The organism is Gilliamella sp. ESL0232, assembly GCF_013346885.1.
Classification (GTDB): domain Bacteria; phylum Pseudomonadota; class Gammaproteobacteria; order Enterobacterales; family Orbaceae; genus Gilliamella; species Gilliamella bombi.
This window is the reverse complement of sequence record NZ_JAAEDW010000011.1, coordinates 1-57,671: the sequence shown is the minus strand read 5'-3', so window position 1 is coordinate 57,671 and position 57,671 is coordinate 1. Positions and strand designations below refer to the sequence as shown.

Genomic DNA, 57,671 nt, shown 5'->3' with positions numbered 1-57,671 from the left:
CATTCGCCAATTACTGCGTCTGATTATGAACCAAAACAATTTATTATTGAGAAATAAATATTGAGATAATTATGAGCATGACCGAATTTCAACAAAGTTGTTATAATATTGTGACAGACCCCAATTTGTCACCCAAACAAAAATCAAATTTGCTCACCTTAGCAGCAGAAAATAATTTACCTTATGTAGATCTGGATGAAGAAACACAACAAGCTTTAAATGACCGCGTTATTTGTGATATGTACGAAGGTCACGCACCTTATAAACCTCGTTATGTTTTACCTGATTATGTAAAATTTTTAAAACAAGGATCACAGTGGCTAGAACTTAATCCAGCTGAAACATTTAATGATGCATTAAATTTGCTTATCATCATCTATCATCATGTTCCTTCAGTAACTGGTATGCCTGTTTATTTAGGATGCTTAGATCAAATTTTACTTCCTTACGTTGGTAATCTTACTGAAGATGAGATTTATCAGCGATTAAAGCATTTTTGGATCATGCTTGATCGTAATTTACCTGATGCATTTATGCATGCAAACATTGGACCAACCGATAATATTATCTGTCGGGTAATCTTGCGTATAGATAGAGAACTCAAACAAGTTGCTCCAAATTTAACCTTTATCTATGATGAAGACATTACACCAGAATCATTATTATTAGTGGCAATTGAAAATATTTGTGAAACAAGCAAACCTCATATTGCAAACAACAATATGATTCAAAAAGATTTTGATAACCAAGGTTACGGTGTTGTAAGTTGCTATAATTCACTACCAGTAGCTGGAGGGGGAAGCACGCTTTCACGAATCAATTTAAAAGAAGTTGCGATACGCAGTAAAAATATAGAAGACTTTCTGTCAAATATCTTACCCCACTATTGTCAATTGCAGCTCAATCTTATTCAAGCAAGGTCAAACTTTCTTTACAATAAATCAAACTTTTTTAATAGCAGTTTTTTAGTTGAAGAAGGTTTAATTGATCCAAAACGATTTGCTCCAATGTTTGGTATATTTGGAATGGCTGAAGCCGTCAATATCTTGCAAGAAAAAGCAAATTTAGCTGGACGTTATGGTTTTAATGAACAAGCTAATGAACTTGCATTAACTATTACACAATTAATTGCTAAGTTTATTAATAACCATACAATAGATTATGCTTGGAAAGGGAAAGCAATGCTACATTCACAATCAGGCATTAGTATAGATAGAGCAACAACACCTGGATTAAGAATACCATATGGGCAAGAACCCGATCCTGTCACTCATATTATGGCACTGTATAAACATCACCAGTATTTCACTTCGGGTATTAGTGATATTTTAACAATTGATGAGACCATAAAAAATAATCCCCTAGCCTTGCTACAAATTTGTAAAGCTGCTTTCAAATTTGGTTTCCGTGAATTTACTGCCAATATCAGTGGTAATGATCTTGTTCGAGTTACAGGTTATATGGTGAGATTATCTGATATTAAAAGATATAAAAAAGAAGGCTCACGAATTAATACTACTTTCTTAGGAGCTGAGGCTGCCGACGATACCGAAAATAATAGTTATTTATGTCGAAAACCACGAGTAATTAGTCATGAGCAAGTCATGGGCAATCGTTAATAAGCTTTTACCCTTTTCTTGTGTAGATGGACCTGGTAATCGACTAGTTATATTTTTACAAGGATGTAATTTTCGTTGTTTAAACTGCCATAATCCTTATACGATATCATTGTGCAAGGATTGTGGTCAATGTGTTGATACTTGTCCACACAAAGCATTAAGTTTTAGTAACAATAAAGTTATATGGCAAACTTCAAATTGTCAGCAATGCGATACTTGTATTAATACTTGTAAGCATTCTTCATCACCAATGACTTATAGATATAGTGTAGATGATATTTTAATCACTATCCGGAAATATCTACCGTTTTTAAATGGTATTACCATAAGTGGTGGAGAAGCAACAATGCAGTTACCCTTTATTAAAGAGCTATTCAATGTTATCAAACAATCTAACGATTTAAAGCACCTTACCTGTTTTATTGATAGCAATGGTTATTTAACTAAAACAGGATGGCAAAAAGTAGAAAATGTGATGGATGGCGCAATGATTGATCTCAAAGCTTGGGATAATGATGTGCATAAAAAGTTAACGGGAAGAGACAATCAACGAGTAAAAGAAACGATTAACTATCTGGCAAAAATAAAAAAACTATATGAGGTAAGACTTTTAATTATTCCTAATCAAACAGATCTACAAGTTAATGCTAAAAATATTGCCAAATTTTTAATTGATTTAGATCCCAATATTCAAATAAGAATTAATGCTTTTCATAATCATGGTGTACGTGGTATCGCTAAAAACTGGCCATCCGCCAGTAGGCCTGAAGTAGAACAGTTTGCAGAACAGTTAAAACAGCATAGCCTACAACATATTATATTACCTAATGTTTATTTGTAATGGTAATAACTTGTTACTTTTAAGTATCAATAAATAACAGATAATTTATACCAATGTGTAAATACTTCAAACTTAGTCAAGATTCAAGTAGAAATTATGCTGCTTGTTTAAGGATATTTACAATAGAATTATATAATATTAATAATACTTTATATCATAACTGATAATATTATTACATTAAGTAAAAAAGATAAACCTGAGTTGGCTTTAATTATATGGTTCAGTTCTATATTGAATAGATCACTATTAGATAGCTTTAACTAAATGGTTTTAAATGCAGAAAAGGGACAATTGTCCCTTAAACTAGAAAAATATTATTTATTCTTTTTAAATGCAGTTGCAAATGCATTTCCCATGACATTATTAGTCATTGAAGATGAATGTTGTTTTTTAGTATTGTTAACCGAACGTTCATTAATGAATTTTCGATTATCAGTTTTTGGCGCAGCAGGATCATCTAATCGCATTGATAAAGCGATACGTTTTCGTGGAATGTCAACTTCTATCACTTTAACTTTGACTATATCACCAGCTTTTACCACTGTTCTTGGATCATCAACAAACTTATCTGATAAAGCTGAAATATGCACTAAACCATCTTGATGCACACCAATATCAACAAACGCACCAAAATTAGTTACATTAGTAACAGATCCTTCCATAATCAGACCTATTTTTAGGTCTTCCATCGTTTCTATATCATCAGCAAACTGCGCAGTTTTAAATTCAGGTCTTGGATCACGACCAGGTTTATCAAGCTCTTTGATAATATCTGTAACTGTTGGCACACCAAAATGATCATCTACGTAATCGATTGCTTTAAGTGATTTTAAATAGTTTGTATCACCTAAAATTTCTTTTAAAGATTTGTGATTTTTTTCTAAAATTCGTTCTACAACTGGATAAGCTTCTGGATGAACGGCCGATGCGTCAAGAGGATTTTTACCATCCATTATACGTAAAAATCCAGCGCACTGTTCAAATGCTTTAGGACCTAAGCGAGCCACTTTCAATAATTGTTTACGATCCGTAAATTGTCCATTTTCATTACGCCAATTAATTATATTTTGGGCTATTACTTTATTAAGTCCAGCAATACGAGCAAGTAACATCATCGAAGCAGTATTTAAATTCACACCAACCGCATTAACACCATCTTCAACAACAGCATCAAGTTTTTTTGCTAACTGAGTTTGGCTAACATCATGTTGATATTGCCCCACCCCAATCGATTTAGGATCTATTTTAACAAGCTCTGCTAATGGATCTTGTAAACGACGTGCAATTGATACTGCACCACGAATAGATACATCTAAATCAGGAAATTCTTGCGCTGCTAGTTCTGATGCAGAATAAACCGAGGCACCTGCTTCGCTTACAATTACTTTTTGTGCTTTCACTTCTGGATATTTCTTTTGAACATCAAGATAAAAACGTTCAGTTTCGCGCGAAGCAGTACCATTACCAATGGCCACTAATTCAACTTGATATTTAATACAAAGTGCGGCAATAACCATAGCTGCTTTATCTGCCTGCCCTGTATGAGGATAAATCGTTTCAGTCGCAACTAATTTACCTGTTGCATCAACAACAGCTATTTTTACACCCGTCCTTAAACCGGGATCCATGCCCATAGTAACTTTCATACCTGCTGGAGCAGCCATTAACATATCATGCAAGTTGGCAGCAAATACATTAATCGCTTCTTCCTCTGCTCGCTCACGTAATGTTGTCATTAATTCGGTTTCCATGTGCATCAGAATTTTAATGCGCCATGTCCAATTAATCACAGCTTTGCGCCATTTATCTGCTGGCTGTTCATTAAAATGGACGCCTAGATATTCAGTGATAATTTGTTCACAATAACTCTCTTTAGGCGCTTGTTCAAATTGCGGATCAGCATTTAAGGAGAGTTGTAAAAAGCCTTCATTTCGCCCTCTAAACATTGCTAATGCACGATGAGATGGTATTTTAGAAATCAGCTCGCTTTGTGAAAAATAGTCTCGGAACTTAGCTCCTTCTTCCTCTTTACCACTCACCACTTGCGAAACTAAATGAGCATTATTCCAAAGATAATGACGCACTTTTGCTAATAATGCTGCATCTTCGGCAAAGCGCTCCATCAAAATGTAACGAGCTCCATCCATTGCTGATTTTGTATCAGTAATACCTTTGTCGGAATTGATATATTTTTCGGCTTCAATTACTGGGTCAAGTATGGGATTTTGCCATAAGTCGTCAGCTAATGGTTCAAGCCCTGCTTCAATGGCAATTTGACCCCGAGTTCGGCGTTTAGGTTTATATGGTAAATAGAGATCTTCAAGTTCAGTTTTACTAAGCGTTTGTGTAATACTGTTACTTAATTCTAATGTCAATTTACCTTGTTCTTCAATTGACTTTAAAATCGTTTGCTTGCGATCTTCAAGTTCACGCAAATAGCTCAATCGACTATCAAGAGTACGTAATTGGGTATCATCAAGCCCACCTGTCACCTCTTTTCGATAACGAGCAATAAAAGGAACGGTACTGCCCTCATCTAATAATTGAATCGCCGCTAGAACTTGTTCTGATTTTACGGTCAGCTCACCAGCTATAATATGGCTAATTTGTTTATTCATCATGGTATTTTTAACAATTTTAAGCAAAGTAGTGATTATATACCTATCCTTGTTTCTGTTGCAATTCTGAGCCTTTTATCTCCTCCCTAAAAATTATAACTGCTAGTTATTGGGATATTTTTCGATTGGCTAACATTAAATAAAGCTAACCATAAATTTAACTTCTTTATTTAGAACTACATAATGCATAATACTGATGCTCAGGACCTCTATCACCATTAAATGCAGCATCATTCATATTAATATAAATAGGATCACCTGTAGAAATTGAATAATCGCTAGTCCAACCATAAGTTGGGTTATAAAAATTATCACCTTGAAAATACGCTAATCCCCCCCATTCAGTAATTAATCCCCCATGTACGGCTCTTTTGTAGTAGTTATCAGGATTATTACCATATTTATCTTGATGAAGCAGAAAGTTAGCATTACTCAACTCTCTGAGCGATGCTAATTTATATTCACCTAAACTTCTACACCAATCTTTTTGCTCTTGATATGTATCAATATATTCTCCTCTATTGATAAACCATTTAGTTATCCGGAAACTGTAACTAAGCATTACGCCTTGTTTGGTTTCGCCTATTATCTCAATATCAACAGGTAAATTCGCTTTGGGCGCTGTAGCTCGATTAGCACCTTTAGATGAGGAATCAGGACCTTTTAACGTAACCAGAACCATATTTTTCGCATCATAAGCCTTAAAACCACCTACAACTACTGCTCTTGGAGCCTCTGACTTTGTAACTGTCGCTGTAATTGCGCCAGGTGCTCCTTTATCAGGATCCGATGTTCTTACGATCCATTTTGTTGTGCTTAATGAATTATCAATATTCTCGGTAATTAAATAGAAAAAGAGACCATTTGCACCAACTGAAGGGAAATTATTTAAATAATCATTTTGTGCTACAAAACCATTCCAGTCTACCCAATCAAAAACAGATCTATCCCCCCAAGAATAAGCTGGAGCACTATAAAGCATATGTGGACTAGCATATTTGATAGCTTCACCACCTACTTGTACATTAAAATTTCGATAAGGTGTTTTTGTTATAGCAATCTTACTATCTGGGTAATTTTGAAAATTTGGAACTCCGTATTTTGTAGTTAATGCTACCCCACCACTAACTTTAATATAAGGATAAATACCACTTTTTACTAATTTTTCAAATGTCGTTTTTGTTTGATCGTCTGTTAATTTAACTTCTTTATTATTTTCGTCTTCGTAATACCATTCCAACGAAACTGGGTTATCCTTGTCCTCTGATAATTTAATATCTCCATCACCATCAACATCTATAACCTCAGAGCTTTCTGGTTGTTTAATTGCTGCTAATAAACCTAAACTTTCAGGAGTTTTAGTTGAAACATCTGAGCCTAATGCTGTGTTCAAATCACCTGTATAAAAATAGGTGTTTCCATTATAGATGACACCAAAATAATTAAATGCTTTATTGGATTGAATATTATTTTCAATTGAACTAATAAAACGAGGACTATTTCCATTAATAGGATTTGCAGTAACAGCCGATAATGCTAAAGATTTAGTTGAAAAAAAACTAATAAGACAAACTAGACCCCAAATTGGCTCTTTCCGTGTAGTCATATTCATTCCTAATGGTGATAATAATAACAACTTATTTATTTTATTATTGTATAATTGCGAAATTAAACTTATTTATGCGATATAATTAACTTAATTACTTATTGAGCAAGAGATATTCCAAGAATAAAATAAAAAAACACAACACAAGCAATGAAAAAAATAATATCATTTTAATGTTGATTTTTAAATATTATTTAACTTTATTTTGATAAATATTAAAAAATAGAATAAATTTTATTAAATAAATGTCGAGCTTTTACTCGAACAATATATTTTAATAAAGAAATATCGAGTTTTTACTCGAAAAATAAAGATTACTATAGGGAATGAAAATATGCGAAAGAATAATTATATAACAAGAGAAGGTTATTTGAACCTTAATCGTGAATTGAAATATTTATGGAAAGAGGAAAGACCTCGCGTTACACAAGCTGTATCAGATGCAGCAGCCCTCGGAGATCGTAGTGAGAATGCAGAATATATTTATGGAAAAAGAAGATTACGCGAAATTGATCGGCGTATACGTTTTCTTACCAAGCGACTAGAAACATTAACAATTGTTGAACCACATCCAAAACAAAAAGGTACAGTATTTTTTGGCGCATGGGTAAAATTGGAAGATGAATCTGGTAATTTACATATTTACCGTATTGTTGGTAGCGATGAATTTGATCCTAAAAAAAATTGGATATCGATTAATAGCCCTGTAGCAAAAGCATTAATAGGTCATAAAGTTGATGATGAAATAGCCGTTATCACCCCTAATGGCAAAGTATTGTATTACATTACTGAAATAAGCTATACCGAGTTATGCTGATATGCCTTAACTTATTCATTCCATTTGTTAAATCTAAAAACTATAAGATATGGGTAATTAAGTATATAATTATCAGAACATTTATAATCTATTTAAGATATTATGATTTTCGTCAATCAACTATACATCTACCCAATCAAATCGATGCAAGGGATACAATTAACAAAGGCTAATACTGTCGATGGAGGCTTTGAGCATGACCGTATATTGATGCTTAGTGAACCCGATGGCACTTTTATCACGGCAAGACAACACCCTGAGCTCCTGAAATTCAAAACATTCATAGTAAAAAACGAAGTACATATTTCGCTATCTCCAACAGAAATGATAATATTTAATCTTGATGAGTTTTCGTTGAATTATGAGCCTACTGAAATTTGGGGTAATCATTTTACTTCATTAATTGCCCCTATAAGAGTCAATCAATTTTTCAGTCAAATTTTGCATAAAGATGTACAATTAAGATGGGTTGGTCAACAATTAACTCGTCGAACCAAACGCTATCCTGAAATTCCTGTTAGTTTTGCTGATGGTTATCCTTATTTGTTATTAAATAAAGCTTCATTTGATTATTTACAACAACAATGCCTTGAAAAACTCGATATTAGACAATTTCGTGGAAATATTGTTATTCAAGGAGCACTACCTTTTGCGGAAGATGGCTGGAAAACAATAAAAATTGGCAATGTGATTTTTGATATTGTTAAACCTTGTAGTCGCTGTGTTATAACGACAATGAATATAAAATCTGCAACATCCTTAGCTGATAATGAACCAATTAAAACCTTACGTTACTTTAGAGCCGATAAGCAAGGTGAAATTGATTTTGGTATGAATATGATAGCCCGAAATCATGGAACAATTTCAGTTCACGATAAAATTGAAGTATTGGAACGGCAACCAGCTAAAAATTATATTAAAACCTTTCCAACAGAAATAAAAACTGAAGCAAAAGTTTGTACAATAAATTTTGAAAATCAAATAATTAAAGGTAATAATAAGCAAACTATTTTAGAGCAGTTAGAACAACATAAAATAGCATTACCTTATTCTTGCCGTGCAGGTATATGTGGACGTTGTCTAGTTGAATTAAAACAAGGTGAAGTAGAGGCATTAACACAAGCTGCTATTAGGCGAAATAATAAAATTTTAGCCTGTAGTTGTGTGCCTAAAGGAGATATTACCATTAAATTACTTAAGAAATAGCCTTAAATTCAAAATTATCTGAAGTCAGCTTTTGTTCAGTAAATTTTTTCTCTACAGATATTAATCTATCATTCATTACTTTAATTGCTTCAGAAAACACAAACGTTTTATTCATTGCAATAAATGAAGCTTGTGCAATAATACAAAGAGATGCATTTTCCCCTGCTTCAACGACCATTAAACAAACCTTTTGTCCATCTTCTTGTAAAATTACCTCAACAATATCAGCTATTTTGGGCTTGTATAACATTGGTTGTTGTGAAAAATACCAACTTTTAGGCATTTGAGGCTTTAAAAAATTAGCTGCAACAATAGCGTTAATAGCTAGTTCAATCTTTTGTGAATCTGTCAAATTAAGTAACTGACAACTATTATAAAATTGATAATAAGACGTTGCGTCACTAACAGAAAATGGAAACTCACCAAAAACATCAGGAACTAACATTTTACTTGGATAACAAGAACGAAATAACATTTCAGATGAAACTTCAAGCATTAAACTATCGTATTCGCTATCAAAATACCATCGCCAACAATCAGTTGGTCGAAAAGTCATTTTCATTAATATGTTACCCTTATCATTTGATTTAAAATTGGTCAAAAAGATAACATAAATTACATAAAAAATAAATAAAAAGTTAAAATAAAAATAATTTAATTATATAATTTTTAAAAAATTTAATTATAAAGTGAAAGGATCAAAAAAATATAAATTGGATCTAAATTAGATCCTTTTAGATCTAATCATTTTATACTGAAACATATACTTACCTGAAAGTTTTTTACAATAAATTCAATTTTTAGATACAAAAAAAGGTACTTTTCAGCACCTTTTTTATAATTATAAATAGCTATTTAGCTTGCAACATTGATGCGTTTCATATCAGTCATGTAACTACGTAATTTACGACCGATTGTTTCAATTGGATGATTACGGATTTCTTCATTCACATCGCGTAATTGTGCATTATCAACACTACCTTCAGGGATCGCTTTACCTAAATCGCCAGCTTGTAACATTGGCATAAATTTTTCTTTTAATAGTGGTACAGCGGCATTAGCAAATAGATAGTTGCCATACTCAGCTGTGTCAGAAATAACAACATTCATTTCATACAAACGTTTACGTGCAATAGTATTAGCAATAAGTGGTAACTCATGTAATGATTCGTAATAAGCTGATTCAGCTAAAATACCAGATTCAAGCATAGTTTCGAAGGCAAGTTCAACACCGGCTTTAACCATTGCAACCATAACAACGCCTTGATCAAAGTAAGCTTGTTCATCAATTTTACCTTGATAGTCAGCAGCTTTTTCAAAGGCGGTTTCACCTGTTTCTTTACGCCATTTAAGAAGGTTCGCATCATCATTTGCCCAGTCTTTCATCATAGTTGACGAAAACTCACCTGATATAATGTCGTCCATATGTTTACGATAAAGATCCGTCATGATCACTTTTAATTCTTTTGCTAAAGCATTTGCTCTCAATTTAGCTGGATTTGATAAACGATCCATCATTAAAGTAATTCCACCTTGTTTTAGCGCCTCAGTGATCGTTTCCCAACCAAATTGGAGTAATTTACATGCATAAGCAGGATCAACACCATCTGCCACTAGCTTATCAAAACAAAGTAATGATCCTGTTTGTAACATTCCACAAAGGATTGTTTGTTCACCCATTAAATCTGACTTAACTTCGGCAACAAATGACGACTGTAAAACACCTGCACGATGTCCGCCTGTTGCCGCTGCCCATGCTTTAGCAATTGCTAGCCCTTCACCTTTTGGATCGTTTTCTGGATGAACTGCAATTAGTGTCGGCACACCAAAACCTCGTTTATATTCTTCACGAACTTCAGTACCAGGGCATTTAGGGGCTACCATCACTACTGTAATATCAGAGCGAATCTTTTCTCCTACTTCAACAATATTAAATCCGTGAGAATAGCCAAGCGCAGAGCCTTTTTTCATCAACGGTTGAATAGCTTGAACAACGGCAGAATGTTGTTTGTCAGGAGTCAAATTGATAACAAGATCTGCTGCTGGAATTAATTCTTCATAACTTCCTACTTTAAAACCATTTTCAGTTGCTTTCTTCCATGATGCGCGTTTTTCAGCAATAGCTTCTTTACGTAATGCATAAGATATATCTAAACCTGAATCTCGCATATTTAGACCTTGGTTAAGACCTTGTGCTCCACAACCAACAATTACAATTTTTTTACCTTTCAAAAAATTAGCTTCTGATGCAAATTCATCACGAGCCATAAAACGACATTGACCTAATTGTTCTAATTTTTCACGCAAATTCAATGTATTAAAATAGTTTGACATTTTTCTCTCCAAGAGTTTAGGTATTCATAATCAACAATAAAACACTATATAATACTTTTAATATTGCTAAAATTGATATATTTAAAATATAATATTGCATAAATCGCAATATACTTGCTAAGTTCAATGCTTTCTTTTACTCTAAACCACCCTTAATTTTGAATAAATCAATATGGATGCTCGATATAAACAAGCAAATAAAGAGGCTAAACTTTCTTTATTACTAACTTTTATTTATCTTCTTGGATGGATCGTTTGTGCATACTGTATTAACGACAAAATAGGATTTTTAGGTCTTCCATTGTGGTTTGAACTATCTTGCATTATGGTGCCTATCGGTTTTATATTACTTTGCTGGTTAGTTGTAAAATTTCAATTTAAAAATTTCTCATTAGAACAAACTAAGTGATCTAACATGCATTTAGATATTATTGTACCGCTTGTCATCTATCTTGTTTTTGTATTCGCATTATCAATTTATGCTTATGTAAAACGCAAAAAAGTAAATCAATTTACTGATTATTTTATCGGTAATCGCACCATGGGAGGATTTTTACTCGCCATGACACTAGCCGCAACTTATATTAGTGCCAGCTCGTTTATTGGTGGTCCTGGTGCTGCTTATAAATTTGGCCTTGGTTGGGTGCTATTATCGATGATCCAAGTTCCAACTGTATTACTCTCGCTTGGTATTCTAGGCAAAAAATTTGCCATTTTAGCTCGTAAATATGATGCTATAACGTTAAGTGATATGCTTTATGCTCACTATAAAAGTAAAACTATTGTTTGGCTAGCAAGTATTACCCTTGTCGTTGCCTTTATCGGCGCAATGACAGTACAGTTTGTTGGTGGGGCTCGCTTACTACAATCATCAGTAGGTATACCTTATCATACGGGCTTATTAATATTTGGTATTGGTACGGTTATTTATACCGCATTTGGCGGTTTTCGAGCCAGTATATTAAATGATGCTTTTCAAGGGTTAGTGATGATCATAGGTGCTATATTATTACTTGGTGCTATTATCTATGCAGGTGGTGGAATCACTGCAATAATTGATCAGCTAATAAAAATTGACCCTGCTCTTTTAACACCACAAGGACCTAATGACTTTATGGACTTTCCGTTCATGGCTTCATTTTGGATATTAGTTTGTTTTGGTGTGGTTGGCTTACCTCATACTGCTGTTCGTTGTATGGCCTATAAAGATAGCAAAGCAGTACATCAAGGAATTATTCTTGGCACCATTGTCGTTACTGTTATTATGCTAACTATGCATTTATCTGGTGCTTTAGGGCGTGCTATTATTAGCGATTTAACCATTCCTGATCAAATAGTACCGACATTAATTATAAATGTATTACCACCTTTTGCTGCTGGAATCTTTTTAGCTGCTCCACTTGCCGCTATTATGTCCACCATTAATGCTCAATTATTACAAGTATCATCTGTTATCATCAAAGATCTGTTTTTAAGCATCAAAACTAATATTAATTTCAGTGATAAGTTTCTTACTCGGATTTCGGTCACTATCACTTTTATTTTTGGTGGGTTACTTATTTGGGCAGCATGGACCCCGCCTGATATGATTATTTGGCTAAATTTACTCGCTTTTGGTGGACTTGAAGCTGTCTTTTTATGGCCGTTAGTACTTGGATTATATTGGAAAAAAGCTAATGCTACTGGTGCTCTTTGCTCAATGCTTACAGGAGCTATAAGTTATACATTATTGGCAAGTTATAATATTAAATTATTATCACTACACCCAATAGTCCCCTCTTTAACTATTGGATTTATTATTTTTATTATAGCCAATATGTTTGACAATAAAAGGAAGAATTATGCCTTGGATTCAACTCAAAATTAATACAACCAACGATCTTGCTGAACAAATTAGCGAACAATTAGAGGAGTCTGGTGCTGTATCAGTCACTTTTCAAGATACCTTTGACACGCCTGTCTTTGAACCATTACCCGGCGAAACTAAACTTTGGGGTAATACCGATGTGATTGGGCTTTATGATGCTCAAACAGATATCGATGAATTAAGAGCAATATTAAATCTTGAACAATATTCTTATAAAATTGAACAATTAGAAGATAAAGACTGGGAACGTGAATGGATGGACAACTTTCATCCTATGAAATTTGGTGAGCGACTTTGGATTTGTCCTAGTTGGCGTGACGTGCCCGACACTAATGCTGTTAATGTTATGTTAGACCCTGGATTAGCATTTGGCACAGGTACTCACCCAACCACGGCATTATGCTTAACTTGGCTTGATAATTTAGACCTTAAAGATAAATTAGTTATCGATTATGGTTGTGGATCTGGTATTTTGGCAATTGCTGCACTAAAATTAGGTGCAAAACAAGTAATCGGTATTGATATCGATCCTCAAGCCATTCAAGCTAGCCGTGACAATGCACAGCGTAATGATGTCAGTGAAAGACTAGAGCTTTATTTATCAAAAGAGATCCCAGACAATTTGCAAGCAGATATAGTTGTTGCCAATATTTTAGCTGGACCATTAAAAGAGCTTGAACCACATATAAGTAAATTAGTAAAACCTGAAGGTAAACTAGGTTTATCTGGTATTTTAACTACCCAATCATCAAGTGTTTGCATGGCTTACCAACCCAATTTTAAATTAGATCCAGTGGTTGAACTTGACGAGTGGTGTTGTATCACTGGTAAAAAAAATAAAAAAAATTAACGCTACCCCCTTTTAAGTTTGAAAAAAAATGCGTAATATAGCCGACTTTAATTTACTTAGCATTGGTGAACTAAAATTAAAGAATAATTTAATTGCTGCACCAATGGCTGGAATAAGTGATAAACCATTTCGTAATCTATGTCATCGATTTGGTGCTGGTATGACTGTTTCAGAAATGTTTTTAGCAAATTCTGATGTTTGGCATACCGATAAATCAGCTATGCGAATGATAGCGAGTGATGATGTTGGTATTCGTGCAGTACAAATTGTCGGTTCTGATCCCGACGAAATGGCTAAAGCTGCTGAATTTAATGTCAAACACGGTGCTCAGTTGATTGACATTAATATGGGATGTCCGGCTAAAAAGGTCAATAGAAAATTGGCTGGATCTGCTTTAATGCAGTATCCGGAACTTATTAAAAAAATTTTGCAGAAAGTTGTCGGTGCAGTTGATGTTCCGGTAACATTAAAAACGCGGACTGGATGGAATAAAGAAAATAGAAATTGCATAGAAATCGCACAAATTGCACAGGATTGTGGTATAAAGGCAATTACTATTCACGGAAGAACACGTGCTTGCTTATTCAACGGTGTCGCTGAATATGACTCTATTAGAGCAGTTAAAGAAAATGTTACAATTCCTGTAATTGCTAATGGAGATATTTGTACACCTGAACAGGCAAAAGATGTTTTTCAATATACGCAGGCTGATGCTATAATGATCGGGCGAGCGGCACAAGGGCGACCTTGGATATTTGAAGAAATTGCATTCTATTTAACACATGGACAGTTACAGAAAAACAAAAGTATTGATGAAGTAGAACAAGTTGTACTATCACATCTTGATGATCTTTATCAATTCTATGGAGAATACAAAGGATTAAGGATTGCCAGAAAGCATGTAAATTGGTACACCAAGAATTATGCTGACAGCGATCAATTCAGGCGCTTATTTAGTGTACTTAGCAATACAAGTGAGCAAGTAAACACTCTAAAAGCATTTTTTAGTAAAATTAGAAACAACCCAAAGAGTTAAGAATACTATGTCAGAACAACGCGTTACAGCTGCAGCACTTAAATTTACAACTGTAAATTCTCAAGACCAAATAACACAAAAGCCATTGCGTGATTCAGTGAAGCAAGCTTTAAAAAACTATTTATCACAATTAAATGGTGAAGATCCGACAGATCTTTATGAATTAGTGTTAGCTGAAGTTGAACATCCATTCCTTGATATGGTTATGCAATATACACGCGGCAATCAAACTCGAGCAGCAAATATGCTTGGTATCAACCGCGGTACACTTCGCAAAAAATTAAAACAATATGGAATGAGTTAATCTTCTATTATTTAACATTTTATAATATAAAAAGTACCTTAATATAAGGTGCTTTTTTTCTATTTTAGAACACAATGAGAAAATTTATTGAATTATCCTCTTTCATAAAATATATAAATAAACTGGATTTCTATACCTCATAAGAATAGTTTTAATCTGACATTTGCGTTATTTTATAACGTAACTAGGAGTGTCATAATTGAATCAAACAGAAAAATCATTAAACCTAAATTATGGCTTTTAGAATTAACCAGCAACTTAGTACGCACAATAAGCCTGTAAAGTCATAGGATATAATCGAGATAATTATTATTGCTTTAAAAAATGAGCAATGAGAAGGGACTTGCTCTTCAAGAAATCAGTTGTAGTAGCTCAGATTTAATTTAAGCTAGTACATTTAAAAATGCATCTTTTAAGATTAGTGATCATGAAAATTCAATAATATATCTTCCACATTTTTTTCGACTTATACAAATAATATTTAATAGCTATATTGAAACACATCCCAAAGCTAAGGATTCAATCGAATTTTACATCAATAAATTAAGAGAACGTTATTCAAGTAAATAGTGAAATCCCCCATATACCCTATGAGAATATTGTTTTATTTAAAGCAAAATAATTGGCGTTTTGAGAAAAACGTAACCGCAAAATCAAGCGAGGCGCAGATGATAAAATAAACAACTATAACAAATAGAAAGATTTCTGTTGGATAAATCATACTACGATTATTAATTTGGGTTGCAATAAAAGTAAATTCCGCTACTCCAACAATATAAGCCAGTGAAGTATCTTTAATCAGTGATACCCATTGGTTTACAAAAGACGGCAACATCATTTTAAGGGCTTGTGGTAATATGATAAATATAATAACTTGCTTTTTAGTTAAGCCTAATGAAAACGCCGCTTGCCATTGTTCTTTAGCCACAGCAATCATACCTGCATGAACTGAATGTCCAATGTATGCAGATCCTATCAAGGATAATGCAAATATTACCGTTGCAATTGCTGGCACATCTACACTAAGTAACACAGGTAGAAGAAAGTAAGTCCAGAAAATAAGCATAATGACAGGAATAGCTCTTAAAAAACCAAGTATACCAACTAAAAAATAACGCATAACTCCTTTTAAAACAGTCAACCCGACTCCAGCAAGAATACCCAAAAAACTTGAAAATATAATTGCGGCAAAACTCATTAACAGCGTTAAAAAAATTCCTCCAGGAAAATTTCCCCACATCATATAACTGAAATTGTGGTAAATAACCTCTAAACCTTTAAGCTCCATAAAAGATTACACCTTACCTATTTGCAATCGTTTTGCTTGATAAATATTACCCAAAGTTCCAACAATCACTATCGCCAAAATATATAATAAAGTTGCAATAGCAAAATCTTGAAAGGTTTTTAATGATTCGGTTTCAACTTGACGCGATACATAAGAAAGTTCTAACACACCAATGGCCATTGTTAACGACGAATTTTTTATAATATTCATGTACTGACCAATTAAAGGCGGAAATGCAATACGAAAACTTTGTGGCAAAATAATAAATCGCATACTTTGCCACCAAGTTAAACCTAATGCCAATGAAGCCTGTTCTTGCCCCCGACTTACACCAGCTATACCCGCTCTAAATTCTTCGGCAATAAAAGCACTGGAATAACAAGTTAAACCAACTAAACCGATTATAAATTCAAATGATGGCATTTTCAGTGAAAAAAACAGCAACTGGATTTGCGGTTCTTCAAATAACCATAATTTAAATTCTATTGGTAATAAATTACCCACACCAAAATACCAAAAAAAGAGTTGAGGCAATAACGGAGAATAACGAAAAATTGCGTTATACCCCATTACTATAACTTGAATGAATTTAATTCGACTTTGTTGAGCAATAACCAGCAAAAAACCTAGTGATGTTGAAAATATAATGGTCAGCAATGAGATAGCTAACGTAACTAAAAAACCATCCCATAACCACCATAAATAACGAGGCTCAAGTAATTGCTCATACATAACTACTGACCTTTACCAATTTTAAAATCACCACGAGGCATCGCTGATGCAGTTTCAGGTCCAAACCAACGATTATAAATCGTTAATGCTTCACCATCTTTTTCTAGTGTTAATAAAATTTGATTCACTTTTTCTTTCAAGCGATCTTCCCCTTTTGGTATACCAACAGCTTGATATTCTTGAGTAATACTAAATGGTGAAATTTCAAATACAGCTCGTTGTTCTTCTGGTAAATTCGCTAATAGGCCGATTAATTTTGCATCATCTTGAGTAATTGCCTGCACAACACCATTACGTAATGCTGCAAACGCAAATGGTGTATCATCATAAGAAATTACTTTAGCTGTTGGGTATTTTTCTCGCAATGTAATTTCCATAACTGTACCTTTATCGGCACCAATACGAAGATTTTTCAAATTATCTGCTGATTTCAATACTCCTTTTTTTGCTACAAATTTCTGACCAGTCGCAAAATAAGGAAGGCTAAAATCAACGGTTTTTGCTCTTTCATCAGTAACGGTAAAATTAGCTACAATTAAATCGGCTTTTTGGGATGTTAATAACGGAATTCGATTGGCCGGATTAGTCGGAACTAGCTCAACATTAACCTTTAATGCTTTTGCTATCTCGTTGGCATAATCAACGTCAAGACCAACAATTTTATTAGTCTTTTCATCAATATAACCAAATGGCGGATTACTATCAAATACCGCTATTTTTATTTCTCCTCGTTTCTCAATATCATCAAGGCGATCTGCATAAGCAGAATTTGCACCTAACAAACTACTTACTAATGCAACAACAGCTAGTGATTTAGTCAACAATTTCATTCTGATTCTCCCTCAATCAAGGTTATGTTATGTACCGTTAAAGTCTAGCAACAAAGAATCGAATAAATAAATAACAAATACTCACATGGTTATAACTTAAAGTTATATGTAGTAGCTTTCGATTAATGACATTAAAAAAACTAATACAAGCTAAAACAGCTTATATCACTATTTTGATTTATTTAATAATATTGATTTACCCTACTATCTCGCTATCAACAAAAAAATAAGCAATTTCTTTTTCAGCCGTGGCTAGAGAATCTGAGCCATGTACGGCATTTTCAGTCATACTGTCAGCAAAATCAGCTCGTAAAGTGCCTGTGGCTGCTTTAGATAAATCAGTTGGTCCCATCAATTCTCGATAACGCTTAATAGCATTATCGCCTTCGAGAATCTGAACAACTATCGGCCCAGATATCATAAATTTAACCAACTTATCAAAAAATGATTTACCTTGGTGCTCAGCATAAAATCCTTCTGCCTGTTCTTTTGTTAATCTAAGCATTTTTAAGGCAATAATGTTAAGTTTTGCTTGGCTAATACGGGTTTCAATTTCACCAATCAATTGTTTTTTAACGGCATTAGGTTTGATGATAGATAAGGTTCTTTCAATAGCCATAGGTTTGCTCCTTATTGGTTTAATCAAGGGTAAATGTCATTCGTGAAATTTGTCCACTTTGATCTAATAAAAATAGATGATGTAAACCTTTATGAGTAACTGTCAAAGCTACCTTTTGATCGCCATACGTTTTCTCAATAAGTTGACCATCTAAAAACCACCATTTGTCACCAACACCACCTTGTGGAGTTAGATCGATAGTGACATCTTGCTGCCCAGGTAATCGTTTTACCAATTGCTTATCTTGCAGCCCAATAATATTGAGTGGCAAAAAGATATCTTTAACAAACACTGGGCAATGATTATCAACTTCAGGAATTAGCGATTGTCGACGTTCTTTGGGTAGTAGCCAATTTTCTAAAGCTATTGGCCAAAGTGCAACCTGTTTTTTATGTGCATTGCTACAGTCTGCTGACACACGTTTGCCGGCATCATTTACCCAAATAGTCACCCACCCTGAACGATAAATATTGTTATTAAGTGCCGTTAGAGTATCAAGTGTTGGAGGTATCATATTATTTAATACCCATGCATTTTTTTGACGGTGGCAGTTTTCATCAGTTGCAGGTAACTTTTGTCCTGATGGCCAACAAATTTTTTCTAAGGTTACTGTTGTCGGTTTAGTTACTAAGGGAAGTGGGCGATTTATTCGTCGCTCTTTATTTAATAATAACGTGTTAACTTGTTGTAGTATCGGCACCGCTGTAATACTGCCATATTGACCAACAACGGGCGTTCCATCAGGACGACCGACCCAAATGCCAATCAAATAGCGAGGATTGATCCCAATCGCCCATGCATCACGATATCCATAGCTAGTGCCTGTTTTATAGGCAAGCTGATAATTATTAACTAGCATCTGTCTTGTGATCCATGCACTTCCATCGCTAATAAATGGCTTGCTTAGTAAGGGATCTGCTTGCGTAAATCGTAAAGGACTTACTTGCCCATGACGAGCAAAGGCACTATATGCGCTAACTAAATTATCCATTCTTAACGACGCACCACCCAAAATATACGATATATTAGGATCATTACCTTTAGATTGAAGCGGTAAGCCAATACTAAACAGCTTGCCAGCAAATCGTTTTGGTCCATAAAGCTCAATTAACTCAACAGCAGGTAAGTTTAATGAGTTTTTTAATGCCTCTGAGGCACTGATTGGTCCATAAAAATCTTCATCAAAATTCGTAGGTCGATAATCAGAACTGATTCTAGGTGTATCTTGCAATAACGATTCAGAATGAATCATGCCGTCATCAATCGCTAAAGCATACATAAAAGGCTTTAATGTCGATCCAGGAGATCGAAGCGAACTTATCATATCAACCTGACCGAATCGCTCTTTATCGTTAAAATCAACCGACCCAACATAGCCTTTTACGGACATATCCGTATGATCGACAACTAAAATAGCTAGTGAGTTTTTGGGAGGTAACTGATTTTTACGATTAGCAGCAATATCTTCAAGGCTGTATTGAAGGGAGAGATCGATATTTGATCGAATAATATCAACATCAGGATATTGTTGACTTAACCTTCGAGCTAATAAAGGAGCTAATTGTGGCTTTTTACGTGAGTAAACCCATACTTCTTCTTTTCTAACTTGCTCTATAATATCAGATGACCATACCTGATATTGGGCCAATCTTGCTAGAACTTTGTCGCGTGCTTGTTTGGCTCGTTCGGGGTACCTATCAGGACGCAAACGACTGGGTGCTTGTGGCAATACGGCCAATAAAACCGCCTCACTACGTGTTAACGCTTTGGGCTCTTTACCAAAATATGACCAACTAGCAGCCCCTAAGCCTTCGATTGTCCCGCCAAATGGGGCTCGATTAATATATAAAGTTAAAATTTCATCTTTTGTAAAATGTAATTCAAGTTGTAGTGTTCGAAATATTTGTTGTAACTTTCCTGCCATGGAGCGATCGTGTGGATAAAGCAATCTTGCAACCTGCATCGAAATAGTACTACCACCTGAAATAATTCTTTTATTGGTGATATTTTGCCAAGCTGCTCTCAATAAAGAGGCAGGATTAATACCAAAATGATCATAAAAATGGCGGTCTTCATAATTTAATAACACATCAAGGTAATCATTGGGGACTTCATCTAATTTGATAGGATATCGCCAAATACCATTTTCATCAGCAAATCGCCACAGAGGCGTACCATCTTGCGCAAGAATTGTTTGTGTTGTTTTATTTTTTGTTATTGATAAAGGATAAAAGTAATCGGCAACAAAAAAGCTACCTAATAACAAAAGGATAGAAAAAAATAAGAAAGCCAGAATTTTAAGTAGGCGCTTTTTCATTTTGTCAAAAAGTTTCAGGTAACACTATGTTTCGGTATAATATGTTTCAGTATAAATAGATGCCGCTAACAATTGTTAGCGGATAATCAATTTGTTTACATTTTTAAAATCAAATTTAATTGATACATACTCGTTATTGTTGTTTAGATTCATTGGGCTCGACATTGCGCTCAACAATAGACATTAAGTCAATTGATTGACCAATTGCAAACCGATCGGGGCGATACATAGATTCAACATAAGGGTATGGAATCATATAATTACCAGCCGTCACAGCTCTAGCCAAATAAGCAACCTGCGATCGATAAGTACCATCGCTCAAATAGTGATTAATATCAACTGCTGCAACATATCTATCATCACGGAATTCTTGATATTTAATATCATTGCTATCTTCATCTTTCAACAAATTGGCAATTTCCGGTATTGCCTGTAGACTCACACTACTATTTGTGAGATTTTGATTTTCTAACTCAAGTCCAGCAGGTAAAAAATCAACAATTAACGCATCGTGAACGACTTCTTTATGTGCTCTAACATCCAATAATACCACCACTAAATCACCCACTTTCAAGTGATCAGGTTGAATTTTGTTACCTTTCAAATCGTAATAGGAACGATTGATAGTTAAAACATTTTCATCACTCGTTGGTGCAGGCGCTTTCTTGCCATAACCTGAAACGGTGAATTTAATATAAAGTGGTTGTGCATTTTCTGGATTAGAAATCGTTAATCTATTGGCTAAATTAGCAAAATCAAAAGAGCGTGATAAAGTCGAATCAACCTCATTTGACTGCTCGTTGATCACCACATTAAATTTATGTGAAGATTTATGTTGTTCTAATGACCAGCCAGCCACAAATAATGCGTTAAGTTCCTGAGTTGAAAAATAACGAGTATCATTAAGCAAATCAGATAACTGAATTAAATAATCAGCTTGCTTATCAACACTTAAATTATTTTCTACCAATAAAGATAAAACTAATGCATTATCACGAATAGCACTACCATATTCGCCTAACCAAGAATAGCGATTATCATAACTTGTTGTAAATACTCGAGGCATCAAATTATTATAGATATTATCAAAACCAGCCAGCTTGGCGGAAAGCGCTAACTGAGCAACTGGTAATGGTGACAATACTTTAAAATCACTTTCAGTGATCTGTTGATACATCCGATTAATTTCATTACGCATAGGCACAGTGATTTTATTTTGCCTTGCCAACACAGCTAAAGCATAAGCTTTAGTTGCAAATTGCGTATAATTGCTTGCTTGAGAATTATCATAGTAGCTTTGTAAACCATTAAACGCATTGGCATCATAAATATATTGGCTGATACGGGTAATTGCTGCATCAAGCGCTTTATTGTTGACATTATAACCACGCTCACTTGCTTGGATTAAAAAATCAGTCGCATACACCGTTAACCAATATTCCTCGGCACTGTCTTTGCTCCATAAACCAAAACTACCATTATTACGTTGCATTGATAAAATTCGTGAAATACCTAATTGTACTTTCTCACGTCGCTCTTTATCCGATTCGGTTTTAATTCCCAAAGCTGCAAGCTGGTCTTGGTTTGCATACAATGATGGCATTAAACCACTAATGGTCTGTTCTAAACAACCATATGGATAAGCAAATAGCGATTTAATATATTGAGCAATATTTAACGGCGGTTGATTAGATACAATTAATTTACCATCAACCGTGTTTTCAATCATCTCAGCTATACTATCTTCAGGTAAAACCCAACTTTCACCACCATTGATTGCTGCTGCATAATATTTATTGGTAACGGCATAAGCCGGTCTAACACCGACCATCCACGATCGCTTGATCTGATAATTTGAGCCATCCTCCAATAAAATTCCTGTGACATTAATTGTCACCGTACCTTGTCCATAACCATAATCAGCAACAACTGGCACTTGAATAATCTGTCTTTGCTTGCTATCAAGTGTAACTTTCGTAGACTCAACTGCATTTTGATGAATCAAACCATCCGTCAAAACATTGACCTGCATTGTTTGTGTTTTTTCGGTTAGATTATTTAGATCTAGTGCCAAGGTAGCCTGATCACCACCCGATAAAAAGCGAGGTGTAGATAGCTCAGCAACGACTGGCGATGCAACTATCATGGCTTGTTCCGCTTTACCATAACGGCTATCATCCCATGCTTGAGCCATTATGCGTAATTCGCCATTAAAATTAGGCAAAGCAAGGTCAACAAAACCTTCACCGTCATCATTAAGATCAATAGTTTGCAATTGTTGAGCCACAATTTTAACTTCGTTTAATGGTTTTTTACCGCCTGGGCCAGATTCACCAAGCATAGCATCACCACCAAAGCTCACATTCAAATTGCGTCCTTTACCTTCAATTAATTTGCCATACACATCATAAAGATCAACTTCATAACGTTTACGACCCAAAAATGCGCTATAAGGATCAGGTGTTGCAAAATTAGTAATGTTCAAAACACCTGAATCAACAGCCGAAACCAATACTGAAACCTTATGATCCTTTTGGATTGCACTTTTATCTATTTTGACCTTTATTGGAATAGTTTTTTCAGGCTCTGTCTTCGTAGGTGCTTCAATGCTCAAGTTTAATTGACGATTTGAAGTGTCAATTGGTAAATAAAGTAACCCAATTGCTCGTTTAATTGTCTGAACTGCAGCGTCAGTTGATGGGCGAATAATCATCGCACTAATATAAATATCATGGCGTCCCCAATCTTGGATTGGAATTTCAACATCAAGACCGTTTTCACCAACAGTGATATCTTTTTTCCATAATATACCATCATTGGTTTCAAGTGAAATATAACCCGAGCCTGCTACTGGAGCTTGTACATGTATTTTAGCAGTATCACCAACCGAATAGGCGGTTTTATCCAGGCTTAATTTAACCTGATCTGGACGAACAGCATTGGTGCCATTGGTATTATCTTCCCAATTATAACCACTTCTAAAACGTAAACTACTGATAATATTATTTTTAGTATCAACAATTTCAATACGATAAAAGCCATAATCATCCGTTTGGTAACTCACTTTAGCTGTACCATTAGCAGCGATAGACAGCGGTTGCTCTTGCACAACGAACTCACTTGAATTGTATGCTTGATACCACCCAGTATGTTCAGACCAAGTCCAATAATAATTATGACGTTCACGAATAATTCTTGCCTTTAAATGACTAGCAGCCAGCTTTTGCCCATCAGTGTTAACATAAGCCACTTCAAATTCAGCATTAGCACCTTTATCAACTGTCGGACTAGTTTCATATTTATCTAATGACCAATCATAATAAGGTGATTGAGAAAATAGTGCACGCACAGCAGGAATTTGCTGATTTGGCCAAATAATTTGGCTGGCATAACGAGTAACAGGGCGTCCTCCTGAATCAAGTAAACTGGCTTGCAAAATAAGTTTAATAGGAGAACTCAACTTACCCCAATCGCTAGTATCAATTCCAACTTGTGCATTACCATTTTTATCTAATGTCGTCTCAATATTATCAAGTTGTCTACCTATACTATTGTCAGTCACATTACCAATTTTATAATCAGCAAGTTCAGGTATTGAATCAATTTTTTTAAGATAAATATTACCTTCTAAATTATTTCCTGCTGCTGGAGCACCATAAAGATACCAACCTTTAACATCAAAATTGACACGTTTATCAAGCGTAATAGGCTTATTGGATGCGGTCGTAATTTCCATTGCCATACGCTCTGGTAAAAATTCTTCCACACGGAACCACACATAACGGTAATTATCGTCGCCTAAATTAAAACGAAATGCCCATTTACCCGTTGCTGCATTAGCTGGAATAACATATTGCCATTGATATAAACCGTTAGATTTTGCTTTAGCATCGACAGTAAAATTCTCAACAACTTGATTATCGGGTGACATAACATCAACCACAATTGGTTGCAAAGGCAATGGCTTACCATCAGCATTACGCAAAAGTGCATTAAAATAGACCGTCTCTTGTGGGCGATACAAATCACGAGGCCCAAAAGCAAATAGTTGTTTTTGATAAAAAGTAGACCCCGTTAAATTATATTCACTTAAATTTAATGCGCTACGATCCAAATTCACCAAAGAAATTTGATTACCATCACTTGCCGTAAGTAGTGCATAATCCATATCTTTTGGCAAAGTGACTTCAGCATAACCTGTAGCATCAGTTTTAGCCGAAATAGTGGTACAGTTTTTATTACTATCTCGAATACTTTTGTTACATAAAATCGATATATTTACATCAGCAAATGGTTTTCCATTGTCAAGTCCATGGGTAATAACAGATAATTTACCATTGTTATAAGCATGAACCGCAACACCTATATTACTGATCGAAAATAGCGATGCAGGATTTGTATAATCGTAACTTCCTGCTTGATTCATAACAGCTAAATAAATCCCTTCTTGCTGAAGTTGCGGAATGGATGATAAGTTAAGTAATACGGTTTCTTGCGAATTACGCTTAGGATTAAGATCAAACCGAGACGTATAAACTAAATCAGCAAATTTATTAATATTCTTTGAATTCCAAGCTGACACTTGGTTAATAAAACCATAATCAGCGATAAAATCAGATAACTGTTCAGGTTTAATTTTAAAGAAATTAACATCAATTTTATTAACATTAAGCGTAGTAACAGGTAAACCTGTCATTGATTTGCTTGGCAACAAAAAACCATTACTAGCAAATCCCACCATCGGCAGGCGATCTTGAGTTTTAATTTCTGCTTGGTAGACTTCTTTTAAGCTGTTGCCATTAATTGCAGCTAACATCTTATCAATGGTGAGATCTAATTGACGGTTTGGTTCAAGATAGCGATGTCTTAATTCTAATCCGTTATCCGACAACTCCCAAGCCCCGTCAACATTACCCGTTTGGCGATCAACTAAACGAAGTAAATTAGAAAAATTGAGTTTAGGATTTAAAGGAACCGAAAAGGTAATAACTAAAGTACTTGAACCATCAATAATGACCTCTGAACTATCAATAACAGTTAATTCTTTACCGTGATATTTTTCAACTAATTCTGGTGTGGGGTTAAAGGCTAGTTTTGACGATTCATCTTGTACGATATCGTTGTCATCACTAGGATTGCTAATATCAGCGGTTGTATTATTATCAATAACTTTTGTTTCTGATTGCGTTTCTGCCTGTTCAGCGCGTGTGTTTTGTTCAGCGTCTTTATTATCACAACCAGCTAATGCTAACAGCAGGCTAAATACAACTAAATGCTTTACTAACCCCATTTTCCACCCCATAAACAATAATTCTTATTACTAATTATTTTTATCTAAATTTTAACCACATATTATGTACTACCTTTGACCTTTTAGCAAAGGATGTTTAGTAAGAATAGTTATAGTGGATTGGCTGAAAAATGTAGCCGACTTAAAGTTACTCGTCTTAGCCATAATATTCGCCTTTTTAAACTATCTTCGCCTTGTAAAATATTTAAATTTGTACCAATTTCTATCTACCTAATAAAACCAAATTCATCAATCCCTAATTAGCCTACTAACAACCTACTTTAGTTGAGGGGACATTTTAGTACTAGGATAAAGCAGTCATATGGACTTTACGATATTATGGCAATATTGCGAGCGTTTATTTTTCTCAAAATTGTTCAAGTGGAATATTTGTTTTATTAAAGTTATTATTTCAATGTTTTTATTTAAATTAATTACTTATAAGCTAGGTTCTATTTTATTGGGAGATTGTATTTTATCTAGAAAAGCGCTCTTGCTTTTAGCTGCAAAAGCGCATAGATTGCCAACTTTGTTGGCTCTCAACCACTTATATTGGAGTGGCTTTTATTTTTTTCTTAACCTTAATTATCTCATAATCTAGATCGAGTTGAAAAGATTAACGATACCTAAGGGGTAATACACAAACCATAGATAAGATGAGGAAGCTCATAGCTACCTATGTGCCCAATATCAGGAGCAACAGCAAACTGACCAACTCCTACGGCAACATCACTTGTCCAATAATAGTCATTATACGGAAATCCCGTTCCAGGATAATCGCCCATATAACCCCACTCACTAAAAAAACCAGCACCAATTCGACGCTGATAATGATCACCAACTGAAGGAGGTGTGGCGGCTACTGAACCTTGACACCAACGAATTGAACTGACACCCGCACCTGAACAAATTGCATTGGTGACATCATTTACCTTTATAAGCCGATAACCTAAGCTATTACACCAATTTGCTGTATTAAAAGAGGTATCACGAGTTTCTCCACGATTAACAAGCCACTTCTGTAATTCAAACCCATATTTTACTACTGCGCTACCATTATTATCGTAGCCAACTAACTCAAATGATTGTGGTAAGGTCGGTTTTCTAAGTTGACTTGGATTTGTAGCTTGCTGTTGAGTTTCGGTTGCTGTTGGACCTGTTAGCGTAACACGGACATTAAATCGACTTACATTAGTCATAGTAGCTGTAATCCCCCCTTTTGTCACTGTCGGCCAAGTTAATTGATTTGCCCCACCTATCTCCAAATCAAAGAATAAACCATTAGATGCTGTGGTTGGAAAGTTACGATTATAAGATGTAGGATAGATAGACTGGGGGATAAAACCTCTATCTGAATCCCACATCTCAGCAGGACCGCGAAAATCTGTCCACGAATTTGTACCATATTTCAGATTAGGCTTGGCATAGCAAATTTTAGGTGGTAGATTTGGACTAATGTAATACACTGCGCTACCTTCTGTAAAAGTGCTAGTATCTGGTACTCCGTATTGCGTTCTTAAACTACCACCTGTACTACTTAACTCCACTTTATAAGGCGCATTACAAATATCTAAAGTATCATTACGATTAACCGTTTGGTTATTTTTATCCGTGATACTCAGCGTGATATCCCCTTTTACAGTGACATTACCATCACCATCATCATCTTGCCAAAAGTTACGAGTTATCACCAAGTCATTTAAACTCACTGTGTTAATAAATGGGGGGACTATCATATCAACATTAGCGAAAGTATCACTGTCATTTGGTAATACGATTGGGTTTGAAAATGATGATGTATTAGTCGTAGGTGTAATATTGGTACCATCCGATAACTTAATATCTAATAAATCTTTAAATGAAATTGCTTTGGTTCTGCCACTATCAAACGTTAAATAAGGCTCAGTACCGTGAATGCGCTCAGAAGTCGTGGCCGATAATGCCTGTGATTCTAATGAGTACGGCAATAACAACAACGGTGCTAATGCCAATGGGATTTTTGAAAATAATTTTGTGAATAATTTCGATGATATAATGGAGTTTTGTGTAAAAACACATCGAATAGGATTATTTGATAAATTTAAGACATAGGTTTGCCAGTGCTTGTGCCTTGTGCCTTGTGCCTAAAATAGTACTGCATTTTGTTCCACCTGTCAAGTAATATTTTGTTTTATTTCGATTTTTATAATTATTCGCTTATTTAATAAGCTTATCTTTCTAAAGCGATTAAAGTATAGCCGTTTAAGAAATAGTTGGCTAGTTTTTTGGCGGACTTTTTTGTAAAGAAATGTAAAGATGAAAACGATTCGGTTTTATAGATAGGTGAATTTTCTAATTAAAATATATGTTAGTTTTAGGATTTTTTAACTTTTGTGGAATGATTAATATTGGTGATAACATCTAAAACACAAACACGCCCAACAGCTCAGTTGGGCGTGCTAGCTTTACTTTGTTATCGGTATATTTTGGCGCTTTGATAAGTCAAGCTTATTAATATTGTGGTGCTATAAGCGTGTTTTTTGCTCTAAAATATCTCAGGTAGACTATTGATTTTATTTAATTTTTTATTTTTAAATAAAATCAACCGTTTATAGGCTAGTTTTTTATTACGTTGAATTTGGCTTTTTAAGAAAAGCGCTTTTGTTATTTGATAATAGCTATTTAATAACAACTTGTTAATAACAGCTAGTTAATAACAAATACACAAGCTTTAAAATTGTATTGGTCGGGCGTTGTTTTGGCTTTTAGTCATTAAAGTGCTAGCTTTGCCTGCTCAGCGCCCAACTTGCGCCGTGGCTTTATTCTTTTGTTAGATTATCCTCTCACACCATAAGCACCTTCTGCGTCCTAATGATTAAGAAATAAACGCTAAAAACTAAGGCGCGGTGCAAACAGTATAGTAACGGTAGGAGGCACCGCTGCTGATGACGCTGCCACCGCCCGAGCTAACAAGGAACTGATCACCTCTGTATGCTCCCACATCACTCGTCCAAAAGTAGGTGTTGGCGAATCCCGCATCAGCATAATAGGTTATGGGGCCCCACTCAGTAAAAAATCCATTACCTATTCTTCGTTGGTGAATGTTATCAGATGATGATGACGTGACATTATCTATGCCATTTATACAGGGGAAACTCGTGTACATACCACACTTTGCATTGGTTAAATCTCTTACCTGCGGAAGGCGATAACTCAAACTATTACACCATTTTGTTTGATTAGAAAATATATCCCCCCACAGATCTTGCCACCGACTGACGAACCATTGCCTTAATACAAATCCATATTTTACTACTTCAACGCCATCTCTATCCCTACCCACTAACTCAAACGTCTGCGGTAACCTTGGTACAGTAATTCGTCTAGGATTCGGATTATCCCATTGATTTCTTGCCTCTGGACCTGTTAGCTTAACGCGAGCTACAACTTGTCCCAAGTCCTCATAAGGAATCCACCATTCACGAGCTACAACATTTGTCACTGTTGCAGTAATTCCCTCATGCGTGACTGGTTCCCATGTCAATTCTTCTGGTTCTATTCCTGTTATGAGTAAATCAAAATATAAATTATATGCACCCGTGGTCGGGAAATTTTGATTATATGATTCAGGATTGACTGATTGAACTAAAAAGCCTTTATTCTGATTCCATATGTCAGCTGGACCTGCGTATTTACCATTACCCCAAAATAGATTTGGCCTTACATAATTGATAACTGCCGACGGTATTATTATTGCATCACTACGATTACTCGCTCGAGCTTTTTTACCATTCGCCTGTACATCCCATGACGATGACAATAATAACAATGCTAATACTAGCAAAGCTGTTTTAGGTGATTTGAGCGATAATTTCGATAATGCTTTGAGAGATAATTTCAAAGATATAAATAAGTTTCGTGTAAAAACTCGTCGAATAAGATTATTTAATAAATTTAAGACATAGGTTTGCCAGTGCTGGTGTCTAAAATGATAATGCATTATGGTTAACCTGTCAAGTAATTATTTGTTTTATTTATATTTTTATAATTATTTGCTTGTTTAATAAGCTTGTTTTCCTATAGCGATAAAAGTATAACCATTTGAAAAATTGTTGGCTAGTTTTTTGGCGGAATTTTTTGTAAAGAAATGTAAATTTTAGAAAAACACTGAGGTGTTTATACTTTGTGGTTAAAAACCCTCTAAAAACTCATAAGGTGCTTTTCCCGAAATCGCTTAAGATTTTGCATTCTATCTTTTAAATCGATAAATATTTGCTGATTATGTCATATCTCAATTCAAAGTTTTTATCACTCTTTCCGCTTTGCCATTCGTTTGTAGTCACAGGTAAATAAATAAAATTAGTTTATGATTAAAGATTATTTCAATTTCAGTAATTATTGATCCGTAATAATTTGCATACCATGTTGTCGCCCCGTCTGCATAAGGGAAATAATTTGTTTAATTTTGCCTTCATTAATTAAATTACTGACAGCAGGAGTATTGATAAGCACTTCAAACAACGCTTTACGCCCATTTTTTGTTAATATTAGCTTTTGACTGATAATTGCTCTTAAATTATTTGATAATTGTGTGCGAATAAAGTTACGCGAATTTTCATCAAATACATCAATAATACGATTAATGCTTTGAATAGCAGAACATGTATGTAACGTAGCAAAAACTAAATGCCCTGTTTCAGCTACTGTTAATGCAGTTTGGATAGATTTTTTATTACGTAATTCCCCAAGTAATATTATGTCAGGATCTTGCCTTAAAAGGCTATCAAGTGCGTAGTCAAAATTTGTAAGCTCTCTTTGTTGAATTAATGAATGTTGATTATGATAAATAAACTCAATGGGGTCTTCTAAAGTAATAATGTGTTTGGATTGAGTTGAGTTAATATATTCAATTAATGATGCAAGCGTCGTTGATTTACCACTTCCTGTAGCACCTGTCACTAAAATAATACCACTTTCGTGCGTTATTAGCTTTTTAAAAACCTCGGGCGCACCTATTTCATCTAGATCTGGAATCTGTTTTTTAATCATTCGAAACACTGCCGAAATACCACGCTGTTGATAAAAAATATTGACTCTAAAGCGACCTATTTCAGGAGATTGATAGGCTAAATCAATTTGTTTATCTTGCTGTAATTGTAATTTTTGTGATTCATTAAGTAACGCCAATAGTTCAGATTCTAAATCTAACGGCGATAACTTTTCGTTTGATACACACTGTAATTGTCCATTAATGCGAATGCGTGCAACTTCACCACTTGAAAGATGCAAATCGGATGCTTTTTGCGTTACACTAAGCGACAACATCGATTTTAACATTATATTTTACCTATTAGTTTATTAATTGGGAATTAACATGAATACAGTACGTGACAATTTACTTACTATAAAAAACACAATTCAAGAAATAGCAAAAAAATGCGAACGAGATCCCAATACAATCGAACTTATTGCGGTCAGTAAAACAAAGCCAGTAACCTTAATCAAACAAGCGATAGATGCAGGTCAACTATCTTTTGGTGAAAACTATGTTCAAGAAGGCGTTGAAAAAATCCAGTATTTTAAACAAACTCTCCCCAATACTTTATTAACTTGGCATTTTATTGGTCCATTACAATCGAACAAAAGCAAATTAGTCGCCGAACACTTTGATTGGATGCATACCATTGATAGATTTAAAATTGCTCAACGTTTAAATGATCAGCGCCCAGCTAATATGGAAAACTTAAATGTACTTATTCAAGTTAATATTAGTAAAGAAGCCAGCAAGTCTGGGGTTGAGCCTGAACAAGTTTCTGATTTAGCAAAACAAATTATAACACTACCCAATTTAAATTTACGTGGATTAATGGCGATCCCAGAAATTGAAAATGATTTTGACAAACAACTAAACGTCTTTAACAAAATGCACGAACTTTTGCGTTCTTTACAAACTGATTATCCATTTATGGATACATTATCCATGGGCATGAGTGGCGACATGCAAGCTGCTATTGTTGCTGGTAGCACTATGGTTCGAATAGGTACAGCGATCTTTGGAGCAAGGCAGTATTTGTGATATATTGCCCGAATAGTTTATTTTAAGGAGTCTTAAATGACATCGCTTTATTTTCTAGGTAATACCATCTTAACGGTATGTCTCTATGTTTTAATTTTGCGTTTATGGATGCAGCGTGTGCGTGTAAATTTCTATAACCCATTTACCCAATTTATCGTACGAATAACTCAACCTATTATCGGTCCATTACGCAAAGTCATCCCATCTATTAAGCAAATTGATACCGCTACATGGGTTCTTTTATATTTTGTTGCCGTCATTAAAATTATTTTTATTTCCTACTATGGAATGATTAATGAATCAATTTGGACTAGTAAATACCTGCTTTATGCTATTGCTGTCATAGCTCATGCATTTGGGCATTTATTATTCTGGTTATTACTATTTCGAGCAATTCTAAGTTGGGTTAGCCGTGGACAATCAAACGCGGATGAATTACTTGCTCAGTTAACTGAACCACTTATAGCACCAATTCGCCGTATTGTGCCACCGCTTGGAATGATTGATATCTCATTTATGATTTTTGTATTTATTTTAATGTTTTTAAATATGCTCGCTGTTGATGTATTTGGATATTTATGGATTGTGCTTTAAATTAAAATCAAAAGGGAGCTGTAGCTCCCTATTTTAAATAATATGGTCTTCCCAACAAATCACATCTTTTTCATAAACAATCCGATTTTTAACCGATATCTTCAGCTTATGCATAAGCTTTTTATTACCCGTAATAAGCGGATGCCAATGAGGCAATTGTCCTGTTTCAGAAAAATAACGATAGGTACAGGTTAAAGGTAACCATTCAATGGTAAGGAGGTTATCACGAGTCAACTTGATACAATCGGGTTCATAATCAAAACGTCTATTATAATGTTTACATTGACAAGTATTGGAGTCAAGCAAATTACAAGCAACATTAGTATATAAGATCTCGTCTGTATCTTCGTCCATCAATTTATTTAAGCAACATTGACCACAACCATCACAGAGCTGTTCCCATTCTTCATCACTCATCTGAGCTAATGTCTTATATTCCCAAAATGGCTCAATCATACTTTGAAATCATCTTCTTTTAGCATTTGTAAGAAAAATCCATCAGTTTTAATCTTTTCTTCTATTTCAGTGGCGGTACCAACTACAAATTTTCGTTTACCGTCAAGTAATACTTTCATGACAAAAACAGGTGAACCAAAAATAGACATTACTTTTTCAGGAATCGTTGAAAAATCATTTTCATGTTCCATATATAGATAGCAGTTCTCTTTTTTGGTACTTCGGTAAATATAACACCACATCATAAAATAAAACCTTTACTCATTAATACTATTTATTAAGACAATTTTGTAAATAAACACCTGCACCAAACAAGCCTGGATCTTCATGTGTTATTACATAAACAGGAATTTTTTTGACTAAATAGGACATACGACCTTTATGTTCAAAAGCATCTCTAAATGGAGATGTTTTAAAAAATTCGATAAAGCGTGGCACAATACCCCCAGCAATATAAACGCCACCTTGTGTATTAAGTGTTAATGCCAAATTACCACCAAAACGCCCCATAAAAGTACAAAAATAGGTTAAAGTTTGCAAGCAAAGTGGACAACTTTTAGATAGCGCTTTCTCAACAATAATGTCGGGTGTAATCTCTATTACTGGTTGATTATTAATTTGTAACAACGCTTGATAAATATTAACAATACCATTGCCTGATAAAAACCGCTCGGTAGAAACACGCCCAAATTTTTTGCGAAGTTGCACTAAAATACGGTCTTCATCATCACTTATCATTGGAAGCTCTGTATGCCCCCCTTCTCCTGACAAACTAATCCAACGTCCATTTACTTTAATTAAATGTGACACTCCAAGTCCTGTACCTGCACCATAAATTGCAATTGGATAATCTAAATCAGGTTCATCACCACCAATCTGAACAAGATCTTGTTTAGATAATTTAGGAATTGAAGTTGATACTGCTGTAAAATCATTAATTACTTCTAGTTTTTCAAGATTAAGTTCCTTAACTAATTCAGATCGTGAAAACGACAAATCATTGTTTGTCATACTAATTATATCTTCGTCATTAATCGGACAGGCAATTGCAATACAAGCCATTTTAACGGTAACCGATTGGGCTTGTAAGTAATTCTTAATTAATTTTAGCAATACATCATCCTTTGCAATAAGAACTTTAGTTATTGCTGATAGCTCATTTGTAGCCAAATTATAAAGCGCAAATCGAGCATTAGTTCCACCGATATCGGTGACCAGTGCATATTGATTCATGTTACTTCCTTTATGATAAATTAATTCTTTCAGTTAAAATATTAAGTTTTACCCATCACTCGATGAAAGTATATTGCTGATATTAATAATTATTTATATTAAATTATCCTAAGCAGTTAGTACGATAAGAATTTCATCTAATATATTAAAAAACTATCGAATAAAAACTCAATTTAAATCAATAAATCTACAACCACTTTTTAAGTTTAAAATAAATATAAGGAGCAACACCTGCTAGCAACATTAATAGTAATGAAAAAGGATAACCATATTCCCATTTTAATTCTGGCATAAATTCAAAATTCATACCATAAGCTGAAGCAACTACCGTTGGGGGTAAAAACACAACAGATACAACCGAGAAAATTTTGATAATTCGGCTCTGTTCAATATTGATAAAACTAGTTGCAGCTTGCATTAAAAAGTTTACTTTTTGGAATAATGACTCATTATGTGGAACAAGCGATTCAATATCGCGAATAACTTCACGAGCTTGTTCTAGTTGATCTACTGGCATCTTTGCTCGGCGAACTAAATAATTAACTGCACGTTGGCTATCCATCAAACAAAGACGAACTTTCCACGCGGTATCTTCAAGTTCAGCCAACGAGGTAATAGCTTCATCGTAATGCTCTTGAGCTGAACGATCCATAATAATTAAACTTAATTCTTCGAGTTCACTGTAGATATTTTCAATTTGATCTGCTAACTGTTCAACTTTAACTTCAAATAAATCAAGTAATACTTCATAAGGATTTCCATCGTTCATTCCTTGATAGCGCGATCGCATGCGATACAAACGAAATGCTGGTAAATCTCGCTCACGTAGTGTAAACAAACGACCATTATGCACTGTAAAAGCTACTGTTGAGTTGCCTGCACGATCTTCTGCATCTTCATAAAAAAAGAAAGAGTGGACGTGTAAACCTTCGTTATCTTCAAAAAAACGAGCTGACGCTTCAATATCGTCAAGTTCAATACTAGTTGCTAAGTTTTGTCCTAAATGTGTTAAAACAAAATCTCGATCAGCTTCTTCTGGCTCAATTAAATCAATCCAAGTTGCATTATTTATATCGCCTTCATTAATTTTTACTAATTGTTTGTTTTTTAATCCAAACGCATTAATCATAAGGCCTCCTATAGGAAAAATCTTTTAGAACATCACATTAACAAATGCTTGGCATTATACTCGCTATGGCAGCAAATTCCTATGTTTAAACCAATCTTTCTATATCTTTATAAAATGGGAGAAAAATTCCATTATTAAATTAAATTCGCTGATATTACTACAGTCTCATGTTACAATATGCAGCTTAAAATACTTATGTCATGTTTAGGAGTTAATAATGGCCAATAGAGGAATAAATAAAGTCATTTTAGTTGGTAATTTAGGTCAAGATCCCGAAGTTCGTTATATGTCTAATGGTAATGCAGTTGCTAATATTAGCATTGCAACATCAGAATCATGGAAAGATAAACAAACAAATGAATACCGTGAACGTACTGAATGGCATCGCGTTGTTATATTCGGTAAATTAGCTGAAATTGCTGGCGAATACTTAAAAAAAGGTTCCCAAATTTATATTGAAGGGCAATTACAAACTCGAAAATGGCAAGATCAGTCAGGACAAGATCGTTACACAACTGAAGTTGTAGTCAACCCAATTGGTGGTACTTTACAAATTTTAGCAACACGCAATGGTGGTGAAAACATGGGCGATGGTTCACAAAATTGGGGACAAAGTGCTAATAATTCTTCATCTGCACCAGTGGCTCCTTCTCGTCCTCTAACGCAAAATACACCAGCGCAACCAGCAGCAACACCAGAGCCACCAATGGATTTTGATGACGATATTCCATTTTAAGTATTAAAAGTTCAATTTGATTTAATGAAAGGAGTCGAATATTACTCCTTTCAAACCTTAATCTAATATTACATTTTATCTACTAATGCATAAAAATCATTCACGCTTGACATTATTTCTACTAATATTAGACCTATAATTATCAGTGTAGTGCCTACAATTTTTTCAAACATGGTAATAAAATCCGATACCGAATTACAACTACCTCCATATATCATTTTCTGTTTATTTCAATTATACTTAGCTGCAAATTTTGTTGGATTTAAAATAAATCTATGTTGGAACTTATACAAACTGTCGGCTTTGGTTTAATTTTATTTATTCCTTTAACGAATCCTTTAACCACTGTGGTACTGTTATTAGGTCTATCGGGCGATATGACCAATGAAGAGCGGAATTACCAATCAAAATTGACCTGTATTTATGTGTTTATAATTATGGTTGTATCGTTTTATTGTGGGCAACTAGTGATGAGCACATTTGGCATATCGATTCCCGGATTACGTATTGCTGGTGGCATGATTGTTGGCGTTATTGGTTTTAGAATGTTATTTCCACAACAACCATCACACAAAACTCTTGAAGCAGATGCAAAAAAGCAAGAGATCTCAAATAATATCGCTTTTGTTCCTCTCGCTATGCCAAGTACAGCAGGACCCGGAACTATAGCAATGATAATAAGCATGTCATCAACAGTAAAAAGTGGAGGTTATGACGTTTCAACTTGGGTTGTTTATACTGCTTCGATTTTAGTGCCTTTATTGTTATGTATTATCCTTTGGTTTTGCATGCGCAGTGCAGGTAGCATAATGCGCTTTATGGGGAAAAGTGGCATTGAAGCCACTTCAAGAATTATGGGCTTTTTATTAGTTTGTGTTGGAACTCAATTCATAATTAATGGTATTAAAGAAATTATATTGAATTTTCCTAATATTTAATATTAAACACCGACTCAACAAAGCTAAAGAGTCGGTATATTTTTAATCATTTCTACCCGCATTAAATAATCATAAAGTGGAACTAACTGTTTAAAACCTTTAATTAGTTTATCGGGTAAATCGCTATTTAACACATCCTCAATATGATTACTTGTCACCATAACCGCAATATTTTTTCGGTTATACCAGGTTGCAACTTTTTCGTCCTGCTCTTTAATTAATGGGCGTTTATAACTTTCGCCAACAAGCTCAAATGGTTTTTTGACGCAACGTATCATTGCTAAAAATTTCTTAGTATCGTTAAGAATTTCGTCTCGAAAGATATCCATTGTTTGTTTTGATGAACAATAATAGCCTAGCCCATATTGATAACTGCTTGGGCTAATTTCAAAAAAGTAAGCGGGCGCTTCTTTCCAATCTTTATTTGGTCGTTTAAATGTCAACCATAATCGGCTACGATAAAGTGATTTATCATTTGAAAAACGAGTATCTCGATGTATACGTGAAATCGTTTTACCAATAGCAGGACGAGTTTCAAACCACTCATCAATTTTGAGCATCTCTGGTGTTAATTGTTCAACCAAAAGCCTAAACGGTTTAACTAAATCGTTATCATAAATAGCACGATGCTCTTCAAACCACGGTTTGCTGTTTTTAATCCAAGCGTCTTGTAAAAAATTAAGTCCAGCTTGGCTAAAGCCAGTAAAGTTTGCCATTGCTTACTCCTTAAATAACGCTCTTACTTTTTCTAAATCTTCGAAAGTGTCGACACCAATTGCAGGAGGTTGTTTTGCCACAGCGACATGAATTTTTTCACCGTACCAAAGTACTCTTAATTGCTCTAACATTTCAATTTGTTCAAGCATTGATGGTGCCCATTTAATATATTGACGAATAAAGCCAGCACGGTAAGCATAAATACCAATATGGCGGAGATAAAAATCACCGATACTCGATGGTTTTAACTGTTCAGCTGATTTCGCAAAACGATCGCGTTCCCAAGGAATGGTTGCACGAGAAAAATAAAGCGCATAACCATCTTTATCTGTCACAACTTTAACTGCACCAGTATTAAATGCTTCTTCAACAGAATCAATTGGCACTGCTAACGTTGCCATTCCTGTTTTATATTGCACTAAATTTTCAGCCACTTGATTAATAATGACTGGCGGTATTAAAGGTTCATCCCCTTGTACATTAACAATAACTTCATCATCAGTAAACTGATAAGTATTTATCACCTCTGCCAGTCTTTCTGTACCAGAATTATGCTTATCACTTGTCAGAATGACTTCACCACCATACTCCTTGACTACCTCATAAACTTGTTGATGATCTGTGGCAATAATCACTCGATTGGCTGATGATTTTTTTGCTTGCTCCATCACACGAACAATCATTGGTTTACCATGAATATCCGCTAGTGGCTTACCAGGTAAACGGCTCGAAGCATACCTAGCGGGAATAATAACCGAAAAGTTCATAATTAAGACCTTATTATTTATTCTTGAATACATTCAGATTGGTTAAGTGGTTTAGCTTCACATTCTAACAACACCGGAATATTATCTTTAACTGTATAAACTAAATTATCTGTATGACAAATTAACTGCTGATTAGTAGCATTATATTGCAATTGACCATGGCATTTAGGACAAGCAAGTGCGTTTAATAGGATATCTTTCATTTTTTCTTCTCTTTGGATTTTGTCTCAGCTAGTAATAAACAGATTTGATCAATAACTTGCACAGGTATTACCGCATCGATGGGCAGATACCACCAATTTTGTTGAGCAAATTGTCTACATTTAACTGCATCTTTTTCAGTCATTAAAAGTGTTTGTTTATTACGTGCAACATTGTTTAACAACGGTAAAGTAAATTTTTGATGATCGGCAAAAGAAACGGTTTCAACCACATCCGCTTGCAATTTACTTAACATATCAAAAAAACGTTTTGGATTACTAATACCAGCAATAGCACATATATTTGACAACGAAGATAACGCTCTTTTTTCTTGAGTAAGTAAATTCACTGCATACAGGGGCATTAATTGCATAGTAAAGGTTTTATTAGGATACTGCTGCGCTAAATTATTTACACTATCACCATTGATGACAATAAGATCAACCGATTTTAACCGACTTTCACGCTCTCGCATTGGCCCTGCCGGCATCCACCATCCATTACCAAATAGGCGCTTTCCATCAATCACCACCACTTCAATATCACGCGCTAAAGCATAATGTTGTAAACCATCATCAGTCAAAATAACATCTAATTGGTAGTGCTTTAATAACGCTTGAACAGCCTCAGAGCGATAAGGTGAGACAGCAATAGGTACACTAGTACGTTGATAAATAAGCACAGGTTCATCACCTGCTTGTTCGGTTGTGGTTGTATTATCTAAAATAAGCGGATAGTTATCAGCTTTGCCTCCATATCCTCGTGAAACGACTCCAACCTGTAATCCTTTTTGTTTTAACGATTCAATTAAACTAATAACTAGTGGCGTTTTACCGTTACCACCAACAGATAAGTTGCCAATAACAATAACAGGTACAGGAGATCGCCAAGATTTTAAAATACCAACTTGATATAAAAAGCGACGGAAAATAGCAATTAAACCATATAATAAGGAAAATGGTATGAATAACCAAAATAAACGATTTTTACCATACCACAGTTTTTCAATCATAACTTTAACATCACTCAATTACATTTAGTAAAATTGTTTTATATCTCAATATAACAATTATTATAGTTGCCTATAGCAAACGATAGCCTATTTTACTCATAATTTGGTAAACTACCAAACCAATCATGATACCATCTAGGTTTAATTTCACCTCGCATAGTTTTTAGCTTCCATGTTTGTTTATCAAAAAAAAGACTTATTTGACCTGTTCTAGCAGTAACATAATAGTCTAATTGTAAATCTTTATACTTTGCCATTACCTTATTGGAGGGGAGTTTCCAAGGATTATAACGAGATGTAGACGCCAAAGACTTTACTGGTTTAACATGATTTAAAAATGTATAACTTGACGATGTACTACTACCATGATGGGGGATTTGTAAAATAGTAGACGTTAGCTGATTTCGATATTTAGTAACTAATTGATATTCCTGATTACGTTCTAGATCCCCAGTTAACAATACAGAAAAATGTCCATCTGTAACTTGCACCACACAGGAATCCTTATTTTGAGCATCGCTAACCAGCTGATTAGGCCACAGCACATTAAACGTCAGATCATTCCAAATAACACTATTACCCGCTAAACATTGATAATCATTATTAAAATCAGAAGACGAACTCATTAACCATGCTTTAGGGTAAATAAGTTGAAGTAATTTCAAACCGCCAACATGATCATTATGTTGATGACTAATAATAATACCTTGTACATTCAAATTATGCCATTGTAGAAAAGGAATAATAACCCTTTCCATAGCGGAACTTTTTTCCCACTTAGCTCCTGTATCATACAAAATTGCAGACTTACCATCATGGATAACGATAGCTAATCCATGACCTACATCTAACATGTCTAACCGCCAACGATAGTGTTGCTGTTTAAAAAAAGGGGTAACCAGTATCATCAAAATTACGAGCAAAGTAATGCTAAAGCGTTGCCAAACACCTGTACGGATTATCACTAAAGTTAACCAACCTAAAAGACCTAATAAATAAAAATCTGAAGGGATGTTAATCCATAATTGATTAAGCCAATTTAAACTCAAAAATAGCCATTCTAGAGATTTATCAGCAATTAGCCAAAACCATAAGGCAATAGAAAAACAATCAAAAATACTAAATATTAACGCCAATAAAATGGTAGGAAATGTAACTAATGAAATAACAGGAATTGCAATTAGATTTGTTAAAATCGAAACTCCACTAACACCTTGAAAAACAAAAAACTGAATTGGAAGCAGCAATAAGGTTAACCCACACTGCAAATACAATATCCTAATTATATACCAACGTTTTTTATGCCTTACTGCTTTGGAAAGCGGCGCCCAATCATGCAAAAAAATTAAAGTTATTACTGCATAGCAAGATAACCAAAAACTTTCAGATAAAATCATCAATGGATCAAATAATAATAACAACGCAATGATCCGATTGATTTTTTGCCATGAACTTATTTTATATTTTTTATAACGAAAATAGATCCAAATTGACAAAGCAACCATAGCTCGCAAAGTAGGCGGATTAAAACCTGTTAACCATGCATAAAAAAATGCACATAACCACCCTATTATAATTGGTAAAAAAAAATAGATAAAACGCTTTGGAATAAAAAACAGTATAGCTTTAGCCAAAAAGCAACTAAGTCCATAAACAACTAAAATATGCATACCAGATATAGCCATTAAATGAGCAATACCTGTTTGCATCATTACCATACGATGCTCGTCATCTAATTGAGAACGATCACCAAAAGCAAGGGCTAGCAAAATACCTTTATAAATAAATAAATCGATATAAGGTATAGCCAAATCAGTAATATATTGTTTTAAGTCAGATTTATCATTTAATAACTTGGCATCAACCAATTTAGCCGATAATAAGCTACGATTTGCTATCGAAAAGCGTTGGCTATCAAATCCTCCATCATTTAAGTATCCATGTACAACTTTTGTTTTTAGTGTCAATTGCCAAATTTCCCCAGATTTAGGAGGATCTAACCTATCCCAGTAAACAGAAATCGGAATATCATTTGCAAGCGTAACATCTGAAATGGAAAAAATAGAAAATGACATGTAATAAGGTCCGTTGACCGTTGCTGCCTGATGAGTATTGATATTAACTACTTTGGCATGAACAACTAGCGTTTTATCAATATAGGGAGAAATGTTGGATAAATATTGCTTAGAATAAGCAGTTGACCACAAAAAACCTAAACTAAATGCAACAAAAACAGATAAATACCAACGAAAATTAACAGGAACGGTTAACACAATTAAAAACAAGATAAAAGCAAGTAAACACCAATATAGATCAGACAATAAATGGGGCAAAAAGAGTAATGGCAAACAACCTAATGAAAACATGATAGCCATTAAATCCAAAGAACAAATTTTTTGCACTAGCACTTTACCATCTTTAAATTGAACAATATAAGTTTATCACTTGATATTATAAAAAAATAATTGATGTTGAATTTTTCGATCTTTGTTCCATTTTAATCATTAATCTTAATGAAATTTACTGAAATTATTCGCAATATTGCATATTTTAAAAGAGGGATTTAACGACTTAAATCAACATAACGTTGACTGGTTTTTCCTTAATGATAAATGGTAAAGGTTATTTAAATAAGTAAGTACGACTAGATGATAGAAATTAAACTAGCTAAAACAAAAAAGCCTTTGATTTAACTCAAAGGCTTCCATCTAGGTGTGAAATTTAAAGATTATGCGTTTGCAGCATTATTTACTCTTTCACGTAATTCTTTACCTGGTTTGAAGTGAGGTATATATTTATGTTTCACTTCAACATTACCACCAGTTCTTGGATTCCTTGCTTTACGTGGAGCTCGATAGTTCAAACTAAAACTACCGAAACCTCGAATTTCCACACGATCGTTACTTTCCATAGCTAAAGCGATCTGTTCAATGATATCTCTAACTGAATCATCAACTAGTTGAACTGGGAGGTGTGTTCGCCAGTTAACAATTCGTTCTACTAAATCTGATCTGTTCATGATCACTCCTAATTTATTTATGTGGCATGTAACTATTTCATTTTATCCCATAAAAGAAAAAGAGGGCAAGCCCTCTTTACTCTTTACATAAATATTTTTTACTCAGTTTTTGATGCAGCTTTGAATGCTTCTGCCATTGCATTAGTAAATGATGCATCTTCTTGAGTTGCTGTGTTGTTTACTGCTGCGAGAGCTTCTTTTTCATCAGCTTCATCTTTCGCTCGTACTGATAACGAAATTGCACGAGTTTTACGATCGATGTTAACAATTTTAGCTTCAACTTCATCACCAACTTTTAATGCAGTTGTTGCATCTTCAATACGCTCACGAGCGATATCTTGTGCTTTTAAGTAGCCTTCAATACCTTCAGCGATTTCGATGGTTGCACCTTTAGCGTCAACTGCACTTACTGTACCTTTAACTATTGTGCCTTTTTTATAGTTAGAAGCAAAGCTACTGAATGGATCATCTTCTAATTGTTTAATACCTAGAGAGATACGTTCACGTTCTGCATCAACTTGTAAAACAACAGCTTCGATATCATCACCTTTCTTATAAGCTTTAACAGCTTCTTCGCCAGGCATATTCCAAGAAATGTCTGAAAGATGAACTAAACCGTCGATACCGCCCTCTAAACCGATAAAGATACCAAAATCAGTGATTGATTTGATCTTACCGCTAACTTTATCACCTTTATTATGTGTTTCAGCAAATTGTAACCACGGGTTTGGTTTACATTGTTTAAGGCCAAGAGAAATACGACGACGTTCTTCGTCAATTTCAAGCACAACAACTTCAACAACATCACCTAAGCTAACAACTTTAGATGGATGAATATTTTTGTTTGTCCAGTCCATTTCAGAAACATGAACTAAACCTTCAACACCTGTTTCAATTTCAACAAAACAACCGTAGTCAGTTAAGTTAGTTACTTTACCTGTTACTTTAGTACCTTCTGGATAACGTTTAGCGATTGAAACCCATGGATCTTCACCTAATTGTTTTAAGCCAAGTGATACACGTGAACGATCTTTGTCAAATTTAAGTACTTTAACAAGTAATTCTTGACCAACTTCAACCACTTCACTTGGGTGTTTAACACGTTTCCAAGCCATGTCTGTAATGTGAAGTAACCCATCAACCCCACCAAGATCAACAAATGCACCGTAATCGGTAAGATTTTTGATGATACCTTTAACTTCAGAACCTTCTTGTAGATTTTCAAGAAGTTGTTCTCTTTCTGCACTATTTTCAGATTCAATAACTGCACGACGTGAAACAACAACATTGTTGCGTTTTTGATCTAATTTAATAACTTTTAATTCGATTTCTCTATTTTCAATATGAGAAGTATCGCGTAATGGACGAACGTCAACTAGTGAACCTGGAAGGAACGCACGAACGCCATTAAGATCAACCGTAAAGCCACCTTTAACTTTACCATTGATAACACCTAAAACTGTTGCAGCATCTTCAACTGCTTTTTCTAGTGTAAGCCATGCTTCATGACGCTTAGCTTTTTCACGAGATAAGATAGTTTCACCAAAACCATCTTCGATTGAGTCAAGCACAACGTCAACAACGTCGCCGACTTGAACTTCTAATTCGCCTTGGGCATTTTTAAACTGCTCTACTGGAATCGCTGATTCAGATTTTAAACCAGCGTCAACTAAAACAACATCTTTGTCGATTGCAACGACAGTACCACGGATCATATTACCAGAACGAGTGTCTAGTTGATTGATAGACTCTTCAAAGAGTTGAGCAAAAGATTCAGTCATATTTATATACTTAAGTTAATTTTAACGTCCACATTACATCCTGTCTTGTGGGGTTGTTTATAATACTCCATACATCCTTATAATGGAGCTAGTTTCACGCTATAATTTAAGTTACAACGCAAGTTTTTCGTTTATATACTTAATAGATTGATTAAAAACATCTTCAATAGACAGTGATGTAGTATCAATTATTAGAGCATCAATTGCAGGTTTAAGTGGCGCAACGGCGCGATGACGATCTCTTTCATCACGCGCAGTTATTTCCTGCAAAATTTCGGCGAATTTAACATTATTTTGCTTATCTTGCAACTGTTTCATTCGCCTTTCTGCACGAGATTGGGCACTAGCATCAAGAAATATCTTAACAGGGGCATCACTAAATACTACACTGCCCATATCACGACCATCTGCAACCAATCCAGGTGCTTGCTTAAAGTCTCGTTGACGTTGTAATAAAGCTACTCTAACCGAATTAATTGCCGCCACTTTTGATGCGGCTCCCCCCGTCTGTTCTGTACGGATTTCTTTAGTCACATCAATCTGATCTAATAACACTTTAACATTATAACCTTGCGTATCAAACGTTAGTGGCAAATTAAGAGCTAGTTGTTCAAGTTTATTGGCATCATCTAGCGCAATATCTTGCTTAAGCGCACTAAGTGCTAGCACACGATAGATAGCACCAGAATCTAAAAGATGCCATTTAAAATGATTGGCTAATGCTTGACATAACGTACCTTTACCGACACCACTTGGTCCATCAACAGCAATAACGGGAACAGATTTATTCATTTCATTCTTCGCTTAATCGTTTAAATTGTTCGAAATAATCAGGAAAAGTCTTCATTGTGCATTTAGGATCTAATATCGTCACAGAAGTATCAGAAAGCGCCACTAGCGAAAAACACATAGCAATACGGTGATCATTATAGGTTTCGATTTCGGCATGGTTTAATTTAACTGGTGGAATAATAGTAATATAATCGTGACCTTCATCAACAGTTGCGCCAACCTTTCTTAATTCTGTTGCCATCGCATATAAACGATCAGTTTCTTTAACTCGCCAATTGTAAATATTACGAATTGTAGTTGGACCTTTAGCAAACAGCGCTGTTGTGGCAATAGTCATTGCTGCATCTGGGATATGATTCATATCCATATCAACACCGTGTAATTCACCACGAGAGCATTGAATATAATCATCAGCCCAAATAACTTTAGCCCCCATTTTTTCAAGTACATGAGCAAATTGGGTATCGCCTTGTAAGCTATTTTTCCCTATGCCAGTTACTTTAACACTACCACCTTTAATTGCAGCCGCTGCTAAAAAATAAGAAGCAGAAGACGCATCCCCTTCAACTAAATAATCTCCCGGCGATTGATAACACTGATTAGCTTTAACAGTAAATTTTTGATAATTGTGATTGGTAACCAAAACACCAAACATAGCCATCATTTTGACTGTAATATCAATATAAGGTTTAGAAACAAGATCACCAATAATAGTAATTTCTGTGTCTTGTTTTGCTAATGGCGCAGCCATTAATAGTGCAGTTAAAAATTGGCTAGAGACCGAACCATCAACTTTAATATCACCACCTGTAAAACCACCTTGAATATGTAGTGGTGGATAGCCTTCATTTTCAAGATAATCAATTTTAGCTCCACCTTGTCGCAAAGCATCGACCAAATGACCAATTGGGCGTTCTTTCATGCGAGGTTCGCCCGTTAACACAATATTATTATTTCCAAGACATAACGTAGCAGCTAAAGGACGCATTGCTGTGCCAGCATTACCCAAAAAAAGCTCTAATGCATGGTCGGATTGCAAAATACCGCCCACACCTTGCACATCACAAATCGTGCGATCGTGTGATAGCTGATACTTCACACCTAAGGCCGCAAGCGCATCAAGCATATAACGCACATCATCACTATCAAGTAAATTCTTTAACCGTGTATTACCTTTACTCAATGCTGATAGTAATAAAGCACGATTAGAAACACTCTTTGAACCAGGCAAATTGATAGTACCATTAAATCTTTTTATCGGTTGTAATGTTAAGGATAACATAATGACTCTCTTTAATATTCTTTAAAATTTCTCTAACGTCGCTTTTAATAAATCAATTGCTTGCTTATCTTTAGCACTATTTTCCCATAACTTATCAAATAAATGGCGATACCGTTTAATTGCATCATAAGATGACGTAATCGATGCAATACCGGTAGTAACATTAGGTAACTCTCCTAATCGAAATGGGCTCATTGCTAATGAAATAGGATCCCCATCTTGATAAAAAATCTGAAAAGCAATTGACGGAATAGCTTCTTGTGTAATAGCAATTGTTGGCGCAAGGGCTTGTTGTTCAATTAACTGAATTAAGTGATAAACTTCTTTGCGTGCTAGTAGCATTCTTTCCGATTTTTTACCCGGCGAAATAGTTAAATTACCAACCAAACCAATATGTAAAAAACGTTCTACATTACGTAAACTGATTAAATTAATAACTTTTGGAATTGATTGACAGAACTGAGTTTTACGATCTTTTAAAATGGATAAGGTAGTGGCATATTTTTGAGGATCAGCGGGTTTACTCGATTCATTTAACATTATCGCTAAATGAGACAAATAATCAGAAGAAGTTAATAAAAAGGAAAAAGGATCGAAATGAGAATAGATATGAGTTGATTGCTCTTCTAATTGACGCATACGTTCAAAAAAGCCTTCACCACTCGAATAGTATTCAGTATCAATGCCAAGTAAACTAGCAAAAGACGTATCAAGTAAGGAAGCCAATCGCTCTAGAGTTTCAATTTTAACGATCTCACCTTTTTCTAACCGATATACTGCTGCTCTTGAAATTTTAAGACTTTCTGCAACATCTTCAGCCCTCAAAGAGGCAGCAATCCGATACGCACGCAGACGCTGACCTATAGCACAATAATCAATCGATCCAGTAATCATAATACACTCAAACTATTAGGATTTTGGCAGTGTATCACAAGGTGATAGCAATGCCAATTTTTGGCAAAATGTTTTATTCCTATCTAAGTTTTTTCTCCTATTGAATTAACTTTTCTATTATTTATAACAACTTATTTAGTTCGTGACTGTAGCAATATAGCCTGCAAAGCTGATGCATTCTTATATTCGGTATACTCAGTTATTGCTTGTGGCTGCTTTAATATATCAGTTGTATTGCCAAGTACTTGTGATGCCATTACAAATCCGTTAGGTTGCATTACTGAACGTTTATAAAAATCAATCAAATCTTGCTTAGTAATTTTTTGCAATTGCTCGATTTTTTTATCCTTTAAATCAAACGCAAAACGTGAATTACGGTAGTCAGGCATATAACGACCAAACTCCTCATCCAATGTTTGCGGAGGCATTTTCAATTCATCAAGTACCGCTTTTTTATATTGCTCAATATCTTTTTTCGATAATGCTTGCAATTTATTCAGCATAACTGGATAAAATTCTTGGTAGCGTTTAATTAAATAAGCCGGATCATATTGATTACTTTGGATAATAAAACTCATTCCCGACGAATCACCAACCGTAATAGGCTCTGCAAATACAGCATAACCTAGTTGCTCATTGGTGCGTAACTGATCATAAAACCAAGGTGAAATAATTTTAGAAAGAGTATAACTTATCATGCTACTACTAATTCGATCATAACCCATTGGAATATAGCTCATCATCAAAGCATTATCAGTGCTTTTTGCATGTTGAGTTATTTTAGCCTCTAACGAGTTTTTAATCTGAATATTATTAACAGGAGTAAATTCAACATCACGCACTAATGTTTTCTGGATGGCATGATAAAGATCTAAAGAGTCCTCGTTAGACAAATTACCCAAGCTAAGCATATAAGGTACTGAGTGAGTTAATAAGTTATCACGGTAAGCTAATACATCATTAATGGTCATATTTGCTGTAATTTGTCGTTTTTCATCTCGTTCAAAATAATGCGGTAATACCGACAATGCATTAATAGGATTAACCGCTAACCGATAACTCTTAGCATGATCGGCTTTATCCAATTCTTGCAAATACCAAGATTTAGCTAATGCTAAACTTTGCTCATCAATAGTGGCCTTGCGATAGTTATCAAGTATGGCCGTAACCATTTTTGGTAAATGCTGACTAAAACCGCTGGCTGAAATCATTAAGCCATTATCATTACCAGTTGATAATGAAATACCAGCAACCCCAGCCTGAAATCGTAATTGTTCTAAATTACGACTCACAATATAATCAAGCAGATTAAAAGCAACCACAGCTTTTACGTCGCTAGTAGCCTGATTATTGCGTAATGAAACAACAATAGCAGCTTTAGGTTCATTATTAAAATACTGGCTAGCAAAATGAATATGATTACCGCGCTTACTAAATTTTTCAGGTTGCGCTTGATTACGATTTTGTTTTAAAATCGTAAAATTATCAGGTATATAAGGATTGAGCTCAGGCAAACTAAATGTAAAATTTTTGCCTAGTGCTAACCAACTTGCTTTTTGCTCGCTAGTGATATTATCAATTTTATAGGGCGCATCTACAAAATAAGCAGTTTTATTGGTAGTTTGGTTTGGCGAAATCACCCAAATTCTAGCATTATTGGCAGTCAAACTTTTTAAACGTGCCGTAATAGCTGATTTATCAAAATGAGTAGCAACATAATCTGAATTTAACACATTTTGAACTGGATACAACAACATTTGATCTGATAGCCATTCTACATATGACATATCACGCTCGACATCTTGATATTTAAACTCTAACGCTAATACCTTTTGAATCTCTTGATAATAAGCGTCAGAAATGCCCTCTTTTTGAATCAACTGTAAATAATTAAAAATAGCGCCAATAACTTTATCTTTTTGAGCAAGTCCATCGTCGGTTAAACTCACATTAATACTCAATATACCACTATTACCATAACGGATAGGATTGATAGATGAACTAATTCCTTCAATTAAACCTTGTTTTTGTAACTGATCAGACAACGTATTATGACTACTGTTACAGATTAAATAAGTAATATACTCATCGGTTTTATCAGCAAATTTAGCCAAGTTATTTTCAATCGGAAACTGTAAAAACAATAGCTTTTTGGGTTGTGCTGGTACCATAGAAATTTGTTTATTTAACACATTTGGTGTTATAGCGGGTTTATCAACTATTGGGGCATTAATATTTTTATTAGGGATTTTACCAAAACTATTTTCAGCTAATTTTGTCAATTTATTGATCGACTGATTGCTATACATCACTCCAACCATAATATTGGCTGAATAATAATCTTTATGAAAATTCACTAAAGCATCTTGTAATTTACTATTTTCTTTATCACTTAACGTTTCTAAATTACCGCCTGAAAATTGAGAAGCTGGATGGTTTTGATTAATTGTTTCAGAATCAACTTGCCCGATCCTAAAACCATCATTTGATCTGGCCATTGTCAATTCAGCGTTAACTGCATTACGTTCTTTATCGGCAAATTTAGGATCTAAATTGGGCTCAGCAATAGCATCAGCTAAATAATCCAGTGCTTTATCAAATGCGCTATTTTCAACTTCAAAATAAAAAGCTGTTCTATGTGCCGCAGTGCTAGCATTATAACTTCCCGAATGACGACTTAAAAATTGAGAAAAGCTTGCTGGTTCTGGATAATTTTTCGATCCCATTAATACCATATGTTCAGCATAATGAGCCACCCCTTGTTGCTCTTTGGGATCTTGCAACGAGCCGACAGGCAGTGCTAATGATGCCAGTGATTTTACAGCATTAGGATCTGAAACAAGTAACACTCGCATTTTATTTGCTAGCTCAACCACCTCATATTGGCGCTTATCGCGCTCGCTTTGCTGAACTTTTTCTAACAAAACTGGGCTCACAAGCTTATTTTCAATAGCAAACAATATCGGTGAAGTAGTCATAGTTAATAATCCAATAACACTACTAATTATTAAATTGACTATTTTTTTATTTTTCAAATCCATAATATTCACTCGCTTGACTTTATCATCAAAAAAATACGGTTAAAAAGAAAGAAGCGGATGTATCAAAATGCTTAAACATAATGATAGATTCCGCTATTTTGTGATGAATACAATTAATGTTCTCGAGTTTTTCTAAACTCAATATCAGGATATCTTTCTTGAGTTAAATTTAAATTAACCATACTTGGTGCCACATAAGATAGATTATCCCCGCCATCTAAGGCCAAATTTTGTTCACATTTTCGTTTAAACTCTTCCAGTTTTTTCACATCTGAGCACTCAACCCAACGCGCTGTTGTCACATTAACTGGCTCATAAATGGCTTCAACGTTATACTCTGATTTTAAACGAGCAACCACCACATCAAATTGTAGCACCCCTACAGCTCCCACAATTAAGTCATTATTGGTTAATGGACGAAACACTTGTACAGCACCCTCTTCGGACAATTGAACTAACCCCTTTAATAACTGCTTTTGTTTAAGTGGATCTTTAAGACGAATTCGACGAAACAGTTCTGGTGCAAAGTTAGGAATGCCTGTAAATTTCAGATCTTCACCTTGTGTAAAAGTATCACCTATTTGAATCGTGCCATGATTATGTAAACCAATGATATCACCAGCATAGGCTTCTTCAACATGTTCACGATCACCTGCCATAAATGTTAAGGCGTCAGAAATATTGATATCTTTAGCAATACGTACATGTCGTAACTTCATGCCCTTTTCATATTTACCCGATACAATGCGCATAAATGCAACGCGGTCACGGTGTTTAGGATCCATATTGGCTTGAATTTTAAAAACAAAACCACTGAACTTTTCTTCTGATGATTCGACTTCACGCTTATCGGTTTGACGAGGTTGAGGAGTTGGTGCCCAAGCTGTTAAACCATCAAGCATATGATCCACGCCAAAATTACCCAATGCCGTACCAAAAAAGACTGGCGTTAAATCGCCTGACAAGAAAGCATCTAAATCAAATTCGTTTGATGCGCCTTGCACTAATTCAAGCTCTTCACGCAGTTGCTGCGCTAAATCATCACCCACCGCTAAATCCAAATCAGGGTTAGTTAACCCTTTAATAATTCGGACCTCTTGTATTGTATGACCTTTCCCTGATTGGTAAAGGTAAGTTTCGTCTTTAGCTAAATGGTAAACACCTTTAAATAACTTGCCACAACCAATCGGCCAAGTAATAGGGGCGCACATAATATTTAACTCGTTTTCAACCTCATCAAGCAGTTCCATTGGATCGCGAATATCACGGTCTAACTTATTCATAAAGGTTAAAATTGGTGTATTGCGTAATCGTGTCACTTCCATTAATTTGCGAGTACGATCTTCAACCCCTTTTGCTGCATCAATTACCATCAAACAACTATCAACCGCTGTTAGCGTACGATAAGTATCTTCAGAAAAATCCTCGTGCCCTGGAGTGTCTAATAAATTAACTAAGCAGTCATTATAAGGAAACTGCATCACAGATGTAGTAATTGAAATACCACGTTGCTTTTCCATTTCCATCCAGTCTGATTTCGCATGTTGGGCATTAGCGCCACGGCCTTTAACTGTACCAGCTGTTTGAATCGCATGACCAAATAACAATACCTTTTCGGTAATGGTTGTTTTACCAGCATCGGGGTGAGAAATAATTGCAAAAGTGCGACGTGCATTAACTTCGTCTAAATAAGCTTGTTCTGTCATAAAACTGTTTTAACTCACACAAAAATAATCACATATTTTAGCAGGTATCTGTCTGTTTTGCTATTGATGTTATATGTAACGTTATTTGCCTTATTTATTTATCTATGCATAATATTTGACTTAATAAGTAATGCACTATTTACTGCTTTTTGTTAAAAAGTTTCAGGTAACTATATGTTTAAGTATAAAAACTGGGATTTGCTATGAACATTCGTGATTTAAAATTGTATTTACATTTATGCGAAACCTGTCACTTTGGTATAACGGCAAATGCTATGCATGTTAGTCCATCAACCTTATCAAGGCAGATCCAACGACTTGAAGAACATTTTGGTCACGCGCTATTTATTCGCGACAATAGGCAAGTACAAATCACTTCGGAGGGCGAAAAAGTTAAACGTTTTGCTCAACAAGTAATAAACATGCACCAACAACTAAAATATGATTTAGATCAATCTAACCAACAAATTGTCGGCGAACTCACTCTATTTTGTTCAGTCACCGCTGCATATAGCCATCTACCTGAAATACTTGATCGCTTTAGGATCCACTATCCTCTAGTTGAAATCAAACTATCAACGGGTGATGCTGCTGACGCTGTAAAGAAAATTCAAGCAAATGAAGCCGATTTAGCTATAGCAGGTAAACCAAAACAGCTCCCTACTGGTATTGAGTTTTTAAAATTTGGCGAAATTGAAATGGTATTGCTAATACCTAAACTTAATAGCACGTTTAGTGACAAACTACATCAAAAACAGCCTGACTGGCATAATATTCCCTTTATATTGCCTGAACATGGCCCTAGTCGCCACCGTATTGATTTATGGTTTAAGCAAAGAAAAATTTCCAATCCCAAAATTTATGCTACGGTTGCAGGACACGAAGCCATTGTATCGATGGTTGCTTTAGGTTGTGGGGTAGCCTTATTACCTAAAGTCGTAATGGACAATAGCCCTGAACGAATAAGAGAGCGCATAACCGAATGGTCAACAAACTTAATGGAACCGTTTGATGTTGGTATTTGTGTACAAAAAAGAAGATTATCAGAGAAAATCATTGCTGCCTTTTGGGCAATTTGCAATCTCAATTTACCTAATAACGCATAACAAAAATATAGTGTATAATTACACCTCAAAAAATTAAAACTATATAACGTGTTAACTAGCATATACCTAATTTTTTATTAAGATTTTATGTAGCAGAATAACATTGCATGGTATTGAAAATGAAAAAGATAAAATTAAGAACGTTAGCCTCATTGATATTTTTTGCCGCTGTTACTATGCCATTAATGGCACAGTCCAATACCACAAAACCAACCACCTCTAACATAAACGCTGGTACTGGCAAAAACAATACAAAAGCTGACAGCAAAACGGCAACGTCAACCACAACTATAACAACCAATACTGAAACTAACAGCAGCACGCCATCCCCAATTGATAACACAATTAAAAAACCAAAGTGGCTAGTCCGCAATACATTAGCTTATTATGATGGTGATAGTGATGACCTTGTTACAGCTGGGCTTGGGTTTACCCCATTATCAACCACCACTATCGTACCAGAAGTTGAAATTCCAGCTAAACCAAACTTTCAAGAACGCCGACAAGCTAAACTAAATCGCTATATTGACACCAAAATTGGTGAAGGAACACTATTTGGTTTTAGAAAGCAAGAACTAACTCCTTTGTTTGACGGTAAAATTGCAGGTACCGAAATATCAGCCGTACAAAGACAAGACGGTGTTGGCATGTTGCTACAAATTCCACTTGATTTTAACAAAAATAAACCTTGCATTGTTGCGGTTCCTGCTAGTGATTCGGATGGAATATTTAATACCAAAGATATACAGATTCGTGGATTATGGGGACTCCGTCACAACTGTGCAGTAGTATATAACGACAAAGGGCTAGGTAACGGCATTTATGATATTGAACGCAAACTTGGATTCACCGTTTGGGGAGAAGTACAAAGCGGTAACATCTTATTCTCTCCTTCGATTAATAATAAAGAAAAATATATCAAAAAATATCCCCATCGCTATGCTATAAAACAACTACACTCGCAACTCAATGCCGAAGCCCGCTGGGGGGAACACGTATTAAAATCCCTAGAATTTGCTTTTTATGAACTTAATATTATGTTTTCACCGAATGATCAAGCTATATTTAACAAAGACAACACTCTGGTTTTAGTCTATGGCGCAAGCGATGGTGGTGGAGCAGCATTAAAAGCTGGCGAATTAGATGATCAAAATATGATTGACGGTATTGTTGCAGTTAATCCACAAATTCAACCAAATCTTGACAAAGCCTCAGTTAAACTCAAAATCGGCAACAACAACTCGCAAAAGTTAGAAGCCAAATCTATTGCTAATTACAGTGCTTATGGTGCGTTATATATACCATGTGCCATACCAGCCATAACAGCTTATAAAGACGATGCTTATGTACCTTATGCTGATTATTTTCTTTATTCACAAGAGCGCTGTAACGCCCTTAAAAAAGCAAAGTTACTTACTACAGGAACACCAAAAGAAGCGTTAGAAAAACTACATAAAAATGGTTGGACACCAGAAATGGATATTCAACTACCCTATTTTTACTACACTGAATCTATTGGTCTACCATATCAATATATTAGTGCCTATGGCAAATATAGTGTCACCGAAAATATGTGCAATTTTTCGGTAGCAAGCACCCAGCAAAACCCAATTAACAACACAGGAAAAGTTGCACCATTAAAAGAAATTTCGTTTGAACAAATATGGGGAATGGCTAACGGCCATTTACCGCTTTGGAATGGCCGTAATGCAACGGTTTTGGATCTAGTTGAAAACGAAGATCTCAACACCCCAAGACGTGAATTTTATTCTAGCTCGCAAACGAAAAATACAATCGATTACGGCACTAAAGGATCGATCTGTGTTTATAAAAAATCACAAGAACCACGCATTAAAGAAGGCATAAAACAAGTTATGGCATCGGGTAACTTACATGGTATAAAAACCTTTATTGTCCATGGTCGGAACAATGTTAAACAATTACCCAATTATACATCGCGCGCTTATGTCGCACTAAATAGCTTAGTTGAAGGTAAACAATCACAACTGCGATATATTGAAGTAGAAAACGCCAGCTACTTAGATGGCCGAGCCCCATTTGACAACACATTACTACCAATTGATTATTATGGCGAAGATGCCATCGAGTGGTTATGGGCTAACTTAACCAACAACGCTACGCTACCAGTAAGCCAAGTTGTACGTACCAAAACTCGTGGAGGTAAAAGCGGTTATGCGCCACAAATAACCGACAACAACCTAAAACCGATAGCTCAAACGCCAAATAGCAACAGCATTATCCAAAAAGCAGATGGCAAACTGATATTGCCAAATTAACAGCAAATAATCTAAAACACTACTGGTTTAAGCATAGCGGCTTGAACTGGTAGCACCAAAATCCAGTTTAGCTGGTGCTATCTTTTACTATTAAACAGATTTTGGGATATAACAAAAAAAATAACGACTCTAATTGAGCATAATGCTGCTTAACATCAACAATTGTTTCTTTTAACAAATATAATTTTGGTCGTCTATTTGCCATGCCACTAAGGACATTACCAACAAAGTCAATAGAAGCATAATTTTCGAGCCACTCCCCTTGCCACATTGAATTCATAAAATGCTGATAATCTACCGGATAAACGTCAATATAAGGTTGGATATGAGCTTTTGTTACTTGATTAAATTGAGACACACTCGACAACAAACCATAATTAGCCCAATGCTTTGACAAAAAATGATCCCACACAATATCTAATGTAATGGCTGCAACTCGCTGATGCGATTTTCTAAACAGCAGCTTGGCTTTCTTAACTTCAAGCAGGCTATCGGTCAATCTATCAATTTTACGGTGTAGCATAATGCCATCGGCAATATTAGAGTTATAAATTAAATAAGGATCACCTTTAACAAAATCAGCAACTGTATTACCAATCAACGAACTACGTGCTAACGTAGCCAAATGCAAATGAGCAAGAATATTCATAAAAGTAACCGTTAATTATTCACGATGTTTAAATTCGCCTTCGGCGAAACCTTCTCGCCAGTAACTAGTAATATGAAAAGCATCAGGCGACAAATGTATATATTTATCTTTAATAGCATGACGAACAGATTGTGCCAACGAACGCTCCATCCCTCCCCAAAACAACAACTTATTTTGCTCTGATAAATCAGCATTAATTACCGCATCAACTAATTGAAAGGGATTATCCCTATTTTGTATAAACCAATTCACCTTAATATTTTTATTATCTGGCAACGGCACTATATCACTTTTATGATTAACCTGTATAAAGGCAAAAGCCTTCTGATTTTGAGGAAGATGTTCAAGCGTATAACATATGGCGGGCACAGCCGAAATATCCCCCATTAACACCAAACAATTATCAGTAAATCGCAACTTGCTGGCTGCCGCAATCAAACCAATTTGGTCACCAATCTTAGTTTTTTGCGACCACACTGAAGCCAATCCTGTATCATGAATAGCAAAATCAACAAAAAATTGATTAGAGGCACGCTCAAATTCGCGCACACTATAACTACGGACTAGCTGACGTTGCTTATCATCAACAGCGATTTTATTATTATCATCAAGTTTAGGGAAAGTAATTACATTGGTTGAAGGATCAGGAAAAAGCAATTTTAAATACGGACAAATCCATAATGGATCGATATTTACTGGTTTATCGCTACTAAACTGTATGCGAATAAAACTGGGAGATATTTTTTCAATATTCAATACTGTTAATAACGCATTGACGATGACTTTCTTATTGAATTTGATTTTTCCTATTTTTTCATCCATCAGCTGATCCTTATATTTATTGCTAAATGGCTCATCATACAACAAAATATATTAGAATAATGCTATTTTTATAATTGAAAAAATAGATAAACTTGTTTAACCCAAAAGCGATGAAACAAGTTTAGAAAAAATCAAATTAAAAAATAGGGCGTGTTGATCTTTCGTGATTATTTTTTAGACGGCATGATGTGAGTTATAATAATTCTGTCAAAAACAACCATAACTCGATTCATCATGCCAAGAACAATGCTAACAGATAAACGGTGGGAA

Annotated in this window: 47 protein-coding genes (1 of these 47 running past the window's edge); 16 read left to right on the top strand and 31 right to left on the bottom strand. The window is 34.9% G+C overall.

The features are described from left to right. The 3 genes in view from ushA to GYW75_RS11110 are tightly spaced (at most 14 nt apart) and all read left to right on the top strand, a layout consistent with a single transcriptional unit that may run on beyond the window. A protein-coding gene (ushA, locus tag GYW75_RS11120; protein WP_366941236.1) for a bifunctional UDP-sugar hydrolase/5'-nucleotidase UshA crosses the window boundary here: on the top strand, window positions 1–57 show its 3' end. It extends 1,560 nt beyond the left edge of the window; the window shows 57 of its 1,617 coding nt (coding positions 1,561–1,617); its start codon lies off the left edge, out of view; the stop codon is at window positions 55–57. 14 nt (window positions 58–71) lie between these two features. After that, window positions 72–1,619: a YjjI family glycine radical enzyme gene (locus GYW75_RS11115; protein ID WP_202983976.1), complete on the top strand. Its 1,548-nt coding sequence runs from the start codon at window positions 72–74 to the stop codon at window positions 1,617–1,619. After that, window positions 1,594–2,460, top strand: a complete 867-nt coding sequence (locus tag GYW75_RS11110) for a YjjW family glycine radical enzyme activase (RefSeq protein ID WP_174799389.1) — start codon at window positions 1,594–1,596, stop codon at window positions 2,458–2,460. Before GYW75_RS11115 ends, GYW75_RS11110 begins: the two co-directional genes overlap by 26 nt. A 314-nt stretch (window positions 2,461–2,774) precedes the next feature. Here GYW75_RS11110 and GYW75_RS11105 read toward each other — a convergent pair whose 3' ends face one another. Together GYW75_RS11105 and GYW75_RS11100 are read right to left on the bottom strand one after the other, a co-directional pair. Then, entirely contained in the window at window positions 2,775–5,081 is a 2,307-nt protein-coding gene (locus GYW75_RS11105; protein ID WP_174799388.1) for a Tex family protein, read from the bottom strand. A 163-nt stretch (window positions 5,082–5,244) separates the two neighbouring features. Then, a complete protein-coding gene (locus GYW75_RS11100; protein WP_174799387.1) occupies window positions 5,245–6,684 on the bottom strand; it encodes a hypothetical protein in 1,440 nt (479 codons plus the stop codon). Window positions 6,685–7,018: 334 nt separating this feature from the next. Here GYW75_RS11100 and greB point away from each other — a divergent pair, with 334 nt between their 5' ends. Together greB and GYW75_RS11090 are read left to right on the top strand one after the other, a co-directional pair. Continuing rightward, window positions 7,019–7,501, top strand: a complete 483-nt coding sequence (gene greB / locus GYW75_RS11095) for a transcription elongation factor GreB (RefSeq protein WP_174799386.1) — start codon at window positions 7,019–7,021, stop codon at window positions 7,499–7,501. A 102-nt stretch (window positions 7,502–7,603) separates the two neighbouring features. Beyond that, complete coding sequence (locus GYW75_RS11090) at window positions 7,604–8,707, top strand: YcbX family protein (RefSeq protein WP_174799385.1); 1,104 nt, start codon at window positions 7,604–7,606, stop codon at window positions 8,705–8,707. Here the strand turns inward: GYW75_RS11090 and GYW75_RS11085 are convergent. Beyond that, the gene (locus GYW75_RS11085; protein WP_085163963.1) at window positions 8,697–9,269 is read right to left on the bottom strand and encodes a cell division protein ZapC; all 573 of its coding nucleotides are present in this window, start codon (window positions 9,267–9,269) and stop codon (window positions 8,697–8,699) included. The genes GYW75_RS11090 and GYW75_RS11085 overlap by 11 nt on opposite strands. Before the next feature lie 293 nt (window positions 9,270–9,562). After that, on the bottom strand, window positions 9,563–11,041 hold the full coding sequence (gene ilvC, locus GYW75_RS11080) for a ketol-acid reductoisomerase (protein WP_174799384.1): 1,479 nt from the start codon (window positions 11,039–11,041) through the stop codon (window positions 9,563–9,565). 172 nt (window positions 11,042–11,213) lie between these two features. Between ilvC and GYW75_RS11075 the strand changes: the two genes are divergently transcribed. The 5 genes from GYW75_RS11075 to fis are packed head-to-tail and all read left to right on the top strand — an operon-like array spanning window position 11,214 to window position 15,098. Continuing rightward, the gene (locus GYW75_RS11075; RefSeq protein WP_085163961.1) at window positions 11,214–11,450 is read left to right on the top strand and encodes a YhdT family protein; all 237 of its coding nucleotides are present in this window, start codon (window positions 11,214–11,216) and stop codon (window positions 11,448–11,450) included. A 6-nt stretch (window positions 11,451–11,456) separates the two neighbouring features. Then, complete coding sequence (gene panF, locus GYW75_RS11070) at window positions 11,457–12,908, top strand: sodium/pantothenate symporter (protein WP_085163960.1); 1,452 nt, start codon at window positions 11,457–11,459, stop codon at window positions 12,906–12,908. Continuing rightward, entirely contained in the window at window positions 12,883–13,758 is an 876-nt protein-coding gene (gene prmA / locus GYW75_RS11065) for a 50S ribosomal protein L11 methyltransferase (protein WP_085163959.1), read from the top strand. The genes panF and prmA overlap by 26 nt, the downstream gene beginning before the upstream one ends. A 28-nt stretch (window positions 13,759–13,786) precedes the next feature. Then, window positions 13,787–14,794 carry a tRNA dihydrouridine synthase DusB gene (gene dusB / locus GYW75_RS11060; RefSeq protein ID WP_065589687.1) on the top strand — a complete coding sequence of 336 codons (1,008 nt, stop codon included), beginning with the start codon at window positions 13,787–13,789 and terminating at the stop codon, window positions 14,792–14,794. Between the two features lie 7 nt (window positions 14,795–14,801). Beyond that, window positions 14,802–15,098: a DNA-binding transcriptional regulator Fis gene (fis, locus tag GYW75_RS11055; RefSeq protein ID WP_034883623.1), complete on the top strand. Its 297-nt coding sequence runs from the start codon at window positions 14,802–14,804 to the stop codon at window positions 15,096–15,098. Between the two features lie 604 nt (window positions 15,099–15,702). Here the strand turns inward: fis and GYW75_RS11050 are convergent. The 9 genes from GYW75_RS11050 to GYW75_RS11010 all read right to left on the bottom strand — a co-directional run bounded on the left by GYW75_RS11050 (window position 15,703) and on the right by GYW75_RS11010 (window position 31,490). After that, a complete protein-coding gene (locus GYW75_RS11050) occupies window positions 15,703–16,386 on the bottom strand; it encodes an amino acid ABC transporter permease (RefSeq protein ID WP_174799383.1) in 684 nt (227 codons plus the stop codon). Between the two features lie 6 nt (window positions 16,387–16,392). After that, the gene (locus GYW75_RS11045) at window positions 16,393–17,118 is read right to left on the bottom strand and encodes an amino acid ABC transporter permease (RefSeq protein ID WP_174799382.1); all 726 of its coding nucleotides are present in this window, start codon (window positions 17,116–17,118) and stop codon (window positions 16,393–16,395) included. A 2-nt stretch (window positions 17,119–17,120) separates the two neighbouring features. Beyond that, complete coding sequence (locus GYW75_RS11040) at window positions 17,121–17,954, bottom strand: ABC transporter substrate-binding protein (protein WP_370738293.1); 834 nt, start codon at window positions 17,952–17,954, stop codon at window positions 17,121–17,123. Window positions 17,955–18,144: 190 nt separating this feature from the next. Beyond that, a complete protein-coding gene (ndk, locus tag GYW75_RS11035; RefSeq protein ID WP_085163956.1) occupies window positions 18,145–18,567 on the bottom strand; it encodes a nucleoside-diphosphate kinase in 423 nt (140 codons plus the stop codon). A 19-nt stretch (window positions 18,568–18,586) separates the two neighbouring features. Continuing rightward, entirely contained in the window at window positions 18,587–20,884 is a 2,298-nt protein-coding gene (gene pbpC / locus GYW75_RS11030; RefSeq protein WP_174799381.1) for a penicillin-binding protein 1C, read from the bottom strand. Between the two features lie 133 nt (window positions 20,885–21,017). Then, window positions 21,018–26,174 carry an alpha-2-macroglobulin family protein gene (locus GYW75_RS11025; protein WP_174799380.1) on the bottom strand — a complete coding sequence of 1,719 codons (5,157 nt, stop codon included), beginning with the start codon at window positions 26,172–26,174 and terminating at the stop codon, window positions 21,018–21,020. Between the two features lie 626 nt (window positions 26,175–26,800). After that, a complete protein-coding gene (locus GYW75_RS11020; RefSeq protein ID WP_174799379.1) occupies window positions 26,801–28,165 on the bottom strand; it encodes a hypothetical protein in 1,365 nt (454 codons plus the stop codon). Between the two features lie 884 nt (window positions 28,166–29,049). After that, window positions 29,050–30,153, bottom strand: coding sequence for a hypothetical protein (locus GYW75_RS11015; RefSeq protein ID WP_174799378.1), 1,104 nt, complete (start codon window positions 30,151–30,153; stop codon window positions 29,050–29,052). A gap of 395 nt (window positions 30,154–30,548) precedes the next feature. Beyond that, entirely contained in the window at window positions 30,549–31,490 is a 942-nt protein-coding gene (locus GYW75_RS11010) for a type IV pilus twitching motility protein PilT (protein ID WP_085163951.1), read from the bottom strand. A 37-nt stretch (window positions 31,491–31,527) separates the two neighbouring features. On the opposite strand from GYW75_RS11010, the gene GYW75_RS11005 reads away from it, so the two are divergent. After that, window positions 31,528–32,229, top strand: coding sequence for a YggS family pyridoxal phosphate-dependent enzyme (locus tag GYW75_RS11005; protein ID WP_174799377.1), 702 nt, complete (start codon window positions 31,528–31,530; stop codon window positions 32,227–32,229). Window positions 32,230–32,265: 36 nt separating this feature from the next. After that, the gene (locus GYW75_RS11000; RefSeq protein ID WP_174799376.1) at window positions 32,266–32,823 is read left to right on the top strand and encodes a YggT family protein; all 558 of its coding nucleotides are present in this window, start codon (window positions 32,266–32,268) and stop codon (window positions 32,821–32,823) included. Between the two features lie 33 nt (window positions 32,824–32,856). On the opposite strand, the gene GYW75_RS10995 is transcribed toward GYW75_RS11000, so the two are convergent. The 4 genes from GYW75_RS10995 to corA all read right to left on the bottom strand — a co-directional run bounded on the left by GYW75_RS10995 (window position 32,857) and on the right by corA (window position 35,641). Beyond that, on the bottom strand, window positions 32,857–33,279 hold the full coding sequence (locus GYW75_RS10995) for a YcgN family cysteine cluster protein (protein WP_034912894.1): 423 nt from the start codon (window positions 33,277–33,279) through the stop codon (window positions 32,857–32,859). After that, the gene (locus GYW75_RS10990) at window positions 33,276–33,524 is read right to left on the bottom strand and encodes a YcgL domain-containing protein (protein WP_081296761.1); all 249 of its coding nucleotides are present in this window, start codon (window positions 33,522–33,524) and stop codon (window positions 33,276–33,278) included. Before GYW75_RS10990 ends, GYW75_RS10995 begins: the two co-directional genes overlap by 4 nt. Window positions 33,525–33,549: 25 nt before the next feature. After that, complete coding sequence (locus tag GYW75_RS10985; protein WP_065589242.1) at window positions 33,550–34,512, bottom strand: glucokinase; 963 nt, start codon at window positions 34,510–34,512, stop codon at window positions 33,550–33,552. A 187-nt stretch (window positions 34,513–34,699) separates the two neighbouring features. Continuing rightward, entirely contained in the window at window positions 34,700–35,641 is a 942-nt protein-coding gene (gene corA / locus GYW75_RS10980) for a magnesium/cobalt transporter CorA (RefSeq protein ID WP_034912903.1), read from the bottom strand. A 217-nt stretch (window positions 35,642–35,858) separates the two neighbouring features. Between corA and GYW75_RS10975 the strand changes: the two genes are divergently transcribed. Further along, window positions 35,859–36,377, top strand: a complete 519-nt coding sequence (locus tag GYW75_RS10975; RefSeq protein WP_065589243.1) for a single-stranded DNA-binding protein — start codon at window positions 35,859–35,861, stop codon at window positions 36,375–36,377. Between the two features lie 275 nt (window positions 36,378–36,652). After that, window positions 36,653–37,315 carry a MarC family NAAT transporter gene (locus GYW75_RS10970; protein WP_174799375.1) on the top strand — a complete coding sequence of 221 codons (663 nt, stop codon included), beginning with the start codon at window positions 36,653–36,655 and terminating at the stop codon, window positions 37,313–37,315. 23 nt (window positions 37,316–37,338) lie between these two features. On the opposite strand, the gene GYW75_RS10965 is transcribed toward GYW75_RS10970, so the two are convergent. From GYW75_RS10965 to prfC, 12 genes are all read right to left on the bottom strand, one after another. Next, a complete protein-coding gene (locus tag GYW75_RS10965) occupies window positions 37,339–38,031 on the bottom strand; it encodes a DUF2461 domain-containing protein (protein ID WP_174799374.1) in 693 nt (230 codons plus the stop codon). 3 nt (window positions 38,032–38,034) lie between these two features. Further along, a complete protein-coding gene (gene kdsB, locus GYW75_RS10960) occupies window positions 38,035–38,799 on the bottom strand; it encodes a 3-deoxy-manno-octulosonate cytidylyltransferase (protein ID WP_174799373.1) in 765 nt (254 codons plus the stop codon). A 17-nt stretch (window positions 38,800–38,816) separates the two neighbouring features. Then, window positions 38,817–39,002, bottom strand: a complete 186-nt coding sequence (locus GYW75_RS10955; protein ID WP_065560220.1) for a Trm112 family protein — start codon at window positions 39,000–39,002, stop codon at window positions 38,817–38,819. After that, window positions 38,999–40,012, bottom strand: a complete 1,014-nt coding sequence (gene lpxK, locus GYW75_RS10950; RefSeq protein ID WP_174799372.1) for a tetraacyldisaccharide 4'-kinase — start codon at window positions 40,010–40,012, stop codon at window positions 38,999–39,001. Before lpxK ends, GYW75_RS10955 begins: the two co-directional genes overlap by 4 nt. Window positions 40,013–40,104: 92 nt before the next feature. Next, window positions 40,105–42,387 (bottom strand): DNA internalization-related competence protein ComEC/Rec2, encoded by a 2,283-nt coding sequence (locus GYW75_RS10945; protein ID WP_174799371.1) that lies wholly within the window; start codon window positions 42,385–42,387, stop codon window positions 40,105–40,107. 353 nt (window positions 42,388–42,740) lie between these two features. Further along, complete coding sequence (ihfB, locus tag GYW75_RS10940) at window positions 42,741–43,031, bottom strand: integration host factor subunit beta (RefSeq protein ID WP_034912930.1); 291 nt, start codon at window positions 43,029–43,031, stop codon at window positions 42,741–42,743. A 98-nt stretch (window positions 43,032–43,129) separates the two neighbouring features. Next, complete coding sequence (gene rpsA / locus GYW75_RS10935) at window positions 43,130–44,812, bottom strand: 30S ribosomal protein S1 (protein ID WP_085163945.1); 1,683 nt, start codon at window positions 44,810–44,812, stop codon at window positions 43,130–43,132. Between the two features lie 111 nt (window positions 44,813–44,923). Beyond that, the gene (cmk, locus tag GYW75_RS10930) at window positions 44,924–45,604 is read right to left on the bottom strand and encodes a (d)CMP kinase (RefSeq protein WP_065589251.1); all 681 of its coding nucleotides are present in this window, start codon (window positions 45,602–45,604) and stop codon (window positions 44,924–44,926) included. Between the two features lies 1 nt (window position 45,605). Continuing rightward, window positions 45,606–46,886 carry a 3-phosphoshikimate 1-carboxyvinyltransferase gene (gene aroA, locus GYW75_RS10925; RefSeq protein WP_174799370.1) on the bottom strand — a complete coding sequence of 427 codons (1,281 nt, stop codon included), beginning with the start codon at window positions 46,884–46,886 and terminating at the stop codon, window positions 45,606–45,608. Window positions 46,887–46,907: 21 nt separating this feature from the next. Continuing rightward, on the bottom strand, window positions 46,908–47,780 hold the full coding sequence (locus GYW75_RS10920; RefSeq protein ID WP_174799369.1) for a helix-turn-helix domain-containing protein: 873 nt from the start codon (window positions 47,778–47,780) through the stop codon (window positions 46,908–46,910). Window positions 47,781–47,911: 131 nt separating this feature from the next. After that, window positions 47,912–50,758, bottom strand: coding sequence for a pitrilysin (gene ptrA / locus GYW75_RS10915; RefSeq protein WP_174799368.1), 2,847 nt, complete (start codon window positions 50,756–50,758; stop codon window positions 47,912–47,914). A gap of 176 nt (window positions 50,759–50,934) precedes the next feature. Then, entirely contained in the window at window positions 50,935–52,527 is a 1,593-nt protein-coding gene (gene prfC, locus GYW75_RS10910) for a peptide chain release factor 3 (protein WP_065589253.1), read from the bottom strand. A 203-nt stretch (window positions 52,528–52,730) separates the two neighbouring features. Between prfC and ilvY the strand changes: the two genes are divergently transcribed. After that, window positions 52,731–53,633, top strand: coding sequence for an HTH-type transcriptional activator IlvY (gene ilvY / locus GYW75_RS10905; protein ID WP_174799367.1), 903 nt, complete (start codon window positions 52,731–52,733; stop codon window positions 53,631–53,633). Window positions 53,634–53,752: 119 nt separating this feature from the next. Beyond that, entirely contained in the window at window positions 53,753–55,930 is a 2,178-nt protein-coding gene (locus tag GYW75_RS10900) for a 3-hydroxybutyrate oligomer hydrolase family protein (RefSeq protein ID WP_174799366.1), read from the top strand. Window positions 55,931–55,997: 67 nt separating this feature from the next. On the opposite strand, the gene GYW75_RS10895 is transcribed toward GYW75_RS10900, so the two are convergent. Together GYW75_RS10895 and GYW75_RS10890 are read right to left on the bottom strand one after the other, a co-directional pair. Beyond that, entirely contained in the window at window positions 55,998–56,579 is a 582-nt protein-coding gene (locus tag GYW75_RS10895) for an acyl carrier protein phosphodiesterase (protein WP_174799365.1), read from the bottom strand. A 15-nt stretch (window positions 56,580–56,594) separates the two neighbouring features. After that, window positions 56,595–57,401: a siderophore-interacting protein gene (locus GYW75_RS10890; RefSeq protein WP_174799364.1), complete on the bottom strand. Its 807-nt coding sequence runs from the start codon at window positions 57,399–57,401 to the stop codon at window positions 56,595–56,597. Window positions 57,402–57,671 lie beyond the last annotated feature (270 nt).

Excerpts from the sequence above, each read along its gene's own strand:
- GYW75_RS11115 (WP_202983976.1), top strand. The coding sequence starts at position 72 with ATGAGCATGACCGAATTTCAACAAAGTTGTTATAATATTGTGACAGAC.
- GYW75_RS11110 (WP_174799389.1), top strand. The coding sequence starts at position 1,594 with ATGAGCAAGTCATGGGCAATCGTTAATAAGCTTTTACCCTTTTCTTGT.
- GYW75_RS11105 (WP_174799388.1), bottom strand. The coding sequence starts at position 5,081 with ATGATGAATAAACAAATTAGCCATATTATAGCTGGTGAGCTGACCGTA.
- GYW75_RS11100 (WP_174799387.1), bottom strand. The coding sequence starts at position 6,684 with ATGACTACACGGAAAGAGCCAATTTGGGGTCTAGTTTGTCTTATTAGT.
- greB (WP_174799386.1), top strand. The coding sequence starts at position 7,019 with ATGCGAAAGAATAATTATATAACAAGAGAAGGTTATTTGAACCTTAAT.
- GYW75_RS11090 (WP_174799385.1), top strand. The coding sequence starts at position 7,604 with ATGATTTTCGTCAATCAACTATACATCTACCCAATCAAATCGATGCAA.
- GYW75_RS11085 (WP_085163963.1), bottom strand. The coding sequence starts at position 9,269 with ATGAAAATGACTTTTCGACCAACTGATTGTTGGCGATGGTATTTTGAT.
- ilvC (WP_174799384.1), bottom strand. The coding sequence starts at position 11,041 with ATGTCAAACTATTTTAATACATTGAATTTGCGTGAAAAATTAGAACAA.
- GYW75_RS11075 (WP_085163961.1), top strand. The coding sequence starts at position 11,214 with ATGGATGCTCGATATAAACAAGCAAATAAAGAGGCTAAACTTTCTTTA.
- panF (WP_085163960.1), top strand. The coding sequence starts at position 11,457 with ATGCATTTAGATATTATTGTACCGCTTGTCATCTATCTTGTTTTTGTA.
- prmA (WP_085163959.1), top strand. The coding sequence starts at position 12,883 with ATGCCTTGGATTCAACTCAAAATTAATACAACCAACGATCTTGCTGAA.
- dusB (WP_065589687.1), top strand. The coding sequence starts at position 13,787 with ATGCGTAATATAGCCGACTTTAATTTACTTAGCATTGGTGAACTAAAA.
- fis (WP_034883623.1), top strand. The coding sequence starts at position 14,802 with ATGTCAGAACAACGCGTTACAGCTGCAGCACTTAAATTTACAACTGTA.
- GYW75_RS11050 (WP_174799383.1), bottom strand. The coding sequence starts at position 16,386 with ATGGAGCTTAAAGGTTTAGAGGTTATTTACCACAATTTCAGTTATATG.
- GYW75_RS11045 (WP_174799382.1), bottom strand. The coding sequence starts at position 17,118 with ATGTATGAGCAATTACTTGAGCCTCGTTATTTATGGTGGTTATGGGAT.
- ndk (WP_085163956.1), bottom strand. The coding sequence starts at position 18,567 with ATGGCTATTGAAAGAACCTTATCTATCATCAAACCTAATGCCGTTAAA.
- pbpC (WP_174799381.1), bottom strand. The coding sequence starts at position 20,884 with ATGAAAAAGCGCCTACTTAAAATTCTGGCTTTCTTATTTTTTTCTATC.
- GYW75_RS11025 (WP_174799380.1), bottom strand. The coding sequence starts at position 26,174 with ATGGGGTTAGTAAAGCATTTAGTTGTATTTAGCCTGCTGTTAGCATTA.
- GYW75_RS11015 (WP_174799378.1), bottom strand. The coding sequence starts at position 30,153 with ATGCATTATCATTTTAGACACCAGCACTGGCAAACCTATGTCTTAAAT.
- GYW75_RS11010 (WP_085163951.1), bottom strand. The coding sequence starts at position 31,490 with ATGTTAAAATCGATGTTGTCGCTTAGTGTAACGCAAAAAGCATCCGAT.
- GYW75_RS11005 (WP_174799377.1), top strand. The coding sequence starts at position 31,528 with ATGAATACAGTACGTGACAATTTACTTACTATAAAAAACACAATTCAA.
- GYW75_RS11000 (WP_174799376.1), top strand. The coding sequence starts at position 32,266 with ATGACATCGCTTTATTTTCTAGGTAATACCATCTTAACGGTATGTCTC.
- GYW75_RS10995 (WP_034912894.1), bottom strand. The coding sequence starts at position 33,279 with ATGATTGAGCCATTTTGGGAATATAAGACATTAGCTCAGATGAGTGAT.
- GYW75_RS10990 (WP_081296761.1), bottom strand. The coding sequence starts at position 33,524 with ATGATGTGGTGTTATATTTACCGAAGTACCAAAAAAGAGAACTGCTAT.
- GYW75_RS10985 (WP_065589242.1), bottom strand. The coding sequence starts at position 34,512 with ATGAATCAATATGCACTGGTCACCGATATCGGTGGAACTAATGCTCGA.
- corA (WP_034912903.1), bottom strand. The coding sequence starts at position 35,641 with ATGATTAATGCGTTTGGATTAAAAAACAAACAATTAGTAAAAATTAAT.
- GYW75_RS10975 (WP_065589243.1), top strand. The coding sequence starts at position 35,859 with ATGGCCAATAGAGGAATAAATAAAGTCATTTTAGTTGGTAATTTAGGT.
- GYW75_RS10970 (WP_174799375.1), top strand. The coding sequence starts at position 36,653 with ATGTTGGAACTTATACAAACTGTCGGCTTTGGTTTAATTTTATTTATT.
- GYW75_RS10965 (WP_174799374.1), bottom strand. The coding sequence starts at position 38,031 with ATGGCAAACTTTACTGGCTTTAGCCAAGCTGGACTTAATTTTTTACAA.
- kdsB (WP_174799373.1), bottom strand. The coding sequence starts at position 38,799 with ATGAACTTTTCGGTTATTATTCCCGCTAGGTATGCTTCGAGCCGTTTA.
- GYW75_RS10955 (WP_065560220.1), bottom strand. The coding sequence starts at position 39,002 with ATGAAAGATATCCTATTAAACGCACTTGCTTGTCCTAAATGCCATGGT.
- lpxK (WP_174799372.1), bottom strand. The coding sequence starts at position 40,012 with ATGATTGAAAAACTGTGGTATGGTAAAAATCGTTTATTTTGGTTATTC.
- GYW75_RS10945 (WP_174799371.1), bottom strand. The coding sequence starts at position 42,387 with ATGGCTATCATGTTTTCATTAGGTTGTTTGCCATTACTCTTTTTGCCC.
- ihfB (WP_034912930.1), bottom strand. The coding sequence starts at position 43,031 with ATGAACAGATCAGATTTAGTAGAACGAATTGTTAACTGGCGAACACAC.
- rpsA (WP_085163945.1), bottom strand. The coding sequence starts at position 44,812 with ATGACTGAATCTTTTGCTCAACTCTTTGAAGAGTCTATCAATCAACTA.
- cmk (WP_065589251.1), bottom strand. The coding sequence starts at position 45,604 with ATGAATAAATCTGTTCCCGTTATTGCTGTTGATGGACCAAGTGGTGTC.
- aroA (WP_174799370.1), bottom strand. The coding sequence starts at position 46,886 with ATGTTATCCTTAACATTACAACCGATAAAAAGATTTAATGGTACTATC.
- GYW75_RS10920 (WP_174799369.1), bottom strand. The coding sequence starts at position 47,780 with ATGATTACTGGATCGATTGATTATTGTGCTATAGGTCAGCGTCTGCGT.
- ptrA (WP_174799368.1), bottom strand. The coding sequence starts at position 50,758 with ATGACTACTTCACCGATATTGTTTGCTATTGAAAATAAGCTTGTGAGC.
- prfC (WP_065589253.1), bottom strand. The coding sequence starts at position 52,527 with ATGACAGAACAAGCTTATTTAGACGAAGTTAATGCACGTCGCACTTTT.
- ilvY (WP_174799367.1), top strand. The coding sequence starts at position 52,731 with ATGAACATTCGTGATTTAAAATTGTATTTACATTTATGCGAAACCTGT.
- GYW75_RS10900 (WP_174799366.1), top strand. The coding sequence starts at position 53,753 with ATGAAAAAGATAAAATTAAGAACGTTAGCCTCATTGATATTTTTTGCC.
- GYW75_RS10895 (WP_174799365.1), bottom strand. The coding sequence starts at position 56,579 with ATGAATATTCTTGCTCATTTGCATTTGGCTACGTTAGCACGTAGTTCG.
- GYW75_RS10890 (WP_174799364.1), bottom strand. The coding sequence starts at position 57,401 with ATGGATGAAAAAATAGGAAAAATCAAATTCAATAAGAAAGTCATCGTC.